This window comes from Mucilaginibacter sp. P2_D11 (assembly GCF_056404435.1).
Genome location: NZ_JBFUEA010000009.1, coordinates 1 through 57,671 on the forward strand (window position 1 = coordinate 1; position 57,671 = coordinate 57,671).

General features: G+C 46.5%; 43 protein-coding genes. 27 read left to right on the plus strand and 16 right to left on the minus strand.

Annotation, left to right across the window (positions count from 1 at the left end; all coding sequences use genetic code 11):
• Nucleotides 1–345 precede the first annotated feature (345 nt).
• The 3 genes from AC1DXC_RS15260 to AC1DXC_RS15270 all read left to right on the plus strand — a co-directional run bounded on the left by AC1DXC_RS15260 (nt 346) and on the right by AC1DXC_RS15270 (nt 5,401).
• Nucleotides 346–3,363: a glycoside hydrolase domain-containing protein gene (locus tag AC1DXC_RS15260; RefSeq protein ID WP_477460018.1), complete on the plus strand. Its 3,018-nt coding sequence runs from the start codon at nt 346–348 to the stop codon at nt 3,361–3,363.
• A 93-nt stretch (nt 3,364–3,456) separates the two neighbouring features.
• Entirely contained in the window at nt 3,457–4,500 is a 1,044-nt protein-coding gene (locus AC1DXC_RS15265; protein WP_477460019.1) for a Fic family protein, read from the plus strand.
• A 451-nt stretch (nt 4,501–4,951) separates the two neighbouring features.
• Complete coding sequence (locus AC1DXC_RS15270; protein WP_477460020.1) at nt 4,952–5,401, plus strand: hypothetical protein; 450 nt, start codon at nt 4,952–4,954, stop codon at nt 5,399–5,401.
• A 317-nt stretch (nt 5,402–5,718) separates the two neighbouring features.
• On the opposite strand, the gene AC1DXC_RS15275 is transcribed toward AC1DXC_RS15270, so the two are convergent.
• From AC1DXC_RS15275 to AC1DXC_RS15295, 5 genes are all read right to left on the minus strand, one after another.
• The gene (locus tag AC1DXC_RS15275; protein ID WP_477460021.1) at nt 5,719–5,958 is read right to left on the minus strand and encodes an acyl carrier protein; all 240 of its coding nucleotides are present in this window, start codon (nt 5,956–5,958) and stop codon (nt 5,719–5,721) included.
• A gap of 5 nt (nt 5,959–5,963) precedes the next feature.
• Nucleotides 5,964–7,685 carry an HAD-IIIC family phosphatase gene (locus tag AC1DXC_RS15280; protein WP_477460022.1) on the minus strand — a complete coding sequence of 574 codons (1,722 nt, stop codon included), beginning with the start codon at nt 7,683–7,685 and terminating at the stop codon, nt 5,964–5,966.
• Nucleotides 7,686–7,701: 16 nt separating this feature from the next.
• Entirely contained in the window at nt 7,702–8,637 is a 936-nt protein-coding gene (locus AC1DXC_RS15285) for a hypothetical protein (RefSeq protein ID WP_477460023.1), read from the minus strand.
• A gap of 2 nt (nt 8,638–8,639) precedes the next feature.
• Nucleotides 8,640–9,983 (minus strand): MBOAT family O-acyltransferase, encoded by a 1,344-nt coding sequence (locus AC1DXC_RS15290; protein WP_477460024.1) that lies wholly within the window; start codon nt 9,981–9,983, stop codon nt 8,640–8,642.
• A gap of 222 nt (nt 9,984–10,205) precedes the next feature.
• A complete protein-coding gene (locus tag AC1DXC_RS15295) occupies nt 10,206–12,758 on the minus strand; it encodes a BamA/TamA family outer membrane protein (RefSeq protein ID WP_477460025.1) in 2,553 nt (850 codons plus the stop codon).
• 443 nt (nt 12,759–13,201) lie between these two features.
• Between AC1DXC_RS15295 and AC1DXC_RS15300 the strand changes: the two genes are divergently transcribed.
• Both AC1DXC_RS15300 and AC1DXC_RS15305 read left to right on the plus strand, forming a co-directional pair.
• Nucleotides 13,202–13,510 (plus strand): hypothetical protein, encoded by a 309-nt coding sequence (locus AC1DXC_RS15300; protein ID WP_477460026.1) that lies wholly within the window; start codon nt 13,202–13,204, stop codon nt 13,508–13,510.
• Between the two features lie 330 nt (nt 13,511–13,840).
• Nucleotides 13,841–14,269 carry a hypothetical protein gene (locus tag AC1DXC_RS15305; RefSeq protein WP_477460027.1) on the plus strand — a complete coding sequence of 143 codons (429 nt, stop codon included), beginning with the start codon at nt 13,841–13,843 and terminating at the stop codon, nt 14,267–14,269.
• 75 nt (nt 14,270–14,344) lie between these two features.
• Here AC1DXC_RS15305 and AC1DXC_RS15310 read toward each other — a convergent pair whose 3' ends face one another.
• Nucleotides 14,345–14,968, minus strand: coding sequence for a carbonic anhydrase family protein (locus AC1DXC_RS15310; RefSeq protein ID WP_477460028.1), 624 nt, complete (start codon nt 14,966–14,968; stop codon nt 14,345–14,347).
• A 20-nt stretch (nt 14,969–14,988) separates the two neighbouring features.
• Nucleotides 14,989–15,882, minus strand: coding sequence for a bestrophin family protein (locus AC1DXC_RS15315; RefSeq protein WP_477460029.1), 894 nt, complete (start codon nt 15,880–15,882; stop codon nt 14,989–14,991).
• A 126-nt stretch (nt 15,883–16,008) separates the two neighbouring features.
• Here AC1DXC_RS15315 and AC1DXC_RS15320 point away from each other — a divergent pair, with 126 nt between their 5' ends.
• A complete protein-coding gene (locus AC1DXC_RS15320) occupies nt 16,009–16,680 on the plus strand; it encodes a TetR/AcrR family transcriptional regulator (protein WP_477460030.1) in 672 nt (223 codons plus the stop codon).
• A 20-nt stretch (nt 16,681–16,700) separates the two neighbouring features.
• Here the strand turns inward: AC1DXC_RS15320 and AC1DXC_RS15325 are convergent, their stop codons facing one another.
• Nucleotides 16,701–19,601: a DUF6493 family protein gene (locus AC1DXC_RS15325; protein ID WP_477460031.1), complete on the minus strand. Its 2,901-nt coding sequence runs from the start codon at nt 19,599–19,601 to the stop codon at nt 16,701–16,703.
• Between the two features lie 6 nt (nt 19,602–19,607).
• Entirely contained in the window at nt 19,608–20,948 is a 1,341-nt protein-coding gene (locus AC1DXC_RS15330) for an SWIM zinc finger family protein (protein ID WP_477460032.1), read from the minus strand.
• A gap of 238 nt (nt 20,949–21,186) precedes the next feature.
• Here AC1DXC_RS15330 and AC1DXC_RS15335 point away from each other — a divergent pair, with 238 nt between their 5' ends.
• The 4 genes from AC1DXC_RS15335 to AC1DXC_RS15350 all read left to right on the plus strand — a co-directional run bounded on the left by AC1DXC_RS15335 (nt 21,187) and on the right by AC1DXC_RS15350 (nt 25,342).
• The gene (locus AC1DXC_RS15335) at nt 21,187–21,783 is read left to right on the plus strand and encodes a Crp/Fnr family transcriptional regulator (RefSeq protein WP_477460033.1); all 597 of its coding nucleotides are present in this window, start codon (nt 21,187–21,189) and stop codon (nt 21,781–21,783) included.
• A 142-nt stretch (nt 21,784–21,925) separates the two neighbouring features.
• A complete protein-coding gene (locus AC1DXC_RS15340) occupies nt 21,926–22,720 on the plus strand; it encodes an alpha/beta fold hydrolase (protein ID WP_477460034.1) in 795 nt (264 codons plus the stop codon).
• Nucleotides 22,721–22,769: 49 nt separating this feature from the next.
• A complete protein-coding gene (locus AC1DXC_RS15345; protein ID WP_477460035.1) occupies nt 22,770–23,186 on the plus strand; it encodes an OsmC family protein in 417 nt (138 codons plus the stop codon).
• A 710-nt stretch (nt 23,187–23,896) separates the two neighbouring features.
• Nucleotides 23,897–25,342 (plus strand): hypothetical protein, encoded by a 1,446-nt coding sequence (locus AC1DXC_RS15350; protein WP_477460036.1) that lies wholly within the window; start codon nt 23,897–23,899, stop codon nt 25,340–25,342.
• A gap of 414 nt (nt 25,343–25,756) precedes the next feature.
• Here the strand turns inward: AC1DXC_RS15350 and AC1DXC_RS15355 are convergent, their stop codons facing one another.
• Complete coding sequence (locus AC1DXC_RS15355; RefSeq protein WP_477460037.1) at nt 25,757–26,122, minus strand: response regulator transcription factor; 366 nt, start codon at nt 26,120–26,122, stop codon at nt 25,757–25,759.
• A 98-nt stretch (nt 26,123–26,220) separates the two neighbouring features.
• Nucleotides 26,221–29,205 carry a CheR family methyltransferase gene (locus AC1DXC_RS15360; protein ID WP_477460038.1) on the minus strand — a complete coding sequence of 995 codons (2,985 nt, stop codon included), beginning with the start codon at nt 29,203–29,205 and terminating at the stop codon, nt 26,221–26,223.
• Between the two features lie 475 nt (nt 29,206–29,680).
• Here AC1DXC_RS15360 and AC1DXC_RS15365 point away from each other — a divergent pair, with 475 nt between their 5' ends.
• Both AC1DXC_RS15365 and AC1DXC_RS15370 read left to right on the plus strand, forming a co-directional pair.
• Nucleotides 29,681–30,385: a DUF4386 domain-containing protein gene (locus AC1DXC_RS15365; protein ID WP_477460039.1), complete on the plus strand. Its 705-nt coding sequence runs from the start codon at nt 29,681–29,683 to the stop codon at nt 30,383–30,385.
• 6 nt (nt 30,386–30,391) lie between these two features.
• A complete protein-coding gene (locus AC1DXC_RS15370; protein ID WP_477460040.1) occupies nt 30,392–30,814 on the plus strand; it encodes a DUF6326 family protein in 423 nt (140 codons plus the stop codon).
• Between the two features lie 211 nt (nt 30,815–31,025).
• Here AC1DXC_RS15370 and AC1DXC_RS15375 read toward each other — a convergent pair whose 3' ends face one another.
• Together AC1DXC_RS15375 and AC1DXC_RS15380 are read right to left on the minus strand one after the other, a co-directional pair.
• Nucleotides 31,026–31,781, minus strand: a complete 756-nt coding sequence (locus AC1DXC_RS15375; protein WP_477460041.1) for a LytR/AlgR family response regulator transcription factor — start codon at nt 31,779–31,781, stop codon at nt 31,026–31,028.
• A complete protein-coding gene (locus tag AC1DXC_RS15380; RefSeq protein WP_477460042.1) occupies nt 31,778–32,827 on the minus strand; it encodes a sensor histidine kinase in 1,050 nt (349 codons plus the stop codon). The genes AC1DXC_RS15375 and AC1DXC_RS15380 overlap by 4 nt, the downstream gene beginning before the upstream one ends.
• A gap of 421 nt (nt 32,828–33,248) precedes the next feature.
• Here AC1DXC_RS15380 and AC1DXC_RS15385 point away from each other — a divergent pair, with 421 nt between their 5' ends.
• The 5 genes from AC1DXC_RS15385 to AC1DXC_RS15405 all read left to right on the plus strand — a co-directional run bounded on the left by AC1DXC_RS15385 (nt 33,249) and on the right by AC1DXC_RS15405 (nt 38,247).
• Complete coding sequence (locus AC1DXC_RS15385; RefSeq protein WP_477460043.1) at nt 33,249–34,100, plus strand: aldo/keto reductase; 852 nt, start codon at nt 33,249–33,251, stop codon at nt 34,098–34,100.
• 22 nt (nt 34,101–34,122) lie between these two features.
• A complete protein-coding gene (locus AC1DXC_RS15390; protein ID WP_477460044.1) occupies nt 34,123–34,626 on the plus strand; it encodes a nuclear transport factor 2 family protein in 504 nt (167 codons plus the stop codon).
• 253 nt (nt 34,627–34,879) lie between these two features.
• On the plus strand, nt 34,880–37,141 hold the full coding sequence (locus tag AC1DXC_RS15395) for a xanthine dehydrogenase family protein molybdopterin-binding subunit (protein WP_477460045.1): 2,262 nt from the start codon (nt 34,880–34,882) through the stop codon (nt 37,139–37,141).
• A gap of 33 nt (nt 37,142–37,174) precedes the next feature.
• Nucleotides 37,175–37,648 (plus strand): (2Fe-2S)-binding protein, encoded by a 474-nt coding sequence (locus AC1DXC_RS15400; protein WP_477460046.1) that lies wholly within the window; start codon nt 37,175–37,177, stop codon nt 37,646–37,648.
• On the plus strand, nt 37,645–38,247 hold the full coding sequence (locus AC1DXC_RS15405; protein WP_477460047.1) for a hypothetical protein: 603 nt from the start codon (nt 37,645–37,647) through the stop codon (nt 38,245–38,247). The genes AC1DXC_RS15400 and AC1DXC_RS15405 overlap by 4 nt, the downstream gene beginning before the upstream one ends.
• Before the next feature lie 748 nt (nt 38,248–38,995).
• Here the strand turns inward: AC1DXC_RS15405 and AC1DXC_RS15410 are convergent.
• The gene (locus AC1DXC_RS15410; RefSeq protein ID WP_477460048.1) at nt 38,996–39,265 is read right to left on the minus strand and encodes a hypothetical protein; all 270 of its coding nucleotides are present in this window, start codon (nt 39,263–39,265) and stop codon (nt 38,996–38,998) included.
• A 432-nt stretch (nt 39,266–39,697) separates the two neighbouring features.
• Here AC1DXC_RS15410 and AC1DXC_RS15415 point away from each other — a divergent pair, with 432 nt between their 5' ends.
• The 10 genes from AC1DXC_RS15415 (at nt 39,698) to AC1DXC_RS15460 (ending at nt 55,683) form a co-directional block, all read left to right on the plus strand.
• The gene (locus AC1DXC_RS15415; protein WP_477460049.1) at nt 39,698–40,492 is read left to right on the plus strand and encodes an NIPSNAP family protein; all 795 of its coding nucleotides are present in this window, start codon (nt 39,698–39,700) and stop codon (nt 40,490–40,492) included.
• 232 nt (nt 40,493–40,724) lie between these two features.
• The gene (locus AC1DXC_RS15420; protein ID WP_477460050.1) at nt 40,725–40,979 is read left to right on the plus strand and encodes a hypothetical protein; all 255 of its coding nucleotides are present in this window, start codon (nt 40,725–40,727) and stop codon (nt 40,977–40,979) included.
• Between the two features lie 210 nt (nt 40,980–41,189).
• Nucleotides 41,190–41,897 (plus strand): NUDIX hydrolase, encoded by a 708-nt coding sequence (locus AC1DXC_RS15425; RefSeq protein WP_477460051.1) that lies wholly within the window; start codon nt 41,190–41,192, stop codon nt 41,895–41,897.
• A gap of 102 nt (nt 41,898–41,999) precedes the next feature.
• Nucleotides 42,000–43,706: a ribulokinase gene (locus tag AC1DXC_RS15430; RefSeq protein ID WP_477460052.1), complete on the plus strand. Its 1,707-nt coding sequence runs from the start codon at nt 42,000–42,002 to the stop codon at nt 43,704–43,706.
• Between the two features lie 3 nt (nt 43,707–43,709).
• Entirely contained in the window at nt 43,710–44,411 is a 702-nt protein-coding gene (locus tag AC1DXC_RS15435) for an L-ribulose-5-phosphate 4-epimerase (RefSeq protein WP_477460053.1), read from the plus strand.
• Between the two features lie 49 nt (nt 44,412–44,460).
• Complete coding sequence (locus AC1DXC_RS15440) at nt 44,461–45,828, plus strand: glycoside hydrolase family 27 protein (RefSeq protein ID WP_477460054.1); 1,368 nt, start codon at nt 44,461–44,463, stop codon at nt 45,826–45,828.
• 31 nt (nt 45,829–45,859) lie between these two features.
• Nucleotides 45,860–47,350 carry an L-arabinose isomerase gene (araA, locus tag AC1DXC_RS15445; protein ID WP_477460055.1) on the plus strand — a complete coding sequence of 497 codons (1,491 nt, stop codon included), beginning with the start codon at nt 45,860–45,862 and terminating at the stop codon, nt 47,348–47,350.
• 68 nt (nt 47,351–47,418) lie between these two features.
• Nucleotides 47,419–49,125, plus strand: a complete 1,707-nt coding sequence (locus AC1DXC_RS15450) for a sodium:solute symporter family transporter (RefSeq protein ID WP_477460056.1) — start codon at nt 47,419–47,421, stop codon at nt 49,123–49,125.
• Nucleotides 49,126–49,264: 139 nt separating this feature from the next.
• Entirely contained in the window at nt 49,265–52,141 is a 2,877-nt protein-coding gene (locus tag AC1DXC_RS15455) for a family 78 glycoside hydrolase catalytic domain (protein WP_477460057.1), read from the plus strand.
• Between the two features lie 368 nt (nt 52,142–52,509).
• Nucleotides 52,510–55,683: a DUF4062 domain-containing protein gene (locus AC1DXC_RS15460; RefSeq protein ID WP_477460058.1), complete on the plus strand. Its 3,174-nt coding sequence runs from the start codon at nt 52,510–52,512 to the stop codon at nt 55,681–55,683.
• Between the two features lie 98 nt (nt 55,684–55,781).
• Here AC1DXC_RS15460 and AC1DXC_RS15465 read toward each other — a convergent pair whose 3' ends face one another.
• Nucleotides 55,782–56,069 (minus strand): hypothetical protein, encoded by a 288-nt coding sequence (locus tag AC1DXC_RS15465; protein ID WP_477460059.1) that lies wholly within the window; start codon nt 56,067–56,069, stop codon nt 55,782–55,784.
• A 2-nt stretch (nt 56,070–56,071) separates the two neighbouring features.
• Nucleotides 56,072–57,586 (minus strand): PAS domain S-box protein, encoded by a 1,515-nt coding sequence (locus tag AC1DXC_RS15470; protein WP_477460060.1) that lies wholly within the window; start codon nt 57,584–57,586, stop codon nt 56,072–56,074.
• Nucleotides 57,587–57,671 lie beyond the last annotated feature (85 nt).

Genomic DNA, 57,671 nt, shown 5'->3' on the forward strand with positions numbered 1-57,671 from the left:
TTTGTCAACCAGCTCTTCAAGGATAAAAGTAAAATCTATCAGTTCATTGATCTTGCGAAGAAGATTGTCTTTGGGTACGATCAAATCATACAATCCCGAAAACGCGCTAAATTGGATCTTTTGTTGTTGAGCTAACATCTGAAAGGCGTTCTAATACACCTTTAAAATACAAAAAAAGGAGCAGAAAGACAATCCTTCCTGCTCCTTTTTTACACCTCTTTTTCTAAAAGGACTTTTTCAGTGCCCTCCGGAAATGGGCGGCTTTTTTTGTTAATTTGGCAGGTAAACGCTACCCAAAGCCCGCGCCATATGAATCGCCTGATAAAAGCCCTCGCTCTTTGTTGCATGTTATTAGCAACCGGCAGCATCGCATCCGCACAAACTGTAAAATACATTAACGGAAACAACAGCTGGGACCCCGATTCATTAGGCAATCACCGCGCCGTGGTGAACGTGGCGGCAGCGGCACCTGCGAGCAAGGTATTTATCCCCTGGCGCCGGCACGATGACCCCACAAACAAGCAAATCATCGTGGTAGATGCTAAAACCAGTAAGCGCATCCTCAACATAAAGGCTGATGCTATCTCGCAAGAAAGCGGCACTATTTACTTCGAGCCAACCTCGGGCGCGGGGAAATACTATGTTTACTATATGCCTTACAAGGTAACCGCCCGCAGCAATTACCCCAAAGCAGTATATCTGCCCTTACAAAATACCGCCTCGGCTGCCTGGCTGGCCAAAACTGCTAAGGCTGCACCGGCCACCCTGCTTTACCTGGAAGCCGTAAACGCCATGAACAGCTTTTACCCCATGGAGGTGATAGCCACTAAGGCGGAAGTTATCGCGCTCAGCAAAACCAACAAGCCCTACCTCGTATTTACCGAAGACAGGGAGCACCCCATTAAAATGACGCACGATCTGCCCCAGCGATTTATACAAAAGGGCACCGTGCCAAAGTTTCGCGGCTCGGCAGCGAAGGGCGAGAATTATAGCTACCAGTTGGGTGTTTATGCGGTGGCTAAAGATTTGAAGAATGTACAGGTATTCTTTTACGACCTAAAGGATGCTAAGGGGCATACAATCGGCAGCGGAAATATGAGCTGCCTTAATACCAGGGGAACAGCTTATGACGGTAATTTTTTAGAAAAAAAAGTAGACATTGCCAAAGGCGATGTACAAGCAATGTGGTGCCTGGTGGATGTACCGGAAAAAACTATCGCAGGCACGTATACAGGCAAGGTTGAGGTTTATAGCAAGGGTGCCCCAACAACCACTATACCTATAAGCATAACCGTTAAAAATCAAACCGCCCTCAACGGCGGCGTAAATCACCCCGAACTGCAAACTCGGCTCACCTGGCTCAACTCTACCCTCGCGCAGCAAAACGATGTGATAAAGCCCTACATCCCGCTTAAGGTGGATGATAAAACCATCAGCCTGCTGGGCCGTAAGGTAATATTAAATAGTAACGGCTTCCCAGCGCAGATACAAACCTTCTTCACCCCGGAAATGACCGGCATGACCGATGTTGCCAAGAATATTTTAGGCGAGGGCATCCATTTCCATGTGGTTGATGCGAATACCCATAAAGATGTAACATTTAAAAATGCACCTATTATTATTGACCTTATCGACAAATACACCGGCGATATAACGGGTCAGAGGAGGTATGAAGATGGCTTTTATTTTTATGAGAAAGAGCCCGGCAATATTGCATGGAATGCTAAAATGGAGTCCAGCCAGCTAAATATGAATATCTATGGCAGCATCGAATTTGATGGCTACATGAATTACTCGGTTAAATTCACTGCCCTGCAAGATATCTCCCTCGACGATATCAAACTCCACATCCCCTTCGATACCGCCGCAGCCAAATACCTGATGGGCCTGAACCAAAAGGGCGGCCTGCGCCCCGATACCCTCAACTGGAAATGGGACGTAGCCAAAAAGAACCAGGACGGCGCCTGGATTGGCGAAGTAAACGCCGGCCTGCAATACTCCCTGCGCGATCAGCACTACGTGCGCCCCCTCAACACCAACTTCTACCTGCAAAAACCGCTGCTGCTGCCTACCAGCTGGGGTAACGACGGCAAGGGCGGCATCAGCATCAAACGCAAGGGAAAAAACATCCTGTCGGAAAATTACAGTGGGCCGCGTACCATGAAGAAGGGCGACGTGCTGTGCTACAACTTCACGCTGCTCATCACCCCCTTCCACCCCATCAATACCGATTTTCAGTGGAGCACGCGCTTTTACCACAAGTACAACAACCTCGATACCATTAAGGCCACCGGCGCTACGGTGGTGAACATACACCACGCTACGCCCATAAACCCTACCATCAATTACCCCTTCATCGCCCACAATGCCATGAAGCATTATATCGATTCGGCACATAAACTGGGCCTCAAGGTAAAGATCTACAACACCGTGCGCGAGCTGAGCAACAGCGCTTACGAAACCTTCCCCATGCGCAGCCTTGGCCACGAGATATACTCGCCCGGCAAGGGCGGCGGCTACTCCTGGCTGCAGGAACACCTGGGCGACGACTACATCGCCGCCTGGTACGTGCCCGAAATTAAGGATGCCGCCATCGTAAACAGCGGGATGAGTCGCTGGCATAATTATTATGTAGAGGGCATGAACTGGCTGGTGCAGAACGTTGGTATCGATGGTATTTACCTGGACGATGTGGCTTTTGACCGCATCACTATGAAACGCATTAAACGCGTGCTGACGCAGGATGGGCACCCCGGCATTATCGACCTGCACAGCGCCAACCAATACAACAAAAGCGACGGCTTTAACAACAGCGCCAACCTGTATATGGAGCACTTCCCCTATCTTAACCGCCTGTGGTTTGGCGAATACTTTGATTACGAGAAGAACTCCCCCGATTTCTTCCTCACCGAAGTATCGGGCATCCCCTTCGGCCTGATGGGCGAAATGCTGCAGGACGGCGGCAACCCATGGCGCGGCATGGTGTTCGGTATGACCAACCGCATGCCCTGGAGCGATAACGCCGACCCGCGCCCCATCTGGCAAGCCTGGGATCAATTTGGCATGCAGGGCAGTAAGATGATAGGCTACTGGGTGCCCAACAGCCCCGTAAAAACCAACAACCCCAAAGTATTGGCCACCGTGTATAAAAAGGCAAACAAAGCCCTCGTAGCCATAGCGAGCTGGGCCGATACCGATACCAGCATCAAACTAACCATCGACTGGAAAGCCCTCGGCGTCGACCCCACAAAAGCCAAAGTAACCGCACAATCCATCAAAAACTTCCAGCAAGCCAATATATTCCCGGCAGATGGCGAGATACCTGTGGCAAAGGGAAAGGGGCTATTGCTGGTGGTGGAGTAAGGTTGGGGATTTATATTCTGCAAGCTTACGGATCACTTATAGTTCTTTGCGGCTCTTTGCGGCTCATTCCTTCGCTTTTTTATATATTTGTATATGAGGTTCGTAGATGTACACACTTTAAGGATTTGTCTTGATTGGGAATTAATAGCACTCATTAGTGATATAGACCGTTTCGATGCAGAATGGCAATCAATAGAGCGACGAGAGGGACAAAGCTTGAAAGAGTTAAAATCGATTGCGACGGTGAGAAGTGTTGGCGCATCGACACGTATTGAAGGCTCGAAGTTGAGTAATGAAGAAGTAGATGTGCTTTTAAAGAATCTCGACATATCGAAGTTAGAAGAACGCGACAAGCAGGAGGTTGTAGGTTACTTTGAAGTACTGGACATTATTGGTGAGGCGTATCAAGATATACAAATCAGTGAAAATGGAATAAAAGGTTTACACAATCAGCTTATGCGTTATAGTACTAAAGACCAATGGCATAAAGGCGACTATAAACAGCAAAGCAATTCGGTAGAAGCTCAAATGCCGGATGGAACATCTCAAATTATATTCAAAACAACAAGCCCCGGTTTTGCAACAGAAGATGCAATGCGTGCCATGATATATTGGTATAATACAGATGCGAAAATCCACCCATTAGTAAAGTGTGCGTTATTCAGCTATGAATTTGTAAGCATTCATCCTTTTCAAGATGGTAATGGTAGGTTAAGTCGTCTCTTGGCAACATTGCTCTTACGTAAACATAATTATCACTGGATTCAGTACGTGAGCCTTGAGCATGAAATCGAGCATCAAAAAAATGAATATTATCGTATCCTTAGAAGCTGTCAGGCGAACCGCCCCAATGAAGATGTAACTGAATGGGTGCTGTTTTTTTTAAACTGCCTTAAAACCGTGCATGTTTCCCTTATGCAGAAATTGCAAACGCATGGTGCAGAACAACAATTAAGTAGACGGGAACGTGCAATCCTTTTATTAATTGGTAATCATCCGGGTATTCGGTCTGGAGAGATTAACTCAAAACTGGGTTTGAATATTTCCTCGACCAAACGCGCCTTAAATGATTTAGTTGAAAAGAAAATGATTGAGAAAGAAGGCGTTGGTAGAGGTACCAGCTATAATATATTATAGCAATTACGTATCAATATCGCACATTTACGGCTCTTTACGGCCCAGAATATCGACAGTTAGTTAGGTCAATTGGGAGTAGTTGGTGTGAAGCGGGGCGTAGTTGGCGGTTCTAAATGATTTCGCTACACCATGCCACAGGGAGGCATCTTTGTTAAGCCCTCGCTGCCGCAAGTGTCTCCGACTTGTGGCCCGTATGCAAAGTCGCCACCATGAAATTCGCAACTATGCATATCATTGATTGATTGCCCCCCGATAGACGTTGGGAATCCACCAGCCTTTTCGTACATTCCATCCTAAATCCGTGTTAAATGAGCTTTTCGTTTTTGCGTACGGTTTACAACAGGCTTAAAGTACTATCCGTCGCCGCAATTTTTTTATTGTTTCGTTAGTAATACTTAACTTGGTGTGGTAAAATTAGTTACCTAACACAAATCTCAATTAAGCAAAACTGATGGAAGCTCCCCAGAAATTCCCGGAGGCGGTTATGCGTACCCTTACCCGCACGCTTATTACCGCTACCATAATTGCCGCTCTTATATATTTTTTACGGCTATTCCCGCACGGCCAAAGAAGCAAGCTAAGCCAGTTCGAGATGATTTGGCTGATGATTTTCAGCATTGTTTTTGTTGGGCACTGGTTGGAGCTGCTGTTTATTAACTACCTGAAGTTTGCCCTGCCAAAAAACATCCCACTGCTGTATATGGTGCGAATTGCCTATTGGTTTGCATGTGCCATCCCGCTGTTTTTTATCGTAGGTTTTATTTACAGGTCGTTTACAGGCGGATCAGGGGGCTTTGCTAAATGGTGGATGTTCGGCTTTATATACATCGGCATAGAGCTGTTTATGCACGCCATAATGCAGGCGAAATTTAAAAAGAGTTTTTATAACGGGGTGTATTGAGGGCGATAACCTATTCATAAACCATGTCATTGCGCAGCTCTTGCGGAGGGCAGGTGTGCTGGCGAGCTGTGGGAATCTCATAGGATGGGCGAATCTGCACAGCGCCCCTGCTTATCGGGAGATTGCTTCGTTCCTCGCAATGACGATGTGGTGAGGCGATAACCTATTCATTGCGAAGCTCTTGTGGAAGGCAAGTGTGCTGGCGAGCTGTGGCAATCTCATAGGATGGGCGAATCTGCACAGCGGCTCTGCATGCCGATGGTTGCCACGCTATCGCTCGCAATGACGATGTGGTGAAGCGATAATGGAGAAGCCCGTTAAAGCTTGCTTTGGAGGCTATCCACCAGCTCGCCTACGTTTTGCCAGCTGTGTATCTCTTTGGCGGTGAAACGTATCTTGAAGTGTTTTTCTATGGCTACTACCAGTTGTATGTGGTTTAACGAATCCCAATCGTCAACTTCCTTTGCGGTGGTGGCATCGGTAAGGGTAATGTCGTCGTTATCCAGTACATCTTTGAATATATCGGTTACCTGGGCTATAATCTGTTGTCTTTCCACAGTTGTTATTTTTTTTCGATGAATGCTTTCTTGGTTTGATATTCGGTAAGGTTAAGCAGCCAATACGCACCATCGGGCTCGAAGCCTAGTTTGCTGTAATGTTCTGCCACCATTCCGTTTTTTGCAGTGGCAATATACTCGCCTTTGAGGTATTTATAACCATTTTCCTGCGCAAAATTAACGATGGTGTTCAGTGTGAAGTTTTCCATGCCGCGTTTAAGCACGCGGCAGCTCATCAGCCAGGTATCTATAAACAGCACATCGGGGCTCTCCTGCTGCAATATCAGCACGCAGATGAGGCCATTGTTGCCGAATTTATCTTCCAGCGTAAAGGAAAAAGTATGATAATCTGCCGATGCGGCGAGGGCCTCCAAATCGACCTCGGTATAGCGTACCGTGCGCAGGTTGAACTGGTTGCTACGTTGCGATAGCTGCGCCACCCTTGGGGTATTGAATTTAGTAAAAGGCTCTACCACGCTCACCATGGCCAGGTTCTGCAGAAAATCGTCCTCGTTGGTGAATTTTTCGAAGAGGGTTGCGCGCTGTGCCTCTACCTGGTATTGTTTGGTACGTTCGGCATCGTCATTGGTGAAAGAAACGGTTTCGAACAGGTTAAGCGGGTATAGGTATTCGAGGTACTCGGCCGGGTCCTCGGGCAATTCGGGCACGGTTAATTGCGGTATGCCCTCGCGTACCATATTGCGCTCGAAAGGGTTATCATCCAAAAACACCATCGAATCGAAGCCGATGTTGAGGATGCCTTGTATCTTGCGGATGTTATCTACTTTGTTTTCCCAATTGGCCACGAAAACGGCGATATCATCCAGCTTCAACACCATATCGGGATGCTTTTCGAAAGGCTCCATCGCGATGCTTTCGGTGTTCTTGCTGCAAACAGCTACGATGATGCCGCGTTGCTTCAGCTTTTTTACCCAGTACTGGAATTCGGAAAAGGCCTTGCCTATGCCCAAAGCGCCTATTTGTATATTCTCGATACCATCGTCGCCGATGATGCCGCCCCAGGTGGTGTTATCCAGATCGAGGATGAGGCATTTGTTGAACTTGCCTTGCAGTGCGCTGATGACGCCCAGCGTTTTGTAAGCGATGGCGGGCAGCACTTCTATGCTCAGCACCATCTCGGAATTGATATACACCGATGGCTGGAAAAACACCGCTTTGCCTACCTGGTTCTGTACCGACGATACATCGCAAATGTGCAGGTTGGGCACCTCGGCCGCGTACTCCATCAGCAGCACATTCAATTTTCGCAACTGGAACAGGAAGGAAGCCGGTACCTTGTTGGCGTAGTTGCCAAAAACGCTGTCGTCAATCTCGGCGTAGTTATAGTAAATCACCTTGGCCTTTGGATTTACAGAGGCAAGGGTATCGTATATGGCTTTGATGCCGTGGAGTTCCTCCGCAGCAAAGGAGATAGGGTTGCCTTTATATTTGTTGTATTTGCCCAGCAGTTTATGCGAGGACTGGAAGATGATGATTACCTCGGCACCATACTCGTGCAGTTCTGATGCCGGGTCGAATACCTGGCGTTCTACCTGGTTAAAGTCGGCTTCCCAAAGCTGTAAATCGTAGCCATGTTCAAAACCTGCACCCCGTATAGCTACAGACAGGAACTGGGTGGCGGTATCGCCCAGCAGGGCCACTTTGATGGGTTTTAGAGCCGAGGCATCTTTCTTAAGGTTGCGTTTCAGGTTGGCAAAATCCTTCATGCTGCAATAATAAGCTTTATTTATGAGTAGATAGCTGCTTTAGCTTGCCGCCAATAATGCTGCTATACACCACCGAGCCCTGCTTGTTCAAGTGCAAGGCATCGTAAAAGTATTGGGGCTTACTGGCAAAGGCAGTATCGCGCAGGTAGTTGAGCACGGGCACGTTATTATCCTTACAAACCTGCATTACGTACTGCACGTTGCGGTTAGCGGCGCTGTTGATATCCTGGTAAATGGGCGAATACACCACCACCAACGGCACGTTCCTGGCTTTGCACAATTCCACGAATTTTTTGTAGTAAAGAGCAGCGGTGCTATCTACGGCATCGTTAACGGTATAGGGTTGCAGGCCGCCCTTAAATTGCCCGTATTTGGCGATATAACCATTCTGCGAATCGTCTTTTTTATAACGGGCGATAGGCAGCAGTTCTACCAGCTCGTTTAAGATAAGCGAGTTGTAAGGATACATTTTTGATAGCAGTTTATACCGTTCGAAGGGGCCGCGTAACAGGCAGATTTCGCGTAACTCGGGGTGACTGTCGTAATAAGGCAGCAATACGTTGATGCGGTCGCGGTCCTCATTGTACTTAAATTGCTGGAACTCGTTGGCGCGGGTATCCAACACCACCAGTTTGGGACTGTAGCGCTTAAGTGCGGCCTCCAACAGGGCGTAGTGGTAGAAGATGTAGCTCAAATCCCTGCCAGCGTTATAAACCGACATATGCAGGCTATCGCCAATAATTTTGGTATCGTAATGGTAAACAGCTTTGGATGAGCCGAATATTAGCACATCGGCCTTTGTTTTGTTGATAACGTTATTGGTGCGGTAATCGGCTCCGTTTTTTTTGGTGAAGTAAAAATGCCTGAGCACAGCGCCTACGCCCCAATCTAACAGGAACATGGCTACCGCCAGTATGGCAAAACGCTTGAGTATGAGTTTGTAATCGGCCATGCTTAGAATTTGAAATAGATAAACTGCCCGCCATCAAATACGCCGATAAGCACGATGGTAACCAATATGAAACAATAGGTAGCCATGCGCACCGCCGCCGATTTATGGTATAAAAAGTAGCTTTTGCCATGGTTAAGGTGTACGCTTAAATCGTGCACCAACAAAATCGCGATAGCTACCAACGAGTAGATAATCACCCCTAAATTATTATCGAACACGAAAAAGCTCCCCTGGAAAGCGAACAGCCTTTTGAGTACCGTAATGGCATCGCCCCAGCTTTGCGCCCTGAAGAACACCCAGGTAAGGCATACGTAGGTAAACACCAGCAGCATGCTTACGTTGTTGTAAATAACTGGCGGTATAGACTTGGATAGCTTCTTGCGGAATTTTTTCGTGAGGAACTCGTAGCTAACGGCTACGCCATGTAGCAGGCCGTACATAATGTACGTCCACCCCGCGCCGTGCCACAGGCCGCTGAGACCGAAGGTTACCATCAGGGCCAGTATAACTGCCGCTTTGCCCCAATCGCGGTTAGCTACCATGATGGGGGTAAACAAATAATCGTTGAACCAGGTGTTGAGCGAGATATGCCAACGGCGCCAGTACTCGGTAACGCTGGTGGCGAAGAAGGGCGTGTTGAAGTTGGTCATGAGTTTAAAACCCATGATGCGCGCCGTACCCAGGGCGATGTTAGAGTAGCCCGCAAAATCGGCATATATCTGGAAAGCGAAGAACAGGATAGCTACCAGCAGCATAGAGGAGCTATAGGCTCCCGGGTTTTGGTACACCGCCGATACGAATATCGAGAGCCTATCGGCCACCACCAGTTTCTGGAAAAATCCCCATAAAATCATCTTGAAACCAATGGAAAAATTCTCGTAGGTGAGCGGGTGCTTCTCGTAAAACTGGTGCAGCAGGTTCTGGGGGCGCTCGATAGGGCCCGCTACAAGCTGCGGGTAAAACATCACATAAAGCGAGTAAATGCCGAAATGCCGCTCTGCAGCCTGGTTACCGCGGTACACCTCGATGGTGTAGCTCATGGCCTGGAAGGTGTGGAAACTGAGGCCCACCGGGAGTATGAACTTTAAATAAGGCACGGCATTGCTCAAGCCAAACTGGCTCATGAGCAGGGTAAGGTTCTCGTTAAGGAAGTTGAAGTATTTGAAGAACGCCAGCACGCCTATATTGGCTGCCAGCGATATAATGAGGTAGAATTTCCGTTCGCGCCCCTCCGATTTCTCTATCAATATCCCGGCAAAATAATCTACGATGATGGTAAAGATGAGGATAAGGATGTAGATGGGGATGAACGTCATGTAGAAATAGCAGCTGGCTATCAGCAACATTATCCACCGAAATTTATGGGGAAGGATAAAGTAGAGCGGCGTTACGATGAGGAAGAAAACGACAAAATGTAACGAATTGAACAGCATAAATCACTTTATAGGTTAATGCCGGGGGCAAAGGCAAACGAAGATAAAAATTAATTGTAATTTTTTACGAATTGGATGGAATTGCCATTTAATATAGCGATGGGTTTTAAACCCATCGCTATAATGTAGCCCCTCCTAAAACCTAAACCCTGCCGTCAAATAAACCAACGTACCCTCCGGGCTTTTGCCCAGCACGGCTTCGAACAAAAAGGCGTTATATGGGGTAAGGAAAATGCCGCCGCCATAGGTATCATGCACCGTGTCCGATTTTTCCCCCTTCAGCCAAACGCGGCCGGTATCGTTAAAGCCAACCACGCCAAAAGACGAAGCCAATACGTAGGCGTTAAAATCAAACAGTTTGGCGCGCAGCTCCATATTGTTGTACACTATGGTATTGCCTATAAAGCGACTGGTGTGATAGCCTCGCATAGTAAGCCCGCCCAGATTCATCATCTGGAAAAACTCGCCCTTACCCGCTATTGCACCTGCACCGGTGCGGTTGGCGAACACGATGGTAGAATCCATCAAGGGTACAAAAAAGCTGAAGGTAGAGAGCACCGAGCCCGAGGTATGCCCGCTGGTATTTAGCCCCGTAAGGCCGGTGAAGGTAGTGCGCCAAACCACGCCGCGACTGGCAAACCTAATATTGTTGCGGGTATCGTACGCTGCGCCCCCTATAATTCCGGTATATAGTTTGGCTTTAAATACCTGATCTTCGGGGTGTAGTTGATTGTATTTGTTAAAAAAGTGGTCATTATTATGGTCTTCAGATGCGGTGTAGAACTGCGTTACCGAGCCGCCGCTCAGCTGCCAGTGGCTGTAGTGGTGCGCCAGGCGTATATCGGCCACGGCAAAATCGTAACGGTTGCGGTAGTAATAGAATTCTTTGCCGCCGGTTCTGTCGAATTCGCCCACGTTGCCCAGCCCAAAGAAGTTGTTGGTGTTGCGCGGGCCGCGCTCGGTAATGTTTACCAGCAAATCGTTATCCCATACCCGTTTCTTAAAAATACCGCTGTAATTAATGATGTACGATTGTTTTTGGAAGGTATAGTTTACGGATAAATGCTGTAAACTGGAGTACGGCTGCTTTTGGAAACTGTACCGCACATAGTTGGCACCGCCCACAAACTGCAGCCCATCCTCGGTGCTGTAACCAAGGGATATGATGGGGGTTATGGTGTTGTACTTGTTCTCGGGCCGGATGTATTGGTTTACCGTGGTATCTTTCTTCAGCTTAAGGTGCGCCGAAGATGCCGACGGCACGTTGTTCTGCTGGTCGCTGCGGTCGTACAGGTAGAGGTTTTTGCGGCTTTGGGCCGAGTCTATCACATAAGTATCCTCATCGTGGCCGCCTATCATGCGCACGGTGATGGGCGATGTGTTGCCGCCGATAACCTCGAAGGTATTCTTCCCTTCCAGCCCGTACACACGCAGATCCTTGGTGTCTTTATGTTTAAAGGTGCGCTGGTATATCACCTTGCCCAGGCTGTCTTTCTTGAATTTATTGATGGTGAGCTGCACGTCGCCATCGGCTTGGCGGATGATGGTGAATTTCTCGTTCTTATCCGAGCCCGCTACATCCACCCGCTGCGCCAGGAAACGGTAATACTTCATGGCATATTTGCGGATATGGTCGCGCCTGCGTTTAAAGGTTTTGAAAATGGCCGGAGCCGACACCGCATACACATTGGGCGGCATCAGCCTTAATGCCCGCTCCATCAGTTCATCGGTAAGGTGGCTCTGCACGTAGGCAATTTCTTCCTCCCAATCCTTTTCGTTCAGCTGGTTAAGGAAGTATAAATCGAAGCTTACAGTGTTGTAGTTCCATAAATCTACCCGGCGGATATGGTCGGTATAGGCCTGCAGGTTGGGCTTGGCTATCGACATTGCATTGAATACCGCTCCGCCTGTGGTGTAAAATACCTTGTCCCTATCTTTGGGGAAAGGCTCGTAGATGTTTTTGGTAGAATCGCTGCCACGGGTCCATTTCCATTGGCCGCCGTGGCGGTCCCAATCGCCCATGATGAAATCGAAGATGCGGGCGCGCAGTATCAGCCTGGCATCGGCTTTTTTGTCGTTATCCTGTTCCATCTTATCCTGCAGGCTCTCGGTTTTGATATCCTTAGCGCCATCTGCAGGGCTGCGTTCCTCAAAAAGGTACATGTGGTTGGCAAACTCATCGCGGTATTTGCCCAAAGCAGGGTCATCGCCAAGGTAAACAATTACGGGGTTGGTGTGCTGCAGGCCCAGCGCATCGGCCAGGGGTGGTACAGCCAGCGCGGAGTAAGGGTGACCAATAGACCCTGCATCCAGCATCAAATCCTCCACCATGGTGTTCTTGAATATCTTGGGCTGATCGCGCGAGGTGGTTTTATTTACCGAGCGTAGCACCCATTCGCGGCCGGTGGAATCCTGCAATTGCAGCGAACTGGTTTGGTTGCCGCCGCCCGTGCCGGTTATTTTGAGGCCGCCTTTCTCTTTATCGAGGTGAAAGATGGGCACCTTAATAGGCTGCGCCCACACCTTGCGGTAATTGGTGCCCAGTATGGCTCTTTTAAACAGGCCCGCTTTATCGAATTTGGCGTTGGCTATCACCGTAATGCTATCGGCCTCCACTGGTTTTTGGGCAAAGGCAGGCAATGCTGCTGCCAGGAAAAAAACAATTGACACTAATTGTCTAAAGCTCATATATAGCGGGGGCTTAAGTATCTGAAATTATGCAAAGTTTAACGTATTGCGGCGCCATTTGTTCTTTGGATATGCGCGCTATGCTTAACGGTTAAATATAACAAGTTTATGTAAGATAAGGGCGTTTGATGGCGGCAAGTCTTCGTCGCGAGTTGACTTCCCCCCCCGCCCCCTCTCTCTGCTGCGCAAAGATGGGGAGACATTGGGGTTATATTTTCCTTCTACTTCCTCGCCCTCTTTGCGAAGCAGAGAGGGCCGACGCCCCGTACACGGGGCCGTCGGGGTGAGTCAAATATGCGAGCGATAAGAAACGAGTTCAAAAGTCCCGAATCCTCAAAGGCAATAACCGCTCCGCTTACGCCGCAATACGCGCAGCATTGTGGCGCATTTGCCCCTTGCCCACCGCCGGGCGATTAATTAACTTGCATAAACCATTTACCCATATGAAAGTAGTACGCGTACAATACACCACCCGCGCCGAATACGCGCCGATAAACCAGCAGAACATAGCCGCCGTAGTGGCCGAACTGAAAACCCTGAACCACCCCGGCATTAAATACGGTGCATGGATGCTGCCCGATGGTAAAACCTTTATGCATTTCGACCAGTTGGAGAGCGAGGAAGCCCACCAGGTATTACAGGAATTAGCCTCCTTCAAAAAATTTGCCGACGAACTGTGGGCCAGCGGACTGGAAGTGGAGCCGAAGCTGGAGATACTAAGTTTGGTGGCGAGTACCGAGGTGTATTATTGAGGCGAGTTTTGAAAAGCAGGGGCTTTGTGTTTGGGTTGGGATTTACCCCGCTGCGATAGCTATCGGCGCGTTTTGCGCAGGTGTTCCACTTTTGTTTGTGGAACACTTATTTTTTTTCTTCATGTTGATTATCAGTGCTCTAGCAAAAAACATGGAACAATTTGGAACATCCCTGTTGTTTAAATGGTCTCTGTAACTTATTAATATTTAAACAATTATAGAATTTATGGAAATTCGCATTTATGGGGATGGAACACCTGCCGTGGAACACCTGGCAAGCGGTGGCGGGAAAATCGCTATCTTACCGCTGATAATACCAAAAACCTGCACATGCGGCTTATACTCACTTTTTTATTGCTGGCTGTAACTTCCCTTGCTAAAGGGCAGGCAACCGACACTTTAAAAATTCGTTTCGACGGATTTTACCAGGACGAAACCGGAACGTATTTAGAACATAGCGGCACATCTTTTCATTACTTGCGGTTTTATCCCACAGGCGAGGTGATCAGCGTAACTTCAACAGACACCCCGGAGAATCTGAAAAAATGGTTCAACCTAAACCATGACAATATCTCCACCGGGCTTTACAAAATCAAAGGCAAAAACCTTTCTTTTTCAACCACCTCTAAAAATGGGACTGTGGCCTACAAAGGAAAAATCGACAAGCCGGATTACCTGGTTTTAAAGACCAAAAGTTTCATTAACAGGCACCGGGGCCGTTATGAGTTTCATTTTGTTGCTGTTGAGGGGTTGGAATAGGTGAAAACCTACATTCCCGAGCCTGTTTTGGCTACAGGCCGAAGTTGCAAAACTCCGGCCGTAGCTGCTTGGTTATTATTCAAAAAAAGTTACCAGGCCTGTCTCCACATCGTACATGCCGCCAATAATTTTGATGCTGCCCTCCTGCTCTAACGCTGCCACAATCGGGCTTTCGCGCCTGATTCGGTCGAGGGTTAAATTCACGTGGATATCGGTAACCTTGTTTACGAACTCGGGGTTCGAGCCGTTCCGCTCTTCGGTAACCGTTTTTTCACTAACGATAGCCGGCTGGATTTTGTTCAGCAGCGTGGTTAGGTTCCCCATTTCTACATGGTTGCAGGCACCTACAATTGCCCCGCATTTTGTATGGCCCAATACCACGATGATTTTTGTACCCACTACTTTCGTAGCAAATTCCATGCTGCCTAAAATATCCTCGTTCAGTATGTTCCCGGCAATGCGGATGCTGAAAATATCGCCCAAGCCCTGGTCAAAAATCAGTTCTGCCGAAGTACGGCTATCTATACAACTTAAGATGGTGGCAAAAGGGAACTGCCCTGTCGAAGTTTCATTCACCTGCTGCAAAAGGTTGCGGTTTGCTTTCAAGTTGTTCACGAATCGCTGGTTACCTTCTTTTAAAATTTGAAGGGCCGCTGCCGGTGTTAAACTACTTTGAGTTTCTTTCGAATGGGTGTACATAGCTTTTCTGTTTTAATGGTTTACAATGAATAGAAACCTTCTGGCTTAAGGGGCTCGGGCACGTTAGTTTCTCCTAATAGTTGTTTGATATTTATTTCGATGTTGGTGGCAATGGTGGTCATGGCAGTATCTGTAGGGCGGTTGCTAAACGGGTCCTGCAGGTGGGTAGCAGATTTTTCGAGCAGGAAAAAAGCCGAAGAGATTACCAATAACAGCGGTATCTCGAAAAAGCTATCGATATCGGTTAAGGCAATGGCCAGGGTAACCACAAAAATATAGATGAAAAAATGCAGGAACAAGCGGTACGTCTGTGGGAACACCGTGCTTTTGATGCGTTCGGCCATACCCATAGCGTTAGAAAAGTTTACCAGCGTATTGTTAATTTGCACGTGGCTAAAAATCTCTAAGCTGCCCCCATTTTTAAGGTCGGCTATTTGCAGGGCATTTAATTGCAGCAGCGCCAAAGGCTTGTTGCTATGCTGTTTAATGCGACCCATATCGGCCTCAGAGATATATTTATCCAGATTGGCAGTAGCATCAAGCCCGCGCAGGCTTTGGCCCAAACTAAAACACCAGGCAATTTGCCGGTAGGCAATCTCCTTTATCTGCGCTTGTTTATCCGCGGCAACAAACGACTGTAGCTGCAACATAAAGGTGCGGCTTTCGTTTACGATGCTACCCCAAATTTTTCGGGCTTCCCACCAACGGTCGTAAGATTGATTGATCTTAAACGAGAGGATAACCGAGATAGCCGTACCAATAAATGCCGGGATGCCGATAGGCATTTCGGGGATGAGGTGCTGAAACTTGCCGGTTAAATAATTTACCAATAAGCCCACCAGCAGTACATAAAGCACCTCCATCTTAATTTTATTGAAGATATATTTAACAGGGATACTTTGTTTCAGTAGCATAGCTCGTCATCATTAAATGATAGCACAAAATTATAAAACCATTTTAAACAATAGTAATACTATTACAAGTAAATAAAAAACATTATGTTTTAATGAATTACTATCTTTGTGTAAAGTTTTGCACCAATGAATTTCCAGGTAAAGTTTGCTATCAACGAAAAGATATTTCTACGTAACCCCGAAAGCAGCGAGGTAGGTAAACTGATGGTGAAAAAGGCTATCGATTTAATTTACGAACTGGGTTTCGAGCATTTTACTTTTAAAAAACTGGCTACAGAAATTAGTTCTACCGAGGCCACCATATACCGGTATTTTGAGAACAAGCACCGCCTGTTGCTTTATATCCTGAACTGGTATTGGTGCTACATGGAGTTTTTAGTAACGTTTAAGCTGGAGAACCTTACCGATAAAAAGGAGCAACTACGCGTAATTGTGCATTTGCTTACGCACGAATTTGCCGAGAGCACCAGCCAGGTCGATTACAACAAAAAGTACCTTAACCAAATTGTGATATCAGAAAGCAGTAAGGTGTACCTGGTGAAGGAGGTGGCAGAAATTAATAAAGACGCCGTGTTTAAGCCCTATAAAGACCTCTGCGCAAAAATTGCAGCGGTTATTACCTCTTATAAGCCCGATTATCAGTTCCCACGGTCGTTAAGTACCACATTGATAGAAACTGCCCATCATCAGCAATTCTTCGGCGCAAACCTGCCCAAACTAACCGATATCTCTCCAGAAAACAAAACCGATTTTGCCAACAGGTTTTTGGAGGATTTGCTGTTTAAGGCGTTGGGGTAAAGCTTCTGCCAGATGAGAAGTTAACTTGCATTTTTTAGCTTCTGAATCACTTTCTTTAAACTTTCTGTGGGTTCCCAAATGTTCAAACGGGCAATAACATCTTCTGATGTAATTTTGCTCTTATTGACAGCTAAAACCTCGGTGTAAATTTCTAACATTTTTTTGCACCCATTAATTGGGGTATCGCTCATCTGCCCAATACAGGAGGTTAATAGCATTTCCAAGGCACTGTTATGCTTTTTTGATATTTGGAACATATTGGAGATTAACAGATCTGTAAAACGCTTTAAGGGCGCAAGCTCAATTTTTTCGTGCTTACCAATAATGCGCCCTATGGAATCGCTGTCCAACTGTCCGTCAGTTACGCACTTTATCCATAATTCTGCGGCATAGGTACGTACAGTTTTATCGCTGCTGATCATGCAAGTCGCCAGGAATAAATTTGACATGGTGCCGTACCGGTAATTTAAAGTTAAAAGCGTTTCGAGGGTATAAATCACCAATTTTTTGTCGTTCTCACCCATAAAATCCACATAGTGGAAACCCTTACTAATAATATGGGCAAGGAGGATATCCGGCTGCCGTGGCATTAAATAGAGCAGGCGTTTAATGTCGTTATGCTCTGCCGAAATATATTCAAACTTGAGTTCTGTATAATCGTAAACCGAGAGGGTTATGTCCTTTTGGCCTGGAAGTATTTTACTTAGGACAGCTTTAAAGCTTGAGGAGGTTTTTTGTTTATCACCAAAATTAACCTTGATATTTTTTTGTTTGGCAGGTACGTCTACATTCCTCTTTAAATTGTAGTCGTACTCTTTCCTAATACAATCTTCCACTAATGATTCCCAGCCAAATTCGCCATTAAGGTAAGGGTGCGCTAAACCGGACAGCGAACTCCATTCGGGGCCGATATTTGGCGATGATTTGGCTACGCCGGCTACCAGCCAGGCTGTTTTACGGCTGTAGCTTTCTTTAGGGCGGTGGTCTTCGCCCAATATTAGGCCCATCAATGCCCGGTATTCCCCTTTGAGGCCTTCATCAGCCAATTTAATTGCCTCTGCCTGGTTGTTTGGAAGGCAGCGTGCTACCGCAACCTGTAAGTCCATCTCTCCGGGGATGATACTTGCCTTTTGATACCTGCCCAGGCGCTCAATAAGCGCAATCGGCGAAACCCAGCAGGGCTGGTGCGTGGGTGTAGAAAGTAAGGGTAGGTTTACTTTTCGCTCCAGCATGAAAAAGGCATTCAACAAAATATGTTTATGCGGTTTGTACCCTAACGAATGGGTGTAAACATCCCAGGGCTTTATGGTACCTATCCGTATTTGATAACCACTCCATTTTGCTTTCCTATCATCCTCTAACTTTACAAATGTTTGTTGCATTTGCCGTATGGGTTCGGCGGCAAATGGGTTTAAGCTTACCAACAGCTGGCCATAACTTATAAAAAACTTAGCCAGCATATTATCCAGATAACCCATATTACTGGTCCAGTCGCTGGTTATGATTTTATAGGCGCGTTGAAAGGCCGGCATTAATTTTAGGATGTTATCGGCTGTCATCTCGTGTTGAAACTTCAGGATAGCTGCGGGGAGCAGGTCGAAGTGGTAAGTTTCGTTTTGATCAAACGACTGGCTGGCTAAAAACACAAATTCATCAAAAGTCTCCGGCATCCTGATTTCGATAAGGCTTGCTTCGACATCGGGCAGGGCATCTTCTGTTAACGTTTCATCGTTTACAAACGCTGTTGCAAAATCGGTTAAAATATCCCTTGCTTCAGAAAACAAAGCATCGTAATAAGCCTGAACGGTTTCTTTAATTGTATCAGCGTGGGTGTCGCCATATTTCTGTATCAGTTTGGCGGCCCTTAGTTGCAGGTTATTATCCTGATGTATAAATGCCTGGCAAGCAATGATGCAAATTTGTTCGCGCTGATCGGGGTGTTTTTTAGCCAGTTTATCTAACGTCATTAAGGCACCGGCCACAACTGTTTTGGATTCTGATGTTAACATGCCGGGCGCATAGTCTAAATAAGCATCAACCAAAAATTCTTTTTCATCTGTCAGATCCTTTAAATATTTGGCTGATGTATTTACCACTTTACTGTGTGGCGAATTAAGCGCCTGGAATAATGCTTCCTGCAGTTCTTTGGTTTCTGGTTTTGTGGGTTCCAGTTTTATGAATAGCTCGATAAACCAACCCGACAAGGTTTGATTGAAATTACTATTGCTCGCTTTAAGCGATTCTTTCAGCAAGCGTTTACGGTCAATCTTGTTTTCGTCCGTGTACTTTTTAAAGGTGTCTATCCATAGCCCGTCTTTACTTTTCTCGGGTAGGTTGATATACCGGTCGCTCCAATTAATGCCCGTCTCGTGATCGAAGATATACCAGATATGTTCTTTTAAAGTTACTTCTCTTTTGAGTAGGTTTTCAGGCACGTATTCATACCCTCTTTGTAACGAATTAAAAATATGATTCGGCAATAATTTTGCAATCATTTGCGTGTTGATCCGCAGATAACCCTGTTCCACCAATTCTAAATACCAGTCATAATCAAAGTGGCCGCCTGCGTATCCCTCTGATGCGATTCCATCAACATAAGCATTGAACCAATCCGGGCAATACCATTGTAAAATAGGGTTCAGTTTTTCCCGTTTGATAATATAATATGAACTGCTTTGCTCGAAATCTTTTTGGTTGAAACAGATAAATGCCGCAGTGCTTAAAATCTCGCTTTGGACCCGTGTTCCCCTGGATGAATAAGATGAGCTAGTTCCCTGTTGTACAAATTCCGAGTAATATTTTTCCAGCTTTTTAATTACCGGATACAGTTCTTTTTTTTGAGCCTTATCCAGTTTTTTTAAAAACGGTACAACATCGTCTTCCTTTTTAACAATGCCGGTAAATTCTTCGGTAATCGTCATTGCAGTTTAGTTGATGATTAATTTTTTCACTGCCAATATGTGTTTGCAAACACCGCGCTCGCCCTGGTTTTTGCTGAACCAGGTGCAGGTACATTGTTCTTTGTCCCCGTTCAGGATAACGATGTGTTTAACGCCGCTGCCTTCCACCTGTGCTTCTACCCTATTACCTTCCCGCGAAACGATTTTCACCTTGCCTTCGAGCAGTAGTTTTTCGGCATCCTTTAATCTTGGGTTGAGGCTCATGATGCGGCTTAGCTTAAATGGCAGCCGCCTATAAAAAAAGTTATTTTCATCCAGGTCGTAACCTAAAAGCCCAATTGCCGAGAGGCGGCCGGTAATATTCGCCACTTTCTGCAGGTCCAGCCCCTCGTTAACGGCAAGCAGTGTTGCATTAAATTCCTGGTTGGCATAGCTGTAATTGTCTACAAGCTCTACCCAATTATCGGGGATATCTTCTATCAACGACTCCAACCCGGCACCCTCGCCGGAAAATCCACGCCAGGCATCCCTCGATAACGATAGGGTAAACCTTATGGCCCCGATATAAACCTGCCAGGTAGTGGCCTGCATGGTAGCATGGGGGAATACCCTCAACTCATCGGCTATTGCTAATAAAGGTTCAATAAGCTTTAAACGGTGGATGCCGCCAACAGTAATGGCATCGTTAGATTTTACCGGCGAAAACATTGGCTTGCCGCCCCTTATCAATAAATAATAGTCGGTTTTAGGTTTGCCGGTCGGTATAGTTTTAAATAGCTGCAGCGCCTGCAGGCGGTTAAACGAATGTACCTTTTCAGACTCGGAAAGGAACATTTGTACGGAGGTTAGGGCTTTGATCCATTTAACCGGCAGCGGGACTTTCCGCTCAATTACTTTCTCATTTTCGCGATGCAGGCCTACTTCTTTTTGGCCGATAGAAAGCAACACATTTTCGTTTTTACGGATATTGCTTAGGGCCGAAAGCATAGGCTGATTAAAATCAACGTTGGTTGTGCCGCTTTCTAAAAACTCGCCATCGTGCCCATCGCCCAAAACATCTACCCGTGCGTAAACCCCTGCACAATGAGAAAACCCCTCAAACCTGATCTTCTCGTGGCCGGCCGTAACTATAGGGTCTTTTAAGAGTGCAAGCTGAAACGGGGAAAGATTGAAACTTGACTGCACAACGTTGGAAAGCGTAAGCAAGCACCGTGCAGTTGTATAAGGGTCGGTTAAGCGGCCCCAGAAAAAGCAGGGTGCATCCTTTTTTTGCACTTCACTATATTTAGCTAAAAACAATTCGTCTAAAGATGCCGACTTGTTTAAGGCCGAAGATCTGTTGTATTGATAAGTGATGGTATCAGACATGGTGATAAGGAGCAAGGTAATAAATACCTAAAATAGGCAGAATTTTGATTAAGTTGCATAAAAGTATTTCAATACTAGCCGAAAACTGCATATAACGCCATCAGTGCCTTTGCGCGCGTGCGCCAGCCTAAGAGGTGTTATTCTTCTTCTGATGGGGTGTTTAATGCTTTTCATTTCAGGTCAACCTGGAACCTTCGCCCTGTGGAGAAGATGTTATTAAAATATATACTTTTACCACATGTTGGATAACAAAACAGAAATAGAATTATTGCGGACTATTTTAGGCTTTGCCGGTATGAAACCGGATGCATTTGAATTGTCATTGCCTCACTGGAAATTAAAGCGATACAAAAAAGGTGAGTTTTACAATGAATATAAAAATGTTTGCAAGCACCTTGGGTTTGTTATCAACGGGGTTTTCAGGATTTATCGTGTAAACACAAATACGGGAGAAGAAAAGAACATGCTTTTTTTTACCGACCACCAATTCGTAACGTCCTATAAAAGCTTTTTAAGCCAAACAGGTTGCGAATATTATACTGAAGCGATGGTTGATTCGCTCATATTGTATATCCATATCGATCAGCTGAACGAACTTTATAAGCAATCGCACCAGTGGGAACGGTTTGGAAGGATTGTGGCCGAAACGGCTTTTCATGAGGTTATGGTTAATACAGAAGGTTTTTTGTTTAAATCGCCGGAGGACCGTTACCGCGAGATGATGGAAAAGCATCCTAATATTTTTAATTCGGTACCACTTTATCATATCGCCTCTTACCTGGGTATCCAGGGGCCGTCACTAAGCCGTATCCGTAAAAGGATGGTTGGGAAATAAGGCCTGCTATTATTTCCTGAAATGCAAAAATCCTCTTTAAAAACTTTTTTAAAGAGGATTTTCGATTTTAACCTGGGTTAAAGTTATTGCGGGGGCATAGCCCGATGTTTGTCGTGTCCTAAACAATTAGGCATTACAAAACATGAAAACAGCAATAATAATGATGGCAATGAGTGTATTCGGCTTCGCCGCTCAGGCCCAAAAAACGACCAACAAAAATTCTAAAACTATCGTACTTGTCCACGGAGCGTGGTCAGATGCATCTTCGTGGGATGCCGTTATCCCTTTGTTAAAAGCCCGGGGCGAAGAGGTAATCAATGTTAACCTTGCAGGCCACGGAAAAGATACTACCTCGTTTGCCGGTATCAGCTTTCAAACTTATGTCGACCAGGTAAAAGCAGCTATCGGCACCCGCACTAATGTGGTTTTGGTGGGACACAGTTTTGGTGGGATGGTTATCAGCCAGGTAGCCGAAGAAATCCCTGCACAAATTAAAGAGCTCATCTTCCTTGCAGCAGCGTTGCCGCACGATGGCGACAGCCTTTTAGGGCTTGCCAAAGGAGACCCGGCTTCTCATATCGGCAAGTCCCTTACTATCGATAAGGACCACGGTGCAGCTATCATTGCGAAAGATGCCGTAGCAGATATCTTCGCTGCCGATGCGCCTCAGCAAGTTCAGGAATATATCGCCGCCAACATTAAACCAGAGCCGCTGGCACCTCTTGCTACACCTGTTCACCTTACCGGGAAAAATTTCGGCAGCGTTAAAAAGGCTTATATCCACACGGTTAATGATAATGCAATAAGCTACCCGGCACAACAATATATGGTAAAAGCAGGTAAAGTGGCTAAAGTATATACCCTGGTAAGTAGCCATACACCATTCATATCTATGCCCGATAAGCTGGCTGCAATACTGATTGCCGAAAGCAAATAAGAATAGATAATCATCAAACAAAAATTCATAACCCATCAATCAAAATATCATGAAACGCACAGCAAAAGCACATTGGAGCGGTAATTTACAAGAAGGCAAAGGAGAAATCAGCACACAAAGTACCGTGCTTAACGAAACTCAATATTCATTCAAAACCCGCTTTGCCGATGGCATAGGCACTAACCCGGAAGAACTGATTGCCGCCGCGCACGCAGGTTGTTTTTCTATGGCCCTTAGCGCAACATTGGCGCACCACAATATTACTGCAAGTGATATTTATACCACCGCAGTAGTTGACCTTGACATGCAGGCATTAAGCATAACCGGCATCCATTTGGAAGTAAAAGCAAGCATTAAGGGCGTAAATGAGGCAACATTTACCGAAATAGCTGAAGGCGCAAAGGCGCATTGCATTATCTCCAAAGCATTGAATGTGCCAATTACATTAAGCGTTGTTTACGGTTGACGTAATGTGAAAGCATTTGGTAACATGCTACCAGAAACTCATCGGATGATTTCCGGTGAGTTTTTTTGTTTGTACAAAACAATGGGTTTGACGCAGCAAAAAAGATTAGCCCCAATTGCCGCATGGTCCTCGCTTGTGGCCCGCATGCAAGGTAGCCACTTTGCTTATTCGCCACCCTGCTTATCGGGGATTATTAATGTTTTTAATTTTTTTGGCTAAAGTATTAATGAGCTCCCTTTGGTCGGTTGTCTTCGTTCATTACAGCAATGACGTGGTGGTTAGGTGATTTTCGTTAGCTTCCATCCTGCTCACGCTGTCACCAAAATTCCGCTCCCTAAAACGGACGGACAGGGCAACCCTAAACCCGATTGTACGGAAAGCGCGCTTCTATCAGCGGCTTGGAGGAAAACCTGCCTGCCGGCAGGCAGGGCGGGGCTACCGTAACCCAAAACGCTTCTGCCCCTGCTTTTCAAATTCAACAACTCCAGGCTCCCATTAAAACAGCAAAGGGTAAAATCACCCTATTATAAACAGTTATTCCCGTAAGTTGTGCCGTTTAATTACCCCGCGGGCAACCGCTTTTAACCCTTATTTAAATTATTGCGCCAGGTTAGGGGTTGCGTGCTTGTTATTGTGGTTTTTAATTAACTAATTTTACTGATAATAAAGCTGTTAGCCAATTTAATTAACCGGTACCTAACCTTCCTTTTATGAAAAAATTTCTCGTTGTTGCTGTTCTTTTAGGGATGCTGCTGGCCTGCAAATATTTCCAGGGCCATAAAGCAAGCGGCCTGCCAAACGCTTTTTGCGACTCCACCGTGGCAGATAACCCCTGCTCCATTATCCCTTACGATGTTAACGAAAGCTTTGGCCTCGGCTACGATAGCTTCCTCGATTCGCTGCACCAAACGCCTTTTGATATTTTCTCCTGGCAAACTTTTATGGCGCTCAACTGGCCCGCCAACGCCGCCGGCAACCCCATCGGTACTTCCATTACCGATTCGGTGAACGCGCCCCGCGTATGGGAACATTACCAGGACCCTGCCGAGGTTTTCGGTACCAGTATGCCCTTGCTCAACCTGCACCTTGGCGAGGCTAAAAAAGGCGGGCAAAAGTTCCTTTACCTCGATTCGAAGGCACCACATAATTTAGCACACGTTGCCTCCATCAACGCTAACGACCTTGACGGTTTCCAGGAAGCCGATGGCCACCCGCTTATCGACCGTAACCTCAACTTCGCCCTCTACGAAATAAAAATGAACCCGGTGGAAACCAAGTTTACCCTTGATAACCAGTTGACCACCACGCAGGGCATTTATAACGCGGGCATCAAAACCAACAACACCATCGATCTGCCGCAGAGCAACCCCGCCACCAAAAACGTGGGGATGATAGAGATCAAAGTCTCCTGGCGCATCCTGCTGCCCGCCACCGGCGACGATACCAGTCGCTACTATTGCCGCAAGGCCACCATCTTTATCGATAGCCTGCACACCCGCAACCACAAGCCGCTTCTCATTACCAACGTAACCGTGGGGATGGTTGGGATGCACATTGTGCGCAAAACGGCCAAGGTGCACGTTAACCAAATCTGGACCACCTTCGAGCATATTGATAACACGCCGGACAATGCCCAGGAGGCGCAGATGGTTAACAGGCAATGGTCGTTTTACAACCCGGATTGCCTTAACTGTACGCCAAACGCCCCGGCAGATACCATCAAAGGCGATAAGCAGCAGTATATGTGGGAGCCTACCATGCCTTACGCCCGCGATTATGCCACAGGTTCGCCCGGTCAGCAAAGCAAGCGCGATTCGTTTGGTACGCAGGCTATGCGCGTTTACCCCGTTTACCGCTATACCGAACTGGTGAACCAGCAATGGCAGGCCAAGCTTAAAGGCACCGTTTGGGCCAATTACAGGCTTATTGGTACGCAGTGGGAACAATCGGAGATAAACCCCGGGCCAACCGCGCCAAACTTTTTGGGCAACACCACGCTGGAGACCTTTATGCAGGCCGATGCATCGTGCATAAGCTGCCACCGCAACGCCAGCATCCTCTACAATAACAAAAAAGACACCATAAAAACCGACTTCAGCTTTATTTTCCCCATCTACGCCAGGGCAAATACCAACGCAAAGCCGGCAAAGAAATAAACTATTGAACTTCTATTGATTTAAGGGATGAGGCTGCCGTGAGGTGGCCTCATTTTTTTTGAAAAGCAGGGGTAGTGGTTTATAGGTTGCTGTAGCCCCGCTATTCACTTCAAGCCGCCGGTAGAAGCGGGCTTTACGCTGCTATCGGGTTTAGGGGGGAAGGCTTGTGCGTGCTTCGTGAGGAATGGCGGTGGTTTTGGTTGAGCCTGTGGATGTTCATTTCTTTTTTTCCGCAAAAAAGAAACGGAACCAAAGAAAAAACTCCCGGCTGCGCCCTGTTCTATCAAAGGTTGTGCTTTAGCAATTGCGGTGGTTGCCGAACAGGTCAAGGCCGATTGAGGAGGGGCTCCGTTGGGTTTGTGTGGAGCTAATGCAATCTTCGACCAGCGGGGCTATAGAACGTCTTCGTCCCCGCTACGCCCCTAACTGCCTTTTTATGGCATCAAGAAGCTGGTCGACATCGAATGGTTTTGCAATAAAATCATTTGGCGCCCCGGGTAAATTAAGCACCGCCACAAGATCGTGTGTGCCCGAAATGAGGATAACGGGCAATAGTTTGGTAAGATGGTTTTCTTTTATTTCTTTACAAATGGCGCGCCCATCCATATCGGCAAGCATCACATCCATCAAAATAAGATCGGGGGTAAAATCTTTTATATGGTCGAATATAGCGTCGCCGCGGTTTAAGGTTTTCACCGTGTAGCCACTTTCGGTTAACAGATAAGCAACAACTTCTAAAATATCATCGTCGTCATCTAAAACCAATATCTTTTTGCTCATAAATTAGGTAGAATAGTATCGGCAATAGATAGCCAATTATGGTGCCAGCATTGTGGCTTCTTTGGGTTTAAATATTTAATTACCAGGTATTAATTAAATTAGTTTAAAAACGGGGTTATCGCCAGCGCTTCCGTTTCTATTTTCAGGTAGATCATAAAATCTGAGCCTACTCCCGGCTCGCTTTCTACCACAATTTTACCGCCGGCAGCATTCACTATTTTTTTGGCCAGGTACAGCCCAATGCCATGCCCCTCTACGTCATGGTTTAACCTGCCATACATATCAAAAATTTTGCCGATACCGCCTTTAGGGATGCCTTTCCCGTTATCCTTTACCGATAAAATCACGCTGTCGCCCTCTTGCCGGGTAATGATGCTTATTACCGGGCTTTCTTCCCTCCTGAACTTGATAGCGTTTGAAATGAGGTTATAAACAATACTCCTGAGGTTCTTTTTAGAAAAAAGTATCTGCTTAACGGCCAGGTCGCGGGTAATTACAGCGCCCGATGCACTTATCTTATTGTCGAGGCTCCATTCTATGTTATTCACAATTTCGCCGAGATCAACCATTTCCATGGCTATCATATCGTTCTCCACTTTGGCTATCGTAGCAATATCGGTTAAGGTTATCTTATTCATGATATTGATGCTGGTTTCGATATTGCTGAGCGGGGCCAACAGATCGTGCGAGGCAGCGTGGATAAAATGGTCCAGGTCGGTATTAATGCGCAGCAGCGTTTTGTTCTTTTTATCAATTTCCAGTTCATTGCGTTTTAACTCAGAAATATCATTAAAGGTGATGATAGCACCGCTGTTGGTGTTATCGGCCAGCAGGTAGGGCATGGTCATGATCTGGTACCATTTGCCGTTGTTGGTTTCAATTTCTTTGGTGATGATAGAACCGTCGAGCAGCACCTGCCTGATATCATCTATAATCGTTTCGAATTTGATGTTGGTAGATATATTGCTCAGCGGCCTGCCAATATCCGTTTCCAGCAAGTTTATCTGTTTTGTGGTACCCGGCGAAAACCGCATCAGCTGCAGGTCGTTATTAATAAATAGCTGCCCGTTTACATTGCTCCTGAAATAATTATTCAGGTCTTCATTAATTTCCAGCAGTTCTTTGTTCTTTAACTGGTAGTCGGCATTAATGGTATGCAGTTCTTCATTTACAGATTGCATCTCTTCGTTAGTGCTCTGCATCTCTTCGTTGGCCGATATAAGCTCCTCGTTAAACGATTGCATGTTCTCGTTAGAGGCATCAAGCCTTTCGTAAGATAAATGCAGCTTATCTTTCAGGTCCTTCAGTTCTGCCTCGAGGTTTTTGGTGTACTGATCGAGGTAGATGGTTTCGTTATATACATCATCTGCGCCCGATGGGGTGGTTTTATCTTTGGTAAATGTAACCATCAATATTTTTTGCTCGCCTTTAACTTCTAAGGCACTAACAGAAAGGTTAACTTTAAACACGTTTTTCCCCTGTTTAATTTTCACGCCCTGCACCTCAATGCTTTTACCATTTTTTAACACACTGCTACTTAATGTATTAAATACAACAGCAAGGGGCTTGGGTAAAAGTTCGGTAAGGTTGGAGGTGAAATGCTTCTGGAGTAAATAAGTTGCCGTGTCGCCGTAGGAATTTATCACCTGGTTGTTTTCGTTCACGCAAACGGCCAGGTAATCCAACCCGGCGGCTAAGCTTACGTGCATGGCTTCTGACAAAGCATGGTTGGGGTTTTTAGCGATATCCCCGGTTGCAAAACGCGAAGGCGTCTTTTTTATATCCAAAAGATCGGGCAAAGAAAAAGCATCGAAGCTAATACCTCGTTTGGTTTCGAGGTTTTTATAGATCTTCCATTTTTTATGCACCACCTGGAGGTTCTTGAGGATAGGCATCGGGTTTTCACTGGAGCCTAAAAACAAATAGCCATCCATTTTGAGCCCGAAAAGCAACATGGTGAACACCTTTTTTTGCAGTACCGGTGTCATATAAATGAGCAGGTTGCGGCAGCTGATGAAGTGCATATTGCAATAAGGCGGGTTTTTAACCAGGTCGTGCTGGGCAAATATCACCATCTTGCGTATTACCGGGTTTACCCTGTATCCGTCTCCCTCCTTAATAAAGTATTTCTCCAGGCGTTCGGGCGAAACGTCGTTTGAAATTTTAGCGCTATACAGCCCTTTGCCGGCATGCAATAAAGCCGCGCTATCAATATCGGTAGCAAATATCTTTACTACACGGTCTTCCGTGTCATCCTTCAGCAGTTCGGCAATCAGTATGGCCAGTGAGTAAACCTCTTCGCCGGTAGCACAGCCGGCAACCCATAGCTTTAATTCTTCGCCGGGGGTAAGCTTTTGTAATATGCCGGGCAATACCTCTTTTTGTATAAATTCAAAAGCCCCTTTATCCCTAAAAAACGAGGTTACACTGATGAGGAATTCCTTGGCAAGCGCCTCAACTTCAGCAGGTGTGGCTTTAAGGTGATTGAGATAACTACCCAGCGAAGTAAAATTGCCGTAAGATGCCCGCCTCTTAGTCCTGCGGAGTATAGTGGTTTGTTTGTAGTCAGAAAAATCGAGCGGTGAGGTTTCCTTGATCAGGTCGACTATGGCTTTTAAGTTAGTTTCGTCATCCTTATCATCCGTTAAAAGTTCGCCTGCGTTTTTAACATAATCCTCTATAGCGCCGGGCATTTGTGCCGGTTCTAAAATAAAATCTACCAAACCCGTAGCAATAGCGCTTGATGGCATGCTGCCAAAATCGGAGGTTGCGGGGTTGCGGGCAATGATCATACCGCCCGCTTTTTTTATGGCTTTAATACCCTCGGTGCCATCGCTGCCTAAACCCGATAGAATAATACCGATGGCTTTTTTACCGCAGTCGGCAGCAAGCGACTCGAAAAAGTTATTGATGGTTAAATGCGGACCTTTAACGTGCTCTTTATCGGTTAAATATAAGGTGCCATCGTTAATGGTCATGAATTTATTATGCGGGATAAGGTAAACTTCGTTGCACACAACATGCATCTCATTTTCGGCCTCTTTTACAACAAGCTTGCTATGCCGGGCCAACAGCTCCACCATACGGCTTTTAAAATCTGAGGATAAATGCTGAATGATAACATAAGAAACCCCATCAAGGGGGCGTATGATCAAAAAAGGAATTAATTTCATCCATACCACCCGCGGATGCGCCTATGGCAATAATATGGTGGGGTTCTGCTAAAAGCATACAATAAGAAATTAATAACGGGTTAAGATGTAATATTGTGCAAGGCAGGGCAAGGAAATCAAACTTACCGTTAATTTTTTGAAAATCAATAAATTATTAAGTGATGTTCGTCACTTTACTCAGCCATGGGCGGTGATATTACCTTAGCACTTCAAGGCATAGGCCGGCCTCCAAAACCCGATACCAGCGCGCCTCTACCGAAACCTATTTTTAGAAACCCTCCGGCCCCAACTTTGGTAAACGGAAGCGCAATGTTATTGCCTTCTATCCATTTCGTTTTGTAACAATCGTGGCAAGCCAGGGTCAAATTGTCTGAAAATCGACCTTATGGAGCCAAACAAAAAAACAGCGAGGATTGCCGGCCTCTTTTACCTCGTAGTGGTGCTTAGCGGCCTTTTTCACCTGTTATACGTGCCCGGGAAATTGATTGATTGGCACAACCCGGTCCTCACCCTGCAAAATATCACCGCCCACGAAACCCTTTTCCGGCTGAGTATCCTGGCGGGCTGCATCTGCTACACGGCGTTCCTGTTTTTGCCCCTCGTATTATATAAATTGCTGTCGCCCGTAAATAAAACCCATGGGGTAGCCATGGCCGCCCTCGCGCTGCTGAGCGTGCCCATATCCTTTGTAAACCTCCTGAACAAATTTGCCGTGCTTACGCTCATCAGCAAGCCTGAATACGCCATAGCCCCGCCGGGACTTGCCTCGCAGGTGATGCTGCAATTGCAATACTACAGCAACGGCAACCTCGTGGCCTCGCTGTTTTGGGGGCTGTGGCTGCTGCCATTTGGGTGGCTGGTGTATCGGTCGGTTTTTTTGCCGAAGGTGCTTGGCGTGCTATTGATGGCGGGTTGTATTGGCTATGTAGTAAATTTTATTGGCGAGCTGGTGTTTGCCGGCGCGTACGCCAAAAGCGGCATCGACAGCTATATCAGCATTCCCGGCGGGTTGGGCGAAATTGGCACCTGCCTGTGGCTGTTGGTTATGGGAGTGAAAGGTAAAACAACAAACTTTATTGCAACGAAATAAAAAGAGATGGCAAATACTCCTCAACTACAAAATTTCGGCATCAATATTAAGCTTAAACTCTCCGCTTTATGGGTAAGCGTAATGTTTTGCTATGTGTACGGCGACTTTTTTTCGCTGTTTGTACCTGGCCGCATCCAAAACCTGATGAATGGCAATAGCGGCAGCGGCCACACCACACCCGTGATGCTGCTGGTGTATGCCATCCTGATGACCCTGCCGCCAATGATGATATTCCTTTCACTTATTCTCCGCCCTAAAATCAACAGGGTTGCCAATTTGGCAACCGGCATATTATTTACCCTCGTGATGCTGCTGGTTGTGGCTACCTCTATTAGTAAATGGATGCTATTTTACACCTATTTAGGGGTGGTAGAGATCGTCGTCACTTGCCTAATTATCGGATATGCCTGGAAATGGCCTAAAGAGTGACCATCGGCCGTAGAACGCGAGCGGGGGTAATTGTTTTGTTTGGGGTGGATTTGGAAACTTTGACCAGTACGAAATATCGATTCAACCACAGGTATGCCTGCACTGTTTGGCCTACTCGTTTTTTAAACACCCGGGCAAAATGCTGAAGGTCTTTAAAGCCAAGTTAGTGGGCAACGGAGGGTTATCTTTTGCAATCCTCTTATGTTCGCTATCACACCCAATCCTTTATAAAATCATAAAAGGCTTGTTTGTATTGCTCGGTTACAGGTATGGCCACGGCACCAATTTGAAGGGTGTTTTTGGTTATGGACGTTACCGCTGCGCCGGCAACTATAAACGACCTGTGGATACGAATAAAACCGAACGCGGAGAGTTTTTCTTCCAGCATTTTTAAGCTTGTTAAGGTGAGCAGGGGCTTATCCTGAGTTTTCAGGAATATCTTTACGTAATCTTTCAAGCCTTCAATATACAGCATATCGGTAATTTCAATTTTAACCAGCTGGTAATCAACCTTTAGGTAGATGTAGTTTTTTTCTACCCGCTGGTCGTTAAGGGCGGTACTGGCGTTAACGTTGCTATTGCCGAGCAACAATTTGAAATAGTTGTACGCCTTGGCTGCCGATTTGGTGAAATCGGCAAAGCTGAAGGGTTTTAAAAGATAGTCGAGCGCATCTACCTTAAAACCATCGAGCGCGTATTGGTCGTACGCGGTGGTAAAAATAACGCGCAGGGTTTTGTTCCTGCCGGTTTGCTCAATAATTTTTGCCAGTTCTACACCGCTGAGGCCGGCCATACGGATATCAAGGAACAGCAATTGCAGGTCGGGTGCCTCGTGTATGGCGGTAAGCGCCTCCACTGCGTTTGTAAAGGTGCCCATCAGGTTTAAAAACGGCGTTTGCTCAATGTACGATGTTACCAGTTTTAAGGCAACCGGTTCGTCATCTACAGCTATACAATTTATCTTCATGTTAAAACCAGCTTTAAAACAACCGTGTATTCTTTAATAGTGGTATCGCTATGCACTTCCAGCGTATGTGTGGCGGGGTACAACAGGTCGAGCCGCCGTTTTGTATTGGCCACGCCTATGCCATTGCTCTCCTCCAGATGCTGGGCCTTTTCTTCAAAAAGCGAATTCTTTACTTCCAGCTTGACCGTGTTTTCTGCCTGGCTGATATCGATATAAATATAACTGGGCTTTACCAGGCTGATGCCGTGCTTAAATGCGTTTTCGATAAAGGGGAGAAATAGCATGGGCGCCAATTCGTAATTCTTCATCCCATCCTGCTTTTCGAAGATGACCTGTACGTTCTCGTTCAGCCGCAGGCGCATCAGCGTGATATAATCCTCCATAAATTTCACCTCTTTTTCCAGGTCGGTGAGGTCGTTTTTGGTTTCATATAGCACGTACCGCATCATATGCGATAAGGTGTAGATAGCATCTTTGGAGGCCGTGGGATTGGTATCGGCGAGGGCATATATGGTATGCAGGATATTGAAAAAGAAGTGCGGGTTTATCTGGGCTTTCAGCAGCGATAGTTCGGTATGCATTTTATCGCGTTCGGTTGCCTCAAAAATGGCCTGGTTTATTCTCAGCTTGTTGTAGAAAGCTATAATGCTGCTGATACCTATCAATACCATGGCGGTCATCATGGTCCAGTAAAAATCGTGCGTGCTTTGTCCCGCTGGTTTCTGGTTAAGTGATTTTGCAAGGGCGGCATTAGCACCGCTGATATTATCAAGCAAGCCGTTCAGGTAAACAGCGGCCATTACCAGGCTAAGCGAGATCAATATAAACAGCGCGGCCTTATTTTTAAACAATAGTTTTGGTGTAAGAAACAGCAGGTTGAAGTAGAATAACGCTGCCCATATTAAATGCATGGCTATGCGTTTGGCCCAAAACGCCTCGGGTAGTTTAAATGGCCAGGTAAGCGGGAAAAGCGTATATATGATGAGCCCGGCAACAATGTAGAAATGCACCGAAAGTAAAACCTTCTTTAGAGGCGACAAAAACATATATAATATTTGTTTAATTGTAAAAGTAGTATAAAAAAGTGCGTTTTGTTTCTCAGGCAAAACGCACCATACCGTTTCAAAAACAGCAATCAACTAAATCCCATCTCACCGGGATGCTACAAAAAAGCATTTTTTAGGCCAATAAAGAATGTTAAATAGACGGTTGAGGCTATAAAATAGATAGAATGGCCTTTTTTGTCTATCAGCTTTTTTAGGGCTGCATTTATTCCCAGAATAACTCACCAAGCGGCTTCGGCGCGTAAAAATTTCGCCATCGATTTTAAAGACGGTCTCGTCTATTTTTAATGGCGAACCGTCTATTAAAGAATTTTGGATTGTTGAATTTGTGTTGTTTTGGTTATTCGATTGAATTTAAACCGGCGATACATTTTGGTGTTATCTCCGTGTAAAATAAATCATTATGCAAACAGTAAAATTAAATAACGGCATAGAAATGCCCATCCTGGGTTTCGGCGTATTTCAGGTAACAGATTTAGCAGAGTGTGAAAGAAGCGTTGTAGACGCGATAGAAACCGGTTACCGCTTGATAGATACCGCGCAATCTTACATGAACGAAGAAGCGGTTGGCAAAGCTATCAAAACCAGCGGCGTTGCCCGCGAAGATCTGTTTATTACCACCAAGCTATGGATACAATCTAACGGCTACGAAGGCGCAAAGAAAGCTTTTGAAACTTCGCTGAAGAAATTGCAGCTCGATTACCTCGACCTATATCTTATCCATCAGCCCTATGGCGATGTGTATGGCGAGTGGCGTGCCATGGAAGAACTATACAAAGAAGGCAAGATAAGGGCCATCGGCGTGAGCAATTTCCATCCCGACAGGCTGATGGACCTCATCGTACACAACGAAATTGTGCCTGCCGTAAACCAGGTAGAAACGCACCCATTCCACCAGCAGCACCATGCGCAGCAGTTTATGATAGATAATCAAGTGCAGATAGAATCATGGGGCCCCTTTGCCGAAGGGAGGAATGATATGTTTAAAAACGAGTTGCTGCAATCTATCGGCGATAAATACCATAAATCAATTGCCCAGGTGGTGCTGCGTTGGCTTACGCAAAGAGGAGTGGTTGTAATACCAAAATCAGTCCGCAAGGAGCGGATGGCAGAAAACTTAAATAGCCTCGACTTTGAGTTAACAACTGATGAAATGGAAGCCATTAAAACGTTGGATACCAAAGCCAGCAGCTTTTTCGATCATCGCGATCCGGCTATGGTCAAATGGCTGGGCGAACGAAAATTGAATAATTAACCAATAAATAGAAACCGAAATTATGAAAGCACTCATTATCGCATTATTCCTTTTGTTTGCCGGCTTTCAGCTATCGCATGCACAGGCCAAGCTGCCTGGCGCGACAGCAACAAGCACAACCAAAGAGGAGCAGGAATTGCTCAATCTATCTAAAGCAAAATGGGGCTGGATGGCCGACAAAAAAGCAGATACCCTGAACGGCCTATTTGCCGAGAACTGCGTTTTTGTGCACATGGGCGGCAGCTGGGGCAAAACCCAGGAGTTGAACACCATAAAAGGTGGTTTTATTTGGTACAAGCAAGCCGAAGTTTATGGCGCATCGGTAAATATTTTCGGCAACACCGCCATCTTATTGAATGACATCGACCTGGTGGCCGTGGTTGGCGGAAACGAGGTAGTGCACGCCTTTATGGTAACAGAGGTTTACATCAAAGAAAACGGCAAATGGAAGATGGGCTCGCTCACTTTTTCTACACTGATACGGCCGGTTAAATTGAAAACCAACGCTACCCAGCCGCAACATTAATTTGGTTTTTAGAGGTAAGGCAACAATGGCTATCTGATTTGATTTATACGCCCACACAAAATGTTATAATAATCTGTTAATCAATAAAAAAATGAAATACAATTTTAATCACATACCTTAATTTTTGTACCTTTTGAATTCCATAGCCCCAATAAAAAACCATTAACTTAACCTTGCTATAGCGCATAATAACTATGCAAACGTGTTCGAATTCGATAGCATAATTTAAAAACCATTTTTACCTAAAAATCAAATGGAAAAGACCAACACTAACTTTAACAGGCGTGCTTTTTTAAGGGCATCTGCACTTGTAGGAGGCGGCCTGATGATTCAATTCAGTGCCCTTGGAAAAATGGGGCTTGCCGAAAGGGGTATCGATGCCGGTGCCGCCGGAGAATGGAATGAGTTGACAGGGTATATTAAAATTACAGCGGATAATGTTATCAAGATCATTTGCCCTAACCCCGAGTTCGGCCAAAATGTAATGACCTCGCTGCCCATGATGGTAGCCGAAGAATTGGATGTTGATTGGAAAAAAGTAGTGGTTGAAATGGGCCCTCATGATAATACGAAATTAGGACCACAGTTTACCGGTGGCAGTAATTCTATGAGGATGTATTGGAAGCCCTTGCGCGAAGCCGGAGCAGCTGCACGTAATATGCTGAGGCAGGCAGCTGCGCAAACCTGGAGCGTACCAATTGAGGAAATAACAACAAAAGCCGGGGTGCTTTACCACGATAAAAGCGGCAAGACAGGCAAGTATGGCGACTTTGCAACCAAAGCGGCGGCTATACCTGTGCCTAAGGGTGTTAAATTAAAAGAGGTCAAAAACTTTAACGTCGTTAGGCATTCACAAAAGAATGTAGAGGGGACAAAAATCATAAGTGGAAAACCGCTTTTTGGCCTGGATTATAAACACGATGGTATGTTGATCGCCATGATCCAGCATCCGCCTGGTTTCGGCATGAAACTTAAATCGTTCGACGCCTCTCAGACTTTGAAAATGCCCGGCATTAAAGACGTTTTCAACATCAAATTATATGAAGACGGATTTGAACAAGGTGGTTTCGATACGCGTACCTTCAATGATCTGTTGGTGGTGGTAGGCAAAACTACCTGGGAAGTGATGCAAGCCCGTAAAAAGCTTATTGTAGAATGGATGCCAGCCGGCGACACCAAAGATACCATGCAAGGCCGCGGAGGGAAAAGAGAGGTTGTGGTTCCCGGCGAGCTGGAAACTACAGCTGCGCAGCATGAAAAAATGAGGCTGCGCGCCAGCCAGCCGGCACAGCAATTACGAAAAGACGGCGACCCGGAAACCGCGTTTAAAAACGCGGCGCAGATCATCGAACGCACTTACAATGCGCCATTCCTGGCGCATAACTGCATGGAGCCGATGAATTTCTTTGCACACGTAACGGATGAAAAGGCTTTATTAGTAGGGCCTTTACAGGCCCCTGGCTGGACAGAGCCCACACTCTCAAAAATTTTAAAACTCCCTGCCGATAAGATCGAGATTCAGATGACCCGTATGGGCGGTGGGTTTGGCCGCAGGGCATACGGGCATTACCTTACAGAAGCTGCACTGATATCTAAAAAAGCTAAGGCACCCATAAAACTTATTTATAGCCGCGAGGATGATACCACTTATGGCATTTATCGGCCCATGTACACGGCAACCTACCGTGCTGCCTTGGATGCTAATAAAAACCTTATTGCTTTTCACGTAAAAGGCGGCGGCATCCCCGAAAACGCTATTCACCCAAACAGGTTCCCGGCTGGTGCGGTTGATAATTACCTTGCCGAGGGTTGGGAGATCCCATCCAATATCACCATCGGTGCATTCAGAGCCCCAAGGTCAAATTTCAATGCAGCCGCAGAGCAATCTTTCCTGGATGAACTAGCCGAAGCAATGGGTAAAGACCCTATAGAGTTCCGGCTGGAATTACTAAAAAGAGCAAAAGAAAACCCCGTTGGTAAAAATAATGAATACGACGCCGACCGGTATGCGGGCGTGTTGAAATTAGTTAAGGATAAATCCGGATGGAACGGCCCCGAACAGAAAAAGTTCAGCCGTGGCGTTGCCGCCTATTTCTGCCATAACTCTTATGCTGCTCATGTTGTAGACATGACGACAAAAGATGGTCATCCGTATGTTGAACGGGTATTTAGCGCTATTGACTGCGGCATAGTAATAAATCCCGATGCGGCAACCAATATGGTACAGGGCGCAGTTGTTGATGGGATTGGAAATGCATTGTATGGTGGACTAACCCATAAAAATGGCGTTGTTGAACAGAATAACTTCCATTCGTACAGGATCATCCGCATGCACGAAGCACCAAAAAAGGTAGATGTGCACTTTGTTCAGAATGATATTGATCCTACGGGATTAGGCGAGCCACCGTTTCCGCCTGTATTTGGTGCTGTGGCCAACGCGCTGTATAAGGCATCGGGCAAGCGTTTTTATCAACAGCCTTTTTCATCACCACAACCCGAAGTTCCAGCTGTTTAAATCACTCCTTTCATTACTGTAAATATTTGAATTATGATCACTTTAAATATCAATAAGAAAATATATCATGTGGATGCAGACCCCGATACACCCCTGCTTTGGGTGCTGAGAGACCATGTTGGCCTGGTAGGGACAAAATTTGGCTGCGGGGTGGCACAATGTGGTGCTTGTACTGTGCATTTGAATGGAGAGGCAGTGCGCTCTTGCGTTACTAAATTAAGCCGCGCCGAAGGCAAAAAAGTAGTAACCATTGAAGGCTTGTCTGCAACCAACACCCACCCCCTGCAAAAGGCATGGCTGGAATTAGATGTATCACAATGTGGCTATTGCCAGGCCGGGCAGATCATGTCGGCCGCCGTGCTGCTTAAAGAAAACAAAAAACCAACCGACCAGGATATTGATGATGCCATGGCGGGGAACATCTGCCGCTGCGGTACTTATTTGCGCGTTCGTGAAGCTATTCACTTAGCAGCAGAGCTTCAGGGAAAGGAGATCTCGGCCAAATGAAAAAGAAATATTTTGCAGTAATTGCCGTGTTGGCGGCAATGGTTGGTATAATGGCTTTCAGCATCGATGCTTCAGATACAAAATCACCTTCAGTGATAATTAAAAAGGACAGCATTGCATCTGTAGCAGCTTTTAAACAAGTGTACACTGTATTAATGAGCGCCCGTTGTATGAATTGCCATCCGGCGGGTAACATTCCGCTTCAGGGAGATGACAGCCATTTGCACACCATGTTTCCTAAGAGAGGCATCGATGGAAAAGGTGTCTACGCGATGAAGTGTTCCAACTGCCACCAACCTGCTAATACGCCTGGCTTGCATACGCCTCCGGGGAACCCCAACTGGCATTTGCCACCTGCCAATATGAAAATGGTTTTTCAGGGAAAGACACGCCGGGAATTAGCACAGCAATTGATTGATCCGAAACGCAACGGCAACAAAGACATGAAAAAGCTTATTGCACATGCGGACGATGGTTTAGTTAAAGGTGGCTGGAATCCCGGCGAGGGCCGTACGCTTCCACCAATAAGCCATGCAGCGTTTAAAAAAGCATGGATCACCTGGCTCACAACAGGGGCATATGCGCCTGCGTCTAAATAAGTTGCTAAAGTTCTATAACCCTCGCCGGGATGAATTTTAAGCCATAGGCTACCAAATATTCGCAAGCGGTTGGCTGAACAATGCCACGCGGGAAATTTGGAGTCGCCCGGTAGATGTGCCGTTGCTTAAAGATGGCTCGATGCTGGTATCAGACGATTTTACGGGCGTTATATACCGCATTGCGTATAAAAAATAGCGAGGGGAATAGACGTAACAGGCCTAAGTTTGCGCAACTTAGGCCTATAATAAATCCTGAATACCGGCTTATCCTGCAAACCTTGCTAAACCAAACAGCAGCTATCGTGGAGTTGACCGTGTCGAAAGCTTCTACCCTTGCTTTTCCAATTCTCCCACCGATTTAGCCCAGCTTAGTCCTGAAGTTGCTTTACACAAGGTGTTCCAAATTGCTCAAAAAAAGTATTTCATCCATTTTTGTAATTTTATTTAAGTGGTTAATAATAAATATATTATAGGGTTTACTTAAACAACAGGGGTGTCCCAAAGTGTTCCACAAAAAAATGCAACTGTTTGATAATCAGTGAGAATTAAAAATTAAGTGTCCCATATTCAAAGTGGAACACTTGCAGGCATGTCGCAAACAGACGTACCAAACCTCCCTAAACCCGGGTGTACGGAAAGCCTGGTTTATAAATCGAGATCTCCATCCTGGCCGTCCATAACTTTGAATTTGGCAGTTAAAAAGGCAAAAACCGGTATTTTTAAAAGCGTTTTGGGGCAAGAAAACTTGTTACCGCTTCACAATGTAATCGTACCAAACGTACAATTGATCGAACAGCGGACCGGCGTTGAACTCTTTGCCTTTTGAGGTTACCATGCGCACGTTGCCGTCGGTGTTATCTACCATAATTTCGTCTATCTCGGTAGCGTCGTTGTCTTTCTGGAAGATGAAACGCACTTTCAGCTTTCCTTTAAGCCATTCCACATGGCTTTGCGCAGGCACCAAATGGGTTTCGCTGCCTTTGTAAAAGCTGATGTGCCTGGCGTCTTTCAAATTCATGTAGTGTAAAGCGAATTGCATAAGGTAAAGGAATGCAAAAACGGCGAGCAGCAACAGGTGAGAACCACCCTTTCGACAGGCGTTTTTTCACCCTTTTTGAGAGGGAAATCCGAAAGCCGAAATTCTAAATTCTGAAATCAGGTGGCGATTTAACCGCAAAGGACAAAAAGAAGGGCGCAAAGGCACAAAGCCTTGCAAACCGGCAATAAGACGCAAAAAGTAAATTATGAAATGTTAGCGCATTTGCGTAAAAAAATCTTTGTGCTCTTTGCGCTAGTCAAACTGCAAATCTTTGTGCCCTTTGCGGTAAAATAAATCGCCCTACAAAACACTGCAAACGGTCTGCCCAATCAATTCCGAAACGGCGAAGCACTCAACGTAGTTAATCCGAAATAAACGTTACATTTAGCACAACCATTATCCCGTAAATTGATGAAAAGACGCTCATTCGTGAAAAGCACCCTTTTAAGCGGCGCAGCTGCAGCCGTAATCCCTGCAACCGTCCTAAGCGCAGATACCGTCCCCTTCAAAGGCGGCGATTACTACGAACTGCGCACCTACACCCTCAAGAACGAGGCCCAGCAAAAGCTGGTGGAAGATTACTTCCGCGATGCCGCCATCCCCGCCCTTAACCGCATAGGCGTAAACCACGTGGGCGTATTTACCGAACTGAAGCCCGAGGGCCAAACCAAAATATTCGTGCTCACCACCTACAACGGCCTGGCCCACTTAAGCCACATTGCAGATAACATCGGCAAAGATGCCGAGTTTAAGGCCAAAGGAGCTGCATACCTCAACGCACCCGCCTCGGCCCCTGCTTACGAGCGGATAGAAAGTTCGCTGATGAAAGCTTTTGAGCATAGTCCGCTGATTGCTGTACCGCCAAATACCCCGCGTATATTCGAGTTGCGCCAATACCAAAGCGCCAGCGAAGCTGCCGGCAAAAAGAAGATAGAAATGTTTAACGACCAGGGCGAGATAGATATCTTCAAACGCCTGGGCTTTAAGCCCGTTTTCTGGGGCGAAACCATCATCGGCCCGCTAAGGCCAAACCTTACTTATATGGTAACCTTCGATGACCTGGCCGCCAAGGATGCGCACTGGAAAGCTTTTGTAGACGATGCCCAATGGAAAAAGATCAGCTCCGTGCCCGATTATGCCGACGCCCTGCTGGTAAACAAAATAACCTCTACCCTGCTGGTGCCTACGGCCTACTCGCAGATATAGATAGGACGATTACTCGTTTCAAGAGCTCTGTCATTTCGAACCGAGGCACGAGGGAGAAATCTTGTTAGACATGCAAAGCTCGGCACTTTGCATGCCCGCTTACATTATCTAACAAGATTTCTCGTCGCTTCGCTCGCTCGAAATGACAAAATGGTGTATTTCGCTTTCCATCTGCAGGATAAATGCCCGGTCATTTTAATAACTTTGCGGCTTTAAAATTCAGGTATTACCCATGCAAGACCCATTCGACGTATTGGTAAACGGCGTAGTTTACTCCGTTTTCCCCGAAGAAGATAACGTTTACACCATTTTTAAAGCCGGTACCGAGTTCGGCAAAATAGAGAAAGACACCGAAAACCTGTGGCTAAAGCTCAACCCCGAAACCGAACTGCCCATGTTTGATAATGATGCCGAAACCAACCGCATAGGCCAGGCCATAACCAACTACGTGCCCGAGGAAGAAGACGAGGATGAGGACCTGGAATAAGCGCGTCGTACCATACAGCCAAACACCTTATATTAATTGTAAAATAAACACTTAAAGTATTTTTTGCGTACTTTAGCTTGCACAAGGCCGGTAAAAAGCACTTTTTTTACAACAAACCGGGATTTTTAAGCACAAAGGCCAATAAATAATTTGCAATATGGCCGCATAAACTATATTTGCGGTTAACACCAAAAAAATATCCATAGCAGCATGCTCAAATACTCAAAACAAACCCGTTTCCTGGTAGCGGTGGATTGCATTGTTTTCGGTTTTGACGGCGAAACCCTAAAGCTGCTGCTCATCAAAAGGGCGTTCAACCCCGAAAAGGATAAATGGAGCCTGATGGGCGGTTTCGTACAAGCTACCGAAAGCCTGGACCAGGCCGCCAATCGCATTTTAAAGCAACTAACTGGATTAGAGGGCGTTTACCTCGAACAAATGTACTCTTTCGGCGAAACCAGCCGCGACCCGATGGAGCGCACCGTATCCGTAAGCTACTTCGCCCTGATAGATATACATAAGTATGAGAAGCAGATAAGTGCCGACTTCCACGCCGAGTGGGTACCGCTTAAACGCATCCCAAAACTCATCTTCGATCACCAGGAAATGGTGGAGCTGGCCAAGAAAAGCATCCGCTATAAAGCCGCCCTGCACCCTATTTTATTCGAGCTGCTCCCCTCCCGCTTTACTTTACCACAGCTGCAAAACCTCTACGAGAGCGTTTTTAACGCCAGTATTGATAAACGCAACTTTAGCAAAAGGGTGCTGGCTACCGGTTTGCTTATCAAACTAACCGATAAAGATAAGGCCGGCTCAAAACGCGGCGCGTTCTACTATCAGCTTAATATGCAAAAGTATTACGCTAATTTTCAGGCATTTATCAACATTATCCCCAATCCCGATTCGTTACAGAATTAGGCTCACAATCCCCTGTTTTAATTTTTTTTTATGTTTCCTTGCAAAAATTTCTTTTTGTAAAAAAATAAGTGTTATTTAGACACTCAATTATAAAGCTAATATATGAGCCAAGATCAGTACGTGATCGGTGTCGACTATGGGTCGGATTCCGTTCGCTCGGTAATCGTTGACGCCTCCAACGGGCAAGAGATTGCTTCTTCTGTATTCAACTACCCCCGCTGGCGCGATGGTAAATACTGCGTGCCATCAGAAAACCAGTTTAGGCAGCACCCTTTAGATTATATAGAGGGCCTGGAAACCACCATTAAAGATTGTATTGAACAGGCAGGCGGCCAGGCTATAGCCAAAGCTATCAAAGGCATATCGGTAGATACCACCGGCTCTACCCCTGTTGCGGTTGATGCTACAGGCAGCCCGCTGGCACTGAGCCCGGAGTTTGCCGAGAATCCCAACGCCATGTTCGTTCTATGGAAAGACCATACCGGCATTGCCGAAGCCGATGAGATAAATGCACATGCCGAAAAATTCGAACCTAACTACCTTAAATATGTAGGCGGTATCTACTCGTCTGAATGGTTTTGGGCCAAGCTGTTGCATGTAGTACGTGTAGATAGCGAAGTTGCCGCCGCGCTGCACTCCTGGGTAGAGCATTGCGACTGGGTACCCTTCCTGCTTACCGGCGGTACCGATGTTAAAGAAATCAAACGTGGCCGTTGCTCTGCCGGGCACAAAGCCCTTTGGGCCGAAGAATTCGACGGCCTGCCGCCCGATAGCTTCTTCAGCTCGCTTGATCCGTTACTGACAGGCATTACCGATAAACTTTATACCGATACTTACACTGCCGATGTAGCCGCAGGCAACCTGAGTGCCGAATGGGCCGAACGCCTTGGCCTCAGTACCGATGTGGTTATAGGCACCGGCGCTTTCGATGCGCATATGGGTGCCGTGGGCGGGCAAATAGAGCCCTACTTCCTAAGCAAAGTAATGGGTACTTCCACCTGCGATATTTTAGTTGCCCCCTCTGCCGAGATTGACGGCAAGCTGGTAAAAGGCATCTGCGGGCAGGTAAACGGTTCGGTTATCCCAGGCATGGCGGGTTTGGAGGCGGGTCAATCTGCCTTTGGCGATACCTACGCATGGTTCAAAAACCTGATTGCCTGGCCAATCAATAACCTGCTGTCGCAATCAACTTTGTTGGATGCTGCTACCGCAGAAGCGCTTAAAGAAGAATTAACAGAACTCATTATACCTGAACTAAGCAAACAAGCGGCACTATTGCCTATAGAAGAATATAACGAATTGGCGGTTGATTGGTTCAACGGTCGCCGCACGCCCGATGCCAACCAGGCATTGAAGGGAGCCATCAGCGGCTTGAATTTAGGCAGCGATGCCCCGCGCGTTTTCCGTGCCCTGGCCGAGGCTACCTGCTTCGGTGCCAAAAGCATCGTAGAACGTTTCATTAGCGAGGGTATCCCGGTAAAGGGTATCATTGGCATTGGCGGGGTGGCCAAAAAGTCGCCATTTGTAATGCAGATGATGGCCGATATTTTGGGCATGCCTATTCGCATCCATCAATTTAAACACACTTGTGCGCTGGGCGCGGCCATGTTTGCGGCGGTGGTAGCGGGTATTTATCCTGATGTAGAAGCCGCCATGCAGGCCATGGGCCGCGGCTTCGATGTAAGCTACGAACCCAATACCCAACTGCGCGATGTTTACGAGAAACGTTACCGCCAATACCAGGCGCTGGGCAAAGATATCGCGAAGCAAACCGCGCTTAAAAATACCGCCGAACTTCAGAACGCCTAAGTCATGAGTCAATTTCAACACATTAAACAAAAGGCTTACGAGGCCAATATGCAGCTGCCTAAGCTTGGCCTGGTGCTGTTCACCTTTGGCAATGTAAGCGCGGCCGACCGCGAACTGGGCGTATTTGCCATCAAACCAAGCGGCGTACCGTATGAGGAGCTTACGCCCGACATGATGGTGATCGTAGATTTTGATGGAAAAACCGTAGAGGGCAGCCATCGCCCGTCATCAGATACACAAACACATGCGGTTTTGTACAAAAAATGGCCTAAGATTGGCGGCATAGTGCATACGCACTCCACCTTTGGCACGGCCTGGGCGCAATCGCAACGTGCTATACCCATATTCGGTACCACGCATGCCGACCACCTTACCTGCGATATCCCCTGCGCGCCGCCCATGAGCGACGAAATGATACAGGGCAATTACGAATATGAAACAGGCTTCCAAATCATCAATCATTTTGAAAGTCAGGATTTGGACTACGAAGAAGTAGAAATGGTACTGGTGGGTAACCACGCCCCCTTTACCTGGGGCAAAACAGCCGATAAAGCCGTTTACAACAGCGCGGTTTTAGAAACCGTTGCCCACATGGCTTACCTTACCGAGCAGATAAACCCCAATGCGCCACGCCTTAAAGATGCCCTTGTAAAAAAACATTACGAGCGCAAGCACGGGCCGGATTCGTATTACGGGCAGAGCTAGATTTGAGAGGCGAGATTTGAAATTAAAAAAAACAGGGTTATTAAATAGCATGAAATTTAGCCGCGTTATCCTACTTATTGTTTGTATTGCCTTTTGCTTTAGTGCATCGGCACAAAACAAAGTGGCCGTTACCCCGCCCATGGGCTGGAACAGTTACAACTGTTTCGGCTCGGCCGTGCACGAGGATGAGGTAAAAGCCAATACCGATTACATGGCCGATAAACTGAAGGGCTTGGGCTGGGAGTACATCGTGGTAGATTTCCTTTGGAGCTACGATAACCCTCCCGGCAGCAACATAGGCAACCCTTTCCAGATGCGCCTTTGGGATGGCTCGTATGTTCCCTGGCTCACCATGGATAAATGGGGCCGTTTGTTGCCTCAGCCTAACAAATTCCCCTCGGCACTGGATGGCAAAGGATTTAAATCACTGTCGGATTATGTGCACAGTAAGGGTCTCAAATTCGGCATACACGTAATGCGTGGCATACCCAGGCAAGCGGTGTGGAGCAAATCGCCCGTAAAAGGCACCAACGGCATCACGGCAGATATGGTAGCCGATACCAATTCCAAATGCCCATGGATGAACCACATGTACGGCCTCGACATGAAAAAAACCGGCGCGCAGGAATACCTCAACTCTATACTGGAACTATACGCAAGCTGGGGCGTAGATTTTATTAAGGTGGATGACCTTTCGCGCCCATACAGCAACGCCGAGGTAGAAGGCTATAAAAAAGCCATCGACAATTGCGGCAGGCCCATGGTGCTGAGTCTTTCGCCGGGCGAAACGCCGGTTGCCCAGGCGGCCCATGCTACCCAATACGCCAACATGTGGCGCATGGCCGATGATTTTTGGGATAACTGGAAAGAGATACTCCATATGTTCGATTACGCCAAAAGCTGGGAAGGCGTTGGCGGCCCCGGCCACTGGCCCGATGCAGACATGATACAGATAGGCAAGCTATCGAAACGCGGTCCCGTGGGTAACGAGCGTTACAGCCGCTTTACCGAAGACGAGCAGTACACCCACATGACCTTCTGGAGCATTTACCGATCGCCCCTGATGATTGGCGGCAACATGCCCGAGAACCGCGACCTGGAACTGAAGCTATTTACTAATGCCGAGGTATTAGGCGCTAACCAACATGGCGAAAACCCCAAACAGCTTTATAAAAAAGACGGCGCCATGGTTTGGTACTCGCACGTGCAGGGCAGCAAAGATTTGTACGTGGCGCTGTTCAACATTGGCGATGCCAACAAAAGCGTAGCGGTAGATTTTGCCGCGCTGGGCCTCAAAGGCAAAGTAAAGGTACGCGACCTGTGGAAGAAACAGGATCTGGGCCAGTTCAAAAAAACATACCAGCAAGCCATAAACCTGCACGGCGCGGCATTGCTAAGATTATCATCAACAAATTAAAAAAAACCTCATATCCCATATCTAAATAACAATGATCGATCTAAAAACATTTGAAGTTTGGTTTATTACCGGCAGCCAAAATTTATACGGCGAAGAAACCTTAAGGCAGGTTGCAGAGCATTCTAAACATATAGCCGCAGGACTTGACAGCGCAGGGCAGATCCCCGTACGCGTAGTGTACAAGCCCGTGGTAAAAAGCACCGACGAGATATACCAAACCCTGCAGGAAGCTAACGTTGCGCCAAACTGTATCGGTATCATCACCTGGATGCACACCTTCTCGCCGGCCAAGATGTGGATACGTGGTTTGAATATATTGCAGAAACCCATGCTGCATCTGCATACCCAATACAACCGCGATATCCCATGGAGCAGCATAGATATGGATTTCATGAACCTGAACCAAAGCGCCCATGGCGACCGCGAGTTTGGCTTTATGGTATCGCGCCTGCGCAAAAACCGTAAGGTGGTTGTTGGCCACTGGCAGGATACCGGCGTACTAGACGAGATAAACGGCTGGGCACGCGCCGCAGCAGGCTGGCACGATTGGCAGGGCGCAAAATTTGCCCGTTTTGGCGATAACATGCGTTTTGTGGCCGTTACCGATGGTGATAAGGTAGAAGCCGAAACTAAATTCGGGTTCTCGGTAAACACCTACGGTATAGGCGATTTAGTTGCCGTGATTGATAGCATCAGCGAAGCAGAGGTAACTGCACTTACAGATGAATACGAAAGCCTGTACACCATGGACGCATCGCTTGTAAAAGGCGGCGCGGGTTACTCATCGGTTTACGAGGCGGCCAAAATAGAACTTGGATTAAAGAAATTCTTGCAGGATGGCGGCTTCAAAGGCTTTAGCGATACCTTCGAAGATTTGCACGGCATGGTGCAGCTGCCGGGCATAGCTTCGCAGCGTTTGATGGAAGCCGGCTACGGCTTTGCAGGCGAGGGCGACTGGAAAACTGCCGCTTTAGTACGCGCATTCAAAGTAATGGGCAGCGGCCTTGCAGGTGGCAATGCCTTTATGGAAGATTACACGTATCACTTCGACCCAAGCAACGAACTTGTTTTAGGCTCGCACATGCTGGAGATCGATTCATCTTTAGCCAGTGGCAAACCTGCATTAGAGGTACATCCACTTGGCATTGGCGGCAAAGCTGATCCTGCCCGTTTGGTATTTAACGTGGCCGGCGGCAACGCACTAAACGCATCCCTTATTGATATGGGCAACCGTTTCCGTTTGCTGGTGAACGAGGTAGTAGCTGTAGAGCCCGAGCACGACCTGCCCAAACTACCCGTGGCGCGCGTGCTTTGGAAACCCCTGCCCGATATGAAAACCGGCTGCGCAGCCTGGATATACGGCGGCGGCGCGCACCATACCGCTTACAGCCAAAACTTAAGTGCCGAACTATTGCAGGATTTTGCAGATATGGCGGGCATAGAATTTATGCGGATAGGCAAGGATACAACCATACCGAATTTCCGCAACGAATTACGCTGGAACGAGATAGCTTACAAATAATTATCAAGACAGGCAGCCGAATGGGAACAGGCTGCCTGTTTATAAAACCTAATTAACAAAACCAAATTATGAACAAGTTTACTACTATAGATTACGTCATTTTCGTTGTCTATTTCATCATAGTATCCAGCTATGGTTACTGGGTTTACAGCCGCAAAAAAATAAAAGGCGTATCAGACAGTAAGGATTTCTTCCTTGCCGAAGGCTCGCTTACCTGGTGGGCCATCGGGGCCTCGCTCATCGCATCCAATATTTCTGCCGAGCAGTTTATCGGGGCCAGCGGCACGGGCTTTGCCGTAGGTTTGGCTGTGGCCGCCTACGAATGGGTAGCTGCTATCGCACTAATTATTGTTGCTGTATGGTTTGTGCCGGTGTATCTTAAAAATAAGATATTCACCATGCCGCAGTTCCTGCATAAGCGGTATAACGAATCCATGAGCTTTATTATGGCCATTATCTGGCTGTTTATGTATGTATTCGTTAACTTAACCTCCATCCTTTACCTTGGTGCGCTGGCACTGAATAACCTTATTGGCGGCGATGTAAACAGTATGCACATCATCATTATTGCGCTGGCTGTGTTTGCTTTGTTTATTACCCTGGGTGGTATGAAGGTTATTGGCTTTACAGATGTAATACAAGTGCTGGTATTGGTTATTGGCGGCTTAGCCACTACCTATATCGCGCTAACCTTAGTGAGCGAAAAATTCGGTTACGGCAAAGATGCCATTGCAGGTTTTAATGCCATGCTTAAAGATGCACCGGAGCACTTTAAAATGATTTTGGCCAAGCCAAAACCAGGTGCACCGCAGGCCGATATTGATAAATACCTTACCCTGCCGGGCATTGCCATGTATTTTGCAGGCCAATGGATAGTGAACCTTAACTATTGGGGCTGTAACCAATACATTACCCAGCGCGCCCTTGGTGCCGACTTGAAAACCGCGCGTACAGGTATCCTGTTTGCCGGTTTAATGAAACTGGCAATGCCTATTATCGTGGTACTGCCGGGTATAGCTGCCTACGTTCTTCACAAAAACGGCGGCCTGCAACAGGAGATGCTGTCGGGCGGTAAATTCAATTCCGACAATGCTTATTCTGCTGTGCTTGGCTTTTTGCCAACCGGTTTAAAAGGGCTTTCGGTAGCGGCGCTTACAGCTGCTATTGTGGCTTCGCTTGCGGGTAAAGCAAACAGTATCTCTACCATATTTACGCTGGATATCTACAAAAAACACATCGATAAAGAGGCCAGCGAACACAAAATGGTGAACGTTGGCCGCTGGGTTATTTTGGGTGCCATGGTGCTTTCTATCGCCCTTACCTGGAAAGATCTTTTGGGTATCAGCGGCGAAGGAGGCTTTACCTTTATCCAAAAATATACCGGCTTTATCAGCCCGGGTATATTTGCCGTATTCATTTTAGGTTTCTTCTGGAAACGTACTACTGGCGCAGCGGCTATTGCAGGTATCCTCACCAGCTTTGTCATGTCGGTAGTGTTCAATAACTATGCACCGGCCTGGTTCGGGCACGAAACCTTCTTGTACACTGCTTTCCCGAGGGCAAACGGCACCTGGGAAATTCCGTTCCTCATTTGTATGGGGTTGTCGTTTTTGTTCACCATTATCGTGATGGTGGCTTTAAGCTTTGCAGGGCCTAAAATTAACCCTAAAGCTTTTGAAATTGATAAGAGCATGTTCAAAGTGGACAAGAGCACGCTTGCGCTTATCATTGTAACCTTACTATTGTTAACCGCACTTTATGTGAGGTTCTGGTAAAGGCTTAAAATGTCCCTCCTCAGTAATAAATGGTAATATATCGAAAGGCTGAATCGGGCGCCCGCCCGACAGCCTTTCACTTTTTAAAAACAATTTTGAGCAGCGATAATATCATATAGGTTACCAAACCCGGCATACTATGAGGACAAAAACGGCTTTCAAATTTATACTTTTTGTGTGTATGGCTGCTTTAACGCAAACTGCTGCAGCACAGCAAAAAAGGTATATACCCGATGCGTTAAGCTGTGAGAATTATGCAAATCCCCTGGGTGTAGATATACAAACCCCCGCCTTAAGCTGGATGATTAAATCCTTATCGCCTGCTGCAAGGGGAATGCGCCAAACAGCTTATCAGGTGTTGGTAGCGGCATCTGAAAAAAACCTTAAAGCAGATAAAGGCGACGTTTGGAACACGGGCAAAATTGCATCCGGCCAAATGAACCAAATAGCTTATTCGGGGAAGGCGCTGGTATCGGGACGAAAGTATTGGTGGAAAGTACGTATCTGGGATGAAAAAGGCGAGGCATCCAACTGGAGCGCACCCGCATTTTGGGTGATGGGCATTTTGACTGATAAGGAATGGAACGCCAACTGGATATCTGCCGCAGGCGCAGAAAAGTATGCGCATGAATACAAATCGGCAAAAACAGATTTTAACTTAAAACGCGACCTGCCAGAATACCGCGCTAATAAACCGACGCCTACGGATCTCAATTTTTCGTCGATGTTGCTGCGTAAATCATTCCCGGTAAAGCCGGCCCTAACCCGTGCGGTTATTAATATCAGCGGACTTGGCCAGTACGAACTAAGCATTAATGGCAAAAAGGTGGGCGATCAGATACTTTCGCCGGGATGGTCCGATTATCGCAAAACGGTGCTTTACGATACTTACGATATCACCAGCCAGTTAAAAAATGGTGCGAACGCAATCGGCATTATGCTGAGTAATGGCATGTATAACATCACGCCCGATTCTGTGCGATATGTAAAATTCCTGAGCTCCTACGGGCCGCTAAAAGTAATAGCCACCTTAAAACTGGAGTATGCAGACGGATCGGTACAGGTTATCGGAACGGATAAGTCCTGGAAAGTATCGCCGGGGCCGGTAACCTATTCAAACCTTTTTGGTGGCGAAGATTACGATGCCCGTTTAGAACCCGCCGGTTGGAACACCGCCAATTTTAAAAAAGTCGCGGGCTGGGCTAATGCTCTAATTTGCCCTTCGCCTGGCGGAGCGTTAAAAGGCTTATCGTGTGCGGCACCGCCGGTGAAAGTGATAGAAAGCCTTAGCCCTGTAAAAGCAACAAAGCTGAGGCCCAACCTTTGGGTGTACGATCTGGGGCAGAATGCCTCCGTTATGCCTAAAATTACGGTAAAGGGGGCTAAAGGCGCATTCGTGCGTATTATCCCATCCGAACTGCTGGCAGCTGATGGCACCGTTGACCGCAGCTCGGTTACGCAGGACGGTGTTCGCCCGGCCTGGTGGCAATACACTTTGGCATCTGATCAGCCCGAAAAATGGTTCCCCAAGTTTTTTTACCAGGGAGGCCGTTATTTGCAGGTGGAATTGCATCCCGCCCCCGGCGATAACACACTACCCGTAGTCCAGACACTACAAGGCGAGGTGGTACATTCCTCGGCAACACCTATCGGTAGTTTTTCCTGCTCAAACGAGTTGTTTAACCGCATATATGCACTGGTAAGGTGGGCGCAGCGGAGCAATATGATGAGCATTATGACCGATTGCCCGCATCGCGAAAAACAAGGATGGCTGGAAGAATGCCACCTGAACGGACCTGCCTTACGTTACAATTTTGATATGGCACCGCTATTCCGCAAGGTAATGAACGATATGAACGACAGCCAGTTGAGTAGTGGTCTTGTACCCAATATTGCACCGGAATTTTTCCACGCCAGTGCCGATCCAAACAACGCCTTCCGAAACTCCCCCGAATGGGGAAGTTCGTTTATCATCGTTCCCTGGCAACAGTATCTTTTTTCGGGCGATATCTCGTTAATGCGCACTTATTTTCCAAATATGAAACGCTACGTGGCCTTCCTGGAGTCGACTGCAAAAGACAATATCTTGCAAACAGGCCTTGGCGATTGGTACGATATCGGGCCTAAACCCGCATGGGGATCGCAACTAACCCCGGAGAGTTTCACGGCAACTGCTATTTATTTTTATGACAACCAGATCATGGCGAAAATGGCTGCCCTTTTAGGCATGAAGGCAGATGCTGAAACCTACGCCCGAAAGGCGGAGGCCATCAGGATGGCTTTTAATAAAGCCTATTTTAAGGCAGAAACCAATAGCTATGCAACAGGGTCAAACACCACTTATGCAATGCCGCTATACCTTCATATTGCCGACCCAACAAACAGGAATGCCCTGATAAAAAATTTGGTTGCAGATATCCGTAAACAGGGTAATTCATTTAATTCGGGCGAGGTTGGCTACCGGTATCTGTTAGGAGCATTGTCTGACGAAGGTAGCTCCGATGTGATCTATGATATGAATAACCAATCGGACAGGCCCGGTTATGGTTACCAGTTAAAAATGGGCGCGACCGCACTAACCGAGAAATGGGATGCGGGCGTGGGAAGCTTTGGGTCGCAAAACCATTTTATGTCGGGCGAGATCAGCCAATGGTTTTTTGAAGGTTTGGCGGGAATAGGCGCTGACGAACGCGGCGCCGGTTTTAGAAAGATGATTATAAAGCCTGCCGTTGTGGGTAACCTTACCTGGGTTAAGGGAAGCTACCAAACCGTAAGCGGTGTTGTTTCTACAAGCTGGGAGCGGCAGGGCGACCAATTTTCATTAAAAGTGACTATCCCCCCAAATACAGGGGCCACAATTTACTTACCGGCAGGAAATGCAGAAACTGTAAAGGAAAACGGTAAACCTGCCGTCGCAGCCAGTGGGGTAAAATTCATCCGGTATGACAACGGGCTGGCGGTTTATGAAGTAGCATCCGGCAGTTATCATTTTCAATCGATACTTCAAAAGCAATAACAGTAAAAAGAATAATTGAGCCCGTTGTGGAACTTACCAAAACCGCGGTTAATGTGCGGTTTTGGCAGGGTAATTAAAATGTCTCTCCTCAGTAATAAATGGTAATATATCGAAAGGCTGAATCGGGCGCCCGCCCGACAGCCTTTCACTTTTTTAAGGGGCTTCTTGTATCGATTGTTCGAACCAAACAAAAGCGCTACTTTGAAGAAGGCAATGAAAAAAAGCGTAGGGTCGTCCTGAGCCTGTCGAAGGGCGTGCGGAGGCCAGGAACGGATCATCTATTAGCCGCGCACCGAAAAATTACCAGGCAAATAAATTGCCGTAACTGTAATGCGATTTGTTTATATTTAAAAACCTAACCATAAACAATGAGCATCGATAACAACTTCCTGCCAAAACAATTCCTGGGCGTAACTATCTCCAGCACCTTTACCGACTTAGAAGACCATCGTGCGGCGGTGGTTAAGGCGATAAAATCACACGGCATGACAGATGTTGCCATGGAGAACGACTCGGCAAAACTTTTAGATGTCATCGACTCATCATTACAAATGGTTAGAGATGGGTCAGCTTATATCGGCATTATCAGCAAAAAATACGGGCAGGTACCGGAATGTCCCCGCAGGAATCCCGAAAATCTTTCGATAACAGAACTGGAGTTTAATGAGGCGCAAAGGCTGAATCGGCCTGTGATTCTTTTTATTATGGGCAAAATGCATCTGATAACCGAAGATGATATTGAACCCGATCCTGTTAAAAAAGAAAAGCTTAAAGCATTCACCGAACGCGCGAAGCAGATTTCTTCCGACTCTAAAGTCCACCGAATTTATGCTGTTTTTGAAAGCCTGGATGATTTTAAAAGCAAAATAGCCGCACCGGCATCCGACATTAGGCGTCACTTAGAGCAACAACCGTCTCCCCAATCCATAAACGAAATAAATACAGCAAAAAGTAAAGAGGATTTAGTAGACCCCATTCCGAGCCCGCCGGCGCTATATGCAGAACCAGCCTATATCGGCTCTCATAAATTTGTTGGCCGGCAATCTCAATTAGACGATTTAAATGATTGGGCGCAACCGGCTAATCCACACGTTATACTTCTTTTTGATGCTATAGGCGGGAGTGGTAAAAGTATGCTTACCTGGGAGTGGACAAATAATCACGCGGTTAATGTGCGCAAGGATTGGGCAGGTATTTTTTGGTATTCGTTTTACGAAAGAGGAGCTGTAATGGTAGACTTTTGCCGGCATGCGTTAGCTTACATGACCAAATCCCCTGTAGAGGATTTTCAAAAGAAGAAAACAGCCGAACTTAAGGGCATAATCATGCACCATTTAAAAAGCAAACCATGGTTGTTTATTCTCGATGGTTTGGAACGCGTGCTTGTTGCGTATAACAGGATTGATGCAGCGGAAATACCGGATGAAGATCTGAATACGCCAACTGACAAGATTGTAAATAGAGACCCCTGCATTTGCATTAAAGATGAAGACGACGACCTGCTTCGGTTATTTGCCTCCGCTTCGCCTTCTAAAATATTGATCAGCTCCCGGTTAGTGCCGCGCGTATTGTTTAATACCGCAAATCAACCTATTCCCGGGGTGCAACGGATTGTATTGCCCGGCCTTAGGCCCGCTGATGCTGAAGCACTCTTTATAGGATGCGGGGTTTTCGGTGATTCGGTCACCATTCAAAATTATCTCGCTACCAATTGCGATTGTCATCCGCTCACCATTGGCGTACTGGCTGGCTTGATAAACAATTACCTGCCGGATAAAGGAAATTTTGACAAGTGGTTGTTAGACCCGACGGGGGGAGTTTCGCTAAATCTCGCTGACCTCGATCTAATTCAAAAACGGAACCATATTTTGAGGGCGGGCTTAGACGCCCTAGATACTAAAAGCCTCCAATTGCTATCAACCCTTGCGCTGTTATCAGAAGCGGTAGATTATCAAACCTTAGCCGCGTTTAATCCGCATTTACTCCCAGAGCCCAAAGCTGTGAGTAAGCCCGATATTGCCGACTTTGGACCGTTACAGAATTCATCTGATTTGACAAAAACGACGATTCAAAATGAATATGATTTACAGATGAAAAACTGGCAGCAGTACACTGAAGATTTAGACAAATGGCAAAAATCGTCGGCACACAACGCACCAAAAGAATTGGCGAAAACTATAAAAAATCTGGAGATAAGGGGATTACTGCAATACGATCATAACACTAAACGATATGATCTTCACCCGGTGGTACGTGGTGTAGCTTTAGGAAGTTTGGAGGGTTCGGAAAAACAAAAATACGGAAAACAGGTCGTCGACTATTTTTCTGCGCAAAGCCATCACCCGTATGAACAAGCAGAAACGATGGAGGACCTAAGTATCGGCCTAAATCTCGTAAAAACGCTACTGAAGCTTGGCGAATATCAACAAGCCTACGACGCATATTCCGGCGGACTAAATACTGCACTCGCTTTTAATTTAGAAGCAAATAATGAGGCATTGAGTGTTTTGAAACCTTTTTTCCCGAATGGATGGGACAATTTCCCAGTCGGATTAACAGGTATAGACGCAATTCAATTAATGAACGAAGCCGGAATTTTGTTATATAATATCAATCAACAAGAAGAAGCCCTTATTTTATATGGCATGTCGATAAAAGCAGGCATAGAATTTTCAGATTTGGATTTTATATTTATATTATTAAACAACATTGAGGCAGCTTTAAGTGGATTGGGCATGCTTCGCGAAGAAGATTCAGTATTAAATTTGATGGAATCGGTTGCTGTAATTAGCGGTGAAGATATAACCCTGTTCAGCGCTCGATTGTGCCGTTTTGATTTCTTAAGAGATCTCGGCAAATGGGCCGAAGCGATGACTATATGGACATTATTGGATCCTATGGGGCGTGATTGGACTCGCAATCATTATCGTCCTGGTTATGCAGAGTATTTATACGCCAGAGTTGCGTTCCATGAGGGAAAGATGACCGAAGCGGATTTGATCAATGCTGAAAAGTTAGCCAATCAAGGTAAAAACAGAGCAGTGGTTAGATGGCTGTACAATCTTCGTGGAATGTGGTTATTTGAACAGGGCAGCTATTCTGCTGCGATGGAAAGTTTTGATAATTTGGTACAGATGAATCGCGTAACAGGAAAACCGGATTTGTCGTCTGAGGTTTGGCTAGCGTTAACAAAGCTTCAGCTTAACCAGCTATCGGACCCTATTGCTGAAGCCGAACGTTTAAGCGCAGTTAGGCGTCCGGCAAATCGACCGCTTGCAGAATTGTGGTTTGCAATCGGCGATATGAATAAGGCCAAAAAATATGCTATCGACGCTTTCAATGAAGCGCTAGGGAGCGGTGAACCATATGTTTTTCGTTATGGTTTGAACAAAAGCATCGATTTGTTAAATCGCCTTGGTGTCGAAATTCCTGAAATACCACAACACGACCCGACTAAAGATAAAAAGTTTGATTGGGAAGATGATGTCGTTGCTTTCATCGAAAAATTACAACAGGAAAACGAAAGTGAGGATGATATTTAGTTCTTGTGGGCATTGCGTTTTCACACACCGGGGCGACGTGTTTTGCGCTGAAAACAGACCTGGAATTTTCTGGAAATCCATAGCTAAACTTGTACGATTTATTGGAAAAAGCTGGAAATTTTTTGGCGGCTGAAAAACGTGCTTTTAGCTAAAAAGGCCGTTTCCATGCAAATAAGGCAGTTTTTGCTTTCCGCAAGAAAAGGCACTAAAAACTCCGAAAAATTAAGAAAAACACGGAAAAACACCGATTTTTTAAGGTTTTCTGGAGGTTTCAGCCTTCCGCAAGGACAGCAAACAGCCATGTAAACTCTGTCTTGGGCGCGCGTAATTTCACCGCATTTGTCCAACATTTCTATAAAATAAAACCGGACAAAAATAGCAACCAAAACTAGTGCGTGTTTAAACTGAAAAAGAATACCGAGCCTACCCCCTCTTCGCTTTCTACTTCGATTTTGCTGTCGTGGTAACGCAGTATCTCCGAAACCAGGTACAAACCTATCCCGAAACCCGACACGGTTTTTGTACGTTCGTTTTTTGAGCGATAAAAACGCTCGAACAATCGTTCCTGGTCGGCAGGGTTAATGCCTACGCCTTCGTCTTTTACGTAGATCTTTACCTTGCCCGGCTGCTTTTCACAACCGATGGTAATGGTGCCGCCCTTCGGCGAATACTTAATGGCGTTGCTCAACAGGTTCATTAGTACCTGCCCTATTTTATCCCTATCGGCAAAAAGCTGAACGTCTTCACAATCTTTCAGCACCACTTTATGGTTCGATGACAGGTACTGCGCATCGTTGGCGGTTTCGTCTATTACGGGATGCAGTTCAAATGCCTCCATATTCATGGATATCTTGCCATCTTCCAGTCGGGCAAGGCTCAGGAAATCCTGTATCATCACCGTCATTTTACGGGCCTGTACGTTTGCACGGGTAAGCGCATTGACGGTAAATGCATCGCCGGTTTTTTTGGCATTGGCCAGCAGCACCTGCACGTAACTCATCATGGATGTTAGCGGCGTTTTAAGCTCATGGCTTACCATGGCAATAAAATCGTTCTTACGCATCTCCTCCTGCTTCTTCTCGGTGATATTACGGGCTATTTTAGAGAGGCCAATGATATTCCCCTCATCATCGAGGATGGGCGAGATGGTTAGCGAGATATCCAGCAGTTCGCCGGTTTTGGTTACGCGTTTGGTTTCAAAATGCTCTACACGCTCGCCCCTGCTAAGCCGGCTCAGTATCAAAGCCTCCTCTTCCTGCCTGTCTTCGGGGATGAGCTTCAGGATGTGCTGCCCTGTCATTTCTTCCTCGGTGTAGCCAAAAGTACGCGTTGCCGAAGGATTCCAGCTGGTGATGATGCCCTCCAGTGTTTTACTGATGATAACATCGTCGGATGATTCAATTATCGCTACCAGCCTCGCGCTCTTCTCCTGAGCAAGTTTAGCGCCGGTAATATCCATCACGGTTCCAATAAAGAAAACAGCTTCGCCGCCCTTAAAATATACCTTACCCTGCGAGCGTATCCACCTGCTTTCGCCGTTATCGAACCGCACTATCCTGAAAACGATATCATAGGCACCTGCACCGGCGGGGTCCATGGCCTTTTGTATGGCGCTGTTTACAAAATCGCGGTCATCGGGGAAAATGTGTTCGGCAAAAACGGCAAAGGTAATTTCGGTATCGGCAGGGGCTCCGTATATCCTGCGGCATTGGTCAGACCAGCTTAAATAGCCGGTAAGCGGGTTGTATTCCCAGGTACCTACATGTACCGATTCCATCACCATGTTTAGCCTGGCGATGCTTTGCTCCGATTGCTGGGAAACCTGCAGCAAACGGAGGTCTAAATCTTTTTCACGTTGTAAGGATAGGGCAAGTTGTGCTTTAAGGGCATCAATTTCTTCCATCGAGGAATGGTTGTTTACACCGGGGCAGTGTTTCCGGCGGGAAGTTACAATTTTTGCAACAACAATCAGGAATGCTGTTATTAAA

Bases quoted from the DNA above. Each gene is read 5' to 3' on its own strand.
- AC1DXC_RS15260 (WP_477460018.1), top strand. From the start codon at position 346: ATGTTATTAGCAACCGGCAGCATCGCATCCGCACAAACTGTAAAATAC.
- AC1DXC_RS15265 (WP_477460019.1), top strand. From the start codon at position 3,457: ATGAGGTTCGTAGATGTACACACTTTAAGGATTTGTCTTGATTGGGAA.
- AC1DXC_RS15270 (WP_477460020.1), top strand. From the start codon at position 4,952: ATGGAAGCTCCCCAGAAATTCCCGGAGGCGGTTATGCGTACCCTTACC.
- AC1DXC_RS15280 (WP_477460022.1), bottom strand. From the start codon at position 7,685: ATGAAGGATTTTGCCAACCTGAAACGCAACCTTAAGAAAGATGCCTCG.
- AC1DXC_RS15285 (WP_477460023.1), bottom strand. From the start codon at position 8,637: ATGGCCGATTACAAACTCATACTCAAGCGTTTTGCCATACTGGCGGTA.
- AC1DXC_RS15290 (WP_477460024.1), bottom strand. From the start codon at position 9,983: ATGTTGCTGATAGCCAGCTGCTATTTCTACATGACGTTCATCCCCATC.
- AC1DXC_RS15295 (WP_477460025.1), bottom strand. From the start codon at position 12,758: ATGAGCTTTAGACAATTAGTGTCAATTGTTTTTTTCCTGGCAGCAGCA.
- AC1DXC_RS15300 (WP_477460026.1), top strand. From the start codon at position 13,202: ATGAAAGTAGTACGCGTACAATACACCACCCGCGCCGAATACGCGCCG.
- AC1DXC_RS15305 (WP_477460027.1), top strand. From the start codon at position 13,841: ATGCGGCTTATACTCACTTTTTTATTGCTGGCTGTAACTTCCCTTGCT.
- AC1DXC_RS15310 (WP_477460028.1), bottom strand. From the start codon at position 14,968: ATGTACACCCATTCGAAAGAAACTCAAAGTAGTTTAACACCGGCAGCG.
- AC1DXC_RS15315 (WP_477460029.1), bottom strand. From the start codon at position 15,882: ATGCTACTGAAACAAAGTATCCCTGTTAAATATATCTTCAATAAAATT.
- AC1DXC_RS15320 (WP_477460030.1), top strand. From the start codon at position 16,009: ATGAATTTCCAGGTAAAGTTTGCTATCAACGAAAAGATATTTCTACGT.
- AC1DXC_RS15325 (WP_477460031.1), bottom strand. From the start codon at position 19,601: ATGACGATTACCGAAGAATTTACCGGCATTGTTAAAAAGGAAGACGAT.
- AC1DXC_RS15330 (WP_477460032.1), bottom strand. From the start codon at position 20,948: ATGTCTGATACCATCACTTATCAATACAACAGATCTTCGGCCTTAAAC.
- AC1DXC_RS15335 (WP_477460033.1), top strand. From the start codon at position 21,187: ATGTTGGATAACAAAACAGAAATAGAATTATTGCGGACTATTTTAGGC.
- AC1DXC_RS15340 (WP_477460034.1), top strand. From the start codon at position 21,926: ATGAAAACAGCAATAATAATGATGGCAATGAGTGTATTCGGCTTCGCC.
- AC1DXC_RS15345 (WP_477460035.1), top strand. From the start codon at position 22,770: ATGAAACGCACAGCAAAAGCACATTGGAGCGGTAATTTACAAGAAGGC.
- AC1DXC_RS15350 (WP_477460036.1), top strand. From the start codon at position 23,897: ATGAAAAAATTTCTCGTTGTTGCTGTTCTTTTAGGGATGCTGCTGGCC.
- AC1DXC_RS15355 (WP_477460037.1), bottom strand. From the start codon at position 26,122: ATGAGCAAAAAGATATTGGTTTTAGATGACGACGATGATATTTTAGAA.
- AC1DXC_RS15360 (WP_477460038.1), bottom strand. From the start codon at position 29,205: ATGGTGGAGCTGTTGGCCCGGCATAGCAAGCTTGTTGTAAAAGAGGCC.
- AC1DXC_RS15365 (WP_477460039.1), top strand. From the start codon at position 29,681: ATGGAGCCAAACAAAAAAACAGCGAGGATTGCCGGCCTCTTTTACCTC.
- AC1DXC_RS15370 (WP_477460040.1), top strand. From the start codon at position 30,392: ATGGCAAATACTCCTCAACTACAAAATTTCGGCATCAATATTAAGCTT.
- AC1DXC_RS15375 (WP_477460041.1), bottom strand. From the start codon at position 31,781: ATGAAGATAAATTGTATAGCTGTAGATGACGAACCGGTTGCCTTAAAA.
- AC1DXC_RS15380 (WP_477460042.1), bottom strand. From the start codon at position 32,827: ATGTTTTTGTCGCCTCTAAAGAAGGTTTTACTTTCGGTGCATTTCTAC.
- AC1DXC_RS15385 (WP_477460043.1), top strand. From the start codon at position 33,249: ATGCAAACAGTAAAATTAAATAACGGCATAGAAATGCCCATCCTGGGT.
- AC1DXC_RS15390 (WP_477460044.1), top strand. From the start codon at position 34,123: ATGAAAGCACTCATTATCGCATTATTCCTTTTGTTTGCCGGCTTTCAG.
- AC1DXC_RS15395 (WP_477460045.1), top strand. From the start codon at position 34,880: ATGGAAAAGACCAACACTAACTTTAACAGGCGTGCTTTTTTAAGGGCA.
- AC1DXC_RS15400 (WP_477460046.1), top strand. From the start codon at position 37,175: ATGATCACTTTAAATATCAATAAGAAAATATATCATGTGGATGCAGAC.
- AC1DXC_RS15405 (WP_477460047.1), top strand. From the start codon at position 37,645: ATGAAAAAGAAATATTTTGCAGTAATTGCCGTGTTGGCGGCAATGGTT.
- AC1DXC_RS15410 (WP_477460048.1), bottom strand. From the start codon at position 39,265: ATGAATTTGAAAGACGCCAGGCACATCAGCTTTTACAAAGGCAGCGAA.
- AC1DXC_RS15415 (WP_477460049.1), top strand. From the start codon at position 39,698: ATGAAAAGACGCTCATTCGTGAAAAGCACCCTTTTAAGCGGCGCAGCT.
- AC1DXC_RS15420 (WP_477460050.1), top strand. From the start codon at position 40,725: ATGCAAGACCCATTCGACGTATTGGTAAACGGCGTAGTTTACTCCGTT.
- AC1DXC_RS15425 (WP_477460051.1), top strand. From the start codon at position 41,190: ATGCTCAAATACTCAAAACAAACCCGTTTCCTGGTAGCGGTGGATTGC.
- AC1DXC_RS15430 (WP_477460052.1), top strand. From the start codon at position 42,000: ATGAGCCAAGATCAGTACGTGATCGGTGTCGACTATGGGTCGGATTCC.
- AC1DXC_RS15435 (WP_477460053.1), top strand. From the start codon at position 43,710: ATGAGTCAATTTCAACACATTAAACAAAAGGCTTACGAGGCCAATATG.
- AC1DXC_RS15440 (WP_477460054.1), top strand. From the start codon at position 44,461: ATGAAATTTAGCCGCGTTATCCTACTTATTGTTTGTATTGCCTTTTGC.
- araA (WP_477460055.1), top strand. From the start codon at position 45,860: ATGATCGATCTAAAAACATTTGAAGTTTGGTTTATTACCGGCAGCCAA.
- AC1DXC_RS15450 (WP_477460056.1), top strand. From the start codon at position 47,419: ATGAACAAGTTTACTACTATAGATTACGTCATTTTCGTTGTCTATTTC.
- AC1DXC_RS15455 (WP_477460057.1), top strand. From the start codon at position 49,265: ATGAGGACAAAAACGGCTTTCAAATTTATACTTTTTGTGTGTATGGCT.
- AC1DXC_RS15460 (WP_477460058.1), top strand. From the start codon at position 52,510: ATGAGCATCGATAACAACTTCCTGCCAAAACAATTCCTGGGCGTAACT.
- AC1DXC_RS15470 (WP_477460060.1), bottom strand. From the start codon at position 57,586: ATGGAAGAAATTGATGCCCTTAAAGCACAACTTGCCCTATCCTTACAA.